Origin of the sequence: Collinsella sp. AF36-3AT (genome assembly GCF_003475205.1) — a bacterium.
GTDB lineage: Bacteria > Actinomycetota > Coriobacteriia > Coriobacteriales > Coriobacteriaceae > Collinsella > Collinsella aerofaciens_AF.
Genome location: NZ_QROZ01000003.1, coordinates 173,015 through 225,436 on the forward strand (window position 1 = coordinate 173,015; position 52,422 = coordinate 225,436).

General features: G+C 60.1%; 51 protein-coding genes (1 of these 51 running past the window's edge). 45 read left to right on the forward strand and 6 right to left on the reverse strand.

Going from position 1 to position 52,422, the window contains the following annotated elements:
- From recG to ffh, 12 genes are all read left to right on the forward strand, one after another.
- Positions 1–847, forward strand: the 3' portion of a protein-coding gene (recG, locus tag DW003_RS04560) for an ATP-dependent DNA helicase RecG (RefSeq protein WP_118387798.1). Its footprint begins 1,331 nt before the window's first position; only the last 847 of its 2,178 coding nucleotides appear in the window; its start codon lies off the left edge, out of view; it ends in the stop codon at positions 845–847.
- Positions 844–1,500, forward strand: coding sequence for a 16S rRNA (guanine(966)-N(2))-methyltransferase RsmD (rsmD, locus tag DW003_RS04565; protein ID WP_118387800.1), 657 nt, complete (start codon positions 844–846; stop codon positions 1,498–1,500). Before recG ends, rsmD begins: the two co-directional genes overlap by 4 nt.
- The gene (gene coaD, locus DW003_RS04570; protein WP_117564151.1) at positions 1,493–1,990 is read left to right on the forward strand and encodes a pantetheine-phosphate adenylyltransferase; all 498 of its coding nucleotides are present in this window, start codon (positions 1,493–1,495) and stop codon (positions 1,988–1,990) included. The genes rsmD and coaD overlap by 8 nt, the downstream gene beginning before the upstream one ends.
- A 68-nt stretch (positions 1,991–2,058) precedes the next feature.
- The gene (locus DW003_RS04575) at positions 2,059–2,556 is read left to right on the forward strand and encodes an ATPase (RefSeq protein ID WP_040358176.1); all 498 of its coding nucleotides are present in this window, start codon (positions 2,059–2,061) and stop codon (positions 2,554–2,556) included.
- Positions 2,556–3,110, forward strand: coding sequence for a DUF177 domain-containing protein (locus tag DW003_RS04580; protein WP_118387802.1), 555 nt, complete (start codon positions 2,556–2,558; stop codon positions 3,108–3,110). The genes DW003_RS04575 and DW003_RS04580 overlap by 1 nt, the downstream gene beginning before the upstream one ends.
- Before the next feature lie 64 nt (positions 3,111–3,174).
- Complete coding sequence (rpmF, locus tag DW003_RS04585) at positions 3,175–3,354, forward strand: 50S ribosomal protein L32 (protein WP_022094017.1); 180 nt, start codon at positions 3,175–3,177, stop codon at positions 3,352–3,354.
- 87 nt (positions 3,355–3,441) lie between these two features.
- Positions 3,442–4,461, forward strand: coding sequence for a phosphate acyltransferase PlsX (gene plsX / locus DW003_RS04590; protein WP_118387804.1), 1,020 nt, complete (start codon positions 3,442–3,444; stop codon positions 4,459–4,461).
- Positions 4,462–4,585: 124 nt separating this feature from the next.
- The gene (locus tag DW003_RS04595) at positions 4,586–4,828 is read left to right on the forward strand and encodes an acyl carrier protein (RefSeq protein WP_055309519.1); all 243 of its coding nucleotides are present in this window, start codon (positions 4,586–4,588) and stop codon (positions 4,826–4,828) included.
- Positions 4,829–4,831: 3 nt separating this feature from the next.
- Positions 4,832–5,557: a ribonuclease III gene (gene rnc / locus DW003_RS04600; RefSeq protein ID WP_117765703.1), complete on the forward strand. Its 726-nt coding sequence runs from the start codon at positions 4,832–4,834 to the stop codon at positions 5,555–5,557.
- Positions 5,558–5,567: 10 nt separating this feature from the next.
- Complete coding sequence (gene smc / locus DW003_RS04605; protein ID WP_118387806.1) at positions 5,568–9,104, forward strand: chromosome segregation protein SMC; 3,537 nt, start codon at positions 5,568–5,570, stop codon at positions 9,102–9,104.
- Positions 9,104–10,021, forward strand: a complete 918-nt coding sequence (ftsY, locus tag DW003_RS04610; RefSeq protein WP_118387808.1) for a signal recognition particle-docking protein FtsY — start codon at positions 9,104–9,106, stop codon at positions 10,019–10,021. Before smc ends, ftsY begins: the two co-directional genes overlap by 1 nt.
- 10 nt (positions 10,022–10,031) lie before the next feature.
- Complete coding sequence (ffh, locus tag DW003_RS04615; RefSeq protein ID WP_118387810.1) at positions 10,032–11,507, forward strand: signal recognition particle protein; 1,476 nt, start codon at positions 10,032–10,034, stop codon at positions 11,505–11,507.
- Between the two features lie 120 nt (positions 11,508–11,627).
- On the opposite strand, the gene DW003_RS04620 is transcribed toward ffh, so the two are convergent.
- Entirely contained in the window at positions 11,628–12,392 is a 765-nt protein-coding gene (locus DW003_RS04620) for a DUF134 domain-containing protein (protein WP_118387812.1), read from the reverse strand.
- Between the two features lie 166 nt (positions 12,393–12,558).
- Between DW003_RS04620 and thyA the strand changes: the two genes are divergently transcribed.
- The 4 genes from thyA (at position 12,559) to DW003_RS04640 (ending at position 16,434) form a co-directional block, all read left to right on the forward strand.
- Positions 12,559–13,407: a thymidylate synthase gene (gene thyA / locus DW003_RS04625; RefSeq protein WP_089571709.1), complete on the forward strand. Its 849-nt coding sequence runs from the start codon at positions 12,559–12,561 to the stop codon at positions 13,405–13,407.
- Between the two features lie 9 nt (positions 13,408–13,416).
- The gene (locus DW003_RS04630) at positions 13,417–13,935 is read left to right on the forward strand and encodes a dihydrofolate reductase (RefSeq protein ID WP_118387814.1); all 519 of its coding nucleotides are present in this window, start codon (positions 13,417–13,419) and stop codon (positions 13,933–13,935) included.
- 109 nt (positions 13,936–14,044) lie between these two features.
- The gene (locus tag DW003_RS04635) at positions 14,045–14,959 is read left to right on the forward strand and encodes an RNA methyltransferase (RefSeq protein WP_118387816.1); all 915 of its coding nucleotides are present in this window, start codon (positions 14,045–14,047) and stop codon (positions 14,957–14,959) included.
- Positions 14,960–15,084: 125 nt separating this feature from the next.
- Positions 15,085–16,434: an MATE family efflux transporter gene (locus DW003_RS04640; protein WP_117564142.1), complete on the forward strand. Its 1,350-nt coding sequence runs from the start codon at positions 15,085–15,087 to the stop codon at positions 16,432–16,434.
- 85 nt (positions 16,435–16,519) lie between these two features.
- Here DW003_RS04640 and DW003_RS04645 read toward each other — a convergent pair whose 3' ends face one another.
- On the reverse strand, positions 16,520–17,005 hold the full coding sequence (locus tag DW003_RS04645; RefSeq protein ID WP_118334763.1) for a cob(I)yrinic acid a,c-diamide adenosyltransferase: 486 nt from the start codon (positions 17,003–17,005) through the stop codon (positions 16,520–16,522).
- Positions 17,006–17,097: 92 nt separating this feature from the next.
- Between DW003_RS04645 and ftsH the strand changes: the two genes are divergently transcribed.
- The 3 genes from ftsH to DW003_RS04665 all read left to right on the forward strand — a co-directional run bounded on the left by ftsH (position 17,098) and on the right by DW003_RS04665 (position 19,963).
- On the forward strand, positions 17,098–18,990 hold the full coding sequence (ftsH, locus tag DW003_RS04650) for an ATP-dependent zinc metalloprotease FtsH (protein ID WP_187361833.1): 1,893 nt from the start codon (positions 17,098–17,100) through the stop codon (positions 18,988–18,990).
- 76 nt (positions 18,991–19,066) lie between these two features.
- Positions 19,067–19,528 (forward strand): DUF523 domain-containing protein, encoded by a 462-nt coding sequence (locus DW003_RS04655; RefSeq protein WP_117776284.1) that lies wholly within the window; start codon positions 19,067–19,069, stop codon positions 19,526–19,528.
- A gap of 246 nt (positions 19,529–19,774) precedes the next feature.
- Positions 19,775–19,963 carry an IS3 family transposase gene (locus tag DW003_RS04665; protein ID WP_099431656.1) on the forward strand — a complete coding sequence of 63 codons (189 nt, stop codon included), beginning with the start codon at positions 19,775–19,777 and terminating at the stop codon, positions 19,961–19,963.
- 115 nt (positions 19,964–20,078) lie between these two features.
- Here the strand turns inward: DW003_RS04665 and DW003_RS04670 are convergent, their stop codons facing one another.
- Together DW003_RS04670 and DW003_RS04675 are read right to left on the reverse strand one after the other, a co-directional pair.
- Complete coding sequence (locus DW003_RS04670; RefSeq protein ID WP_118387818.1) at positions 20,079–20,681, reverse strand: Type 1 glutamine amidotransferase-like domain-containing protein; 603 nt, start codon at positions 20,679–20,681, stop codon at positions 20,079–20,081.
- Between the two features lie 439 nt (positions 20,682–21,120).
- Positions 21,121–22,209 (reverse strand): iron-containing alcohol dehydrogenase family protein, encoded by a 1,089-nt coding sequence (locus tag DW003_RS04675; protein WP_118387820.1) that lies wholly within the window; start codon positions 22,207–22,209, stop codon positions 21,121–21,123.
- 485 nt (positions 22,210–22,694) lie between these two features.
- On the opposite strand from DW003_RS04675, the gene ileS reads away from it, so the two are divergent.
- The 11 genes from ileS (at position 22,695) to DW003_RS04730 (ending at position 35,179) form a co-directional block, all read left to right on the forward strand.
- Positions 22,695–25,496: an isoleucine--tRNA ligase gene (gene ileS / locus DW003_RS04680; protein WP_117786777.1), complete on the forward strand. Its 2,802-nt coding sequence runs from the start codon at positions 22,695–22,697 to the stop codon at positions 25,494–25,496.
- A gap of 240 nt (positions 25,497–25,736) precedes the next feature.
- The gene (lspA, locus tag DW003_RS04685) at positions 25,737–26,336 is read left to right on the forward strand and encodes a signal peptidase II (RefSeq protein WP_233540646.1); all 600 of its coding nucleotides are present in this window, start codon (positions 25,737–25,739) and stop codon (positions 26,334–26,336) included.
- Positions 26,336–27,349, forward strand: coding sequence for an RluA family pseudouridine synthase (locus DW003_RS04690; protein WP_118334429.1), 1,014 nt, complete (start codon positions 26,336–26,338; stop codon positions 27,347–27,349). The genes lspA and DW003_RS04690 overlap by 1 nt, the downstream gene beginning before the upstream one ends.
- Before the next feature lie 82 nt (positions 27,350–27,431).
- Entirely contained in the window at positions 27,432–28,727 is a 1,296-nt protein-coding gene (locus tag DW003_RS04695) for a glycosyltransferase family 2 protein (RefSeq protein WP_117635141.1), read from the forward strand.
- Positions 28,728–28,807: 80 nt separating this feature from the next.
- Complete coding sequence (locus DW003_RS04700; RefSeq protein WP_118387822.1) at positions 28,808–29,230, forward strand: prepilin peptidase; 423 nt, start codon at positions 28,808–28,810, stop codon at positions 29,228–29,230.
- A 31-nt stretch (positions 29,231–29,261) separates the two neighbouring features.
- On the forward strand, positions 29,262–30,509 hold the full coding sequence (locus tag DW003_RS04705; protein ID WP_118387824.1) for a deoxyguanosinetriphosphate triphosphohydrolase family protein: 1,248 nt from the start codon (positions 29,262–29,264) through the stop codon (positions 30,507–30,509).
- Between the two features lie 60 nt (positions 30,510–30,569).
- Positions 30,570–31,919, forward strand: coding sequence for a replication-associated recombination protein A (locus tag DW003_RS04710; RefSeq protein ID WP_187361896.1), 1,350 nt, complete (start codon positions 30,570–30,572; stop codon positions 31,917–31,919).
- Between the two features lie 100 nt (positions 31,920–32,019).
- Complete coding sequence (locus DW003_RS04715) at positions 32,020–32,607, forward strand: hypothetical protein (RefSeq protein ID WP_117639347.1); 588 nt, start codon at positions 32,020–32,022, stop codon at positions 32,605–32,607.
- Complete coding sequence (locus DW003_RS04720) at positions 32,600–32,977, forward strand: ATP-binding protein (protein ID WP_117736300.1); 378 nt, start codon at positions 32,600–32,602, stop codon at positions 32,975–32,977. The genes DW003_RS04715 and DW003_RS04720 overlap by 8 nt, the downstream gene beginning before the upstream one ends.
- 1 nt (position 32,978) lies before the next feature.
- A complete protein-coding gene (locus DW003_RS04725) occupies positions 32,979–33,770 on the forward strand; it encodes an RNA polymerase sigma factor SigF (RefSeq protein WP_117635146.1) in 792 nt (263 codons plus the stop codon).
- Positions 33,767–35,179: an AI-2E family transporter gene (locus tag DW003_RS04730; RefSeq protein ID WP_118387828.1), complete on the forward strand. Its 1,413-nt coding sequence runs from the start codon at positions 33,767–33,769 to the stop codon at positions 35,177–35,179. Before DW003_RS04725 ends, DW003_RS04730 begins: the two co-directional genes overlap by 4 nt.
- 6 nt (positions 35,180–35,185) lie before the next feature.
- Here the strand turns inward: DW003_RS04730 and DW003_RS04735 are convergent, their stop codons facing one another.
- Entirely contained in the window at positions 35,186–35,425 is a 240-nt protein-coding gene (locus DW003_RS04735) for a hypothetical protein (protein WP_089571736.1), read from the reverse strand.
- A gap of 198 nt (positions 35,426–35,623) precedes the next feature.
- Between DW003_RS04735 and alaS the strand changes: the two genes are divergently transcribed.
- The 14 genes from alaS (at position 35,624) to DW003_RS04805 (ending at position 48,771) form a co-directional block, all read left to right on the forward strand.
- Positions 35,624–38,281, forward strand: a complete 2,658-nt coding sequence (gene alaS / locus DW003_RS04740; RefSeq protein WP_118387830.1) for an alanine--tRNA ligase — start codon at positions 35,624–35,626, stop codon at positions 38,279–38,281.
- A 9-nt stretch (positions 38,282–38,290) separates the two neighbouring features.
- Positions 38,291–38,719 (forward strand): Holliday junction resolvase RuvX, encoded by a 429-nt coding sequence (gene ruvX, locus DW003_RS04745; protein WP_117583450.1) that lies wholly within the window; start codon positions 38,291–38,293, stop codon positions 38,717–38,719.
- Positions 38,712–40,103: an endolytic transglycosylase MltG gene (gene mltG / locus DW003_RS04750; RefSeq protein WP_233545508.1), complete on the forward strand. Its 1,392-nt coding sequence runs from the start codon at positions 38,712–38,714 to the stop codon at positions 40,101–40,103. The genes ruvX and mltG overlap by 8 nt, the downstream gene beginning before the upstream one ends.
- Positions 40,104–40,105: 2 nt before the next feature.
- The gene (locus DW003_RS04755) at positions 40,106–40,603 is read left to right on the forward strand and encodes a YqeG family HAD IIIA-type phosphatase (protein WP_117583452.1); all 498 of its coding nucleotides are present in this window, start codon (positions 40,106–40,108) and stop codon (positions 40,601–40,603) included.
- A gap of 8 nt (positions 40,604–40,611) precedes the next feature.
- Positions 40,612–41,145 carry a shikimate kinase gene (locus tag DW003_RS04760; protein ID WP_089571747.1) on the forward strand — a complete coding sequence of 178 codons (534 nt, stop codon included), beginning with the start codon at positions 40,612–40,614 and terminating at the stop codon, positions 41,143–41,145.
- On the forward strand, positions 41,142–42,251 hold the full coding sequence (locus DW003_RS04765) for a hypothetical protein (RefSeq protein ID WP_118387834.1): 1,110 nt from the start codon (positions 41,142–41,144) through the stop codon (positions 42,249–42,251). Before DW003_RS04760 ends, DW003_RS04765 begins: the two co-directional genes overlap by 4 nt.
- Positions 42,252–42,382: 131 nt before the next feature.
- Entirely contained in the window at positions 42,383–43,513 is a 1,131-nt protein-coding gene (locus DW003_RS04770; protein ID WP_117757242.1) for a Xaa-Pro peptidase family protein, read from the forward strand.
- 160 nt (positions 43,514–43,673) lie between these two features.
- Positions 43,674–44,237, forward strand: a complete 564-nt coding sequence (efp, locus tag DW003_RS04775; RefSeq protein ID WP_117757241.1) for an elongation factor P — start codon at positions 43,674–43,676, stop codon at positions 44,235–44,237.
- A gap of 24 nt (positions 44,238–44,261) precedes the next feature.
- The gene (locus DW003_RS04780) at positions 44,262–44,624 is read left to right on the forward strand and encodes an Asp23/Gls24 family envelope stress response protein (protein WP_035138197.1); all 363 of its coding nucleotides are present in this window, start codon (positions 44,262–44,264) and stop codon (positions 44,622–44,624) included.
- 3 nt (positions 44,625–44,627) lie between these two features.
- Positions 44,628–45,215 (forward strand): transcription antitermination factor NusB, encoded by a 588-nt coding sequence (gene nusB / locus DW003_RS04785; protein ID WP_117757239.1) that lies wholly within the window; start codon positions 44,628–44,630, stop codon positions 45,213–45,215.
- A 2-nt stretch (positions 45,216–45,217) separates the two neighbouring features.
- On the forward strand, positions 45,218–45,457 hold the full coding sequence (locus DW003_RS04790; RefSeq protein ID WP_006233978.1) for an exodeoxyribonuclease VII small subunit: 240 nt from the start codon (positions 45,218–45,220) through the stop codon (positions 45,455–45,457).
- Positions 45,458–45,492: 35 nt separating this feature from the next.
- The gene (locus tag DW003_RS04795) at positions 45,493–46,296 is read left to right on the forward strand and encodes a TlyA family RNA methyltransferase (protein ID WP_233545513.1); all 804 of its coding nucleotides are present in this window, start codon (positions 45,493–45,495) and stop codon (positions 46,294–46,296) included.
- Entirely contained in the window at positions 46,293–47,153 is an 861-nt protein-coding gene (locus DW003_RS04800) for an NAD(+)/NADH kinase (protein ID WP_118387838.1), read from the forward strand. The genes DW003_RS04795 and DW003_RS04800 overlap by 4 nt, the downstream gene beginning before the upstream one ends.
- Entirely contained in the window at positions 47,143–48,771 is a 1,629-nt protein-coding gene (locus DW003_RS04805) for a DNA repair protein RecN (RefSeq protein ID WP_118387840.1), read from the forward strand. Before DW003_RS04800 ends, DW003_RS04805 begins: the two co-directional genes overlap by 11 nt.
- A 221-nt stretch (positions 48,772–48,992) precedes the next feature.
- Here DW003_RS04805 and DW003_RS04810 read toward each other — a convergent pair whose 3' ends face one another.
- The gene (locus DW003_RS04810; protein WP_233545510.1) at positions 48,993–49,916 is read right to left on the reverse strand and encodes a MurR/RpiR family transcriptional regulator; all 924 of its coding nucleotides are present in this window, start codon (positions 49,914–49,916) and stop codon (positions 48,993–48,995) included.
- A 205-nt stretch (positions 49,917–50,121) separates the two neighbouring features.
- Here DW003_RS04810 and DW003_RS04815 point away from each other — a divergent pair, with 205 nt between their 5' ends.
- Positions 50,122–52,125: a fructose-specific PTS transporter subunit EIIC gene (locus DW003_RS04815; protein ID WP_118387842.1), complete on the forward strand. Its 2,004-nt coding sequence runs from the start codon at positions 50,122–50,124 to the stop codon at positions 52,123–52,125.
- The last annotated feature ends 297 nt before the right edge of the window (positions 52,126–52,422 follow it).

Here is a 52,422-nt window from a genome sequence, read left to right on the forward strand (position 1 = left end):
GGACACGAGCATCATCCGCCATCGGCCCGTCCCTGGCGCTGGCGTGACGACACGCGTGCTTACCGAGTCGAGCCGCGACCTTGCCTATGGCGCCATCCGCGAGGCGCATGAAAAGGGTCAGCAGGCCTACGTGATTTGCCCGCTCGTGGAGCCGAGTGACTCGGCCGATGATCTGGAGGACGTGCCCGGTATCGCCCGCGACGACGAGGGCCGCGTGACGGTCCCCGTGCCGCTGCACGATACGGCGACCGAGCTCGATCGCCTGCGTCTGGCGTTGCCGGGTCTTGCCATCGAGCGCCTTCACGGCCGCATGCCAGCGGGGGAGAAGGACCAGGTTATCGATGCCTTTAAGCGTGGCGAGATCGACGTGCTCGTCTCGACTACGGTGGTCGAGGTGGGCGTCGACGTGCCCAACGCCACCGTCATGGTCATCGAGAACGGTGAGCGCTTTGGCTTGGCGGCCCTGCACCAGCTGCGCGGTCGCGTGGGCCGCGGCAGCGTGTCGGGCACCTGCCTGGTCATGACGCACTCCAAGGGCAATGGCGGCGCCTCGGCGGCACAAGACCGCCTCCAGTCGCTCGAAAAGACCTCGGACGGCTTTACGCTCGCCCAGATGGACCTGCGTCTGCGCCACGAGGGCGAAATCCTGGGGTACCGCCAGCATGGCGGTGTGACTCTGCGCTTTGTCGACCTGGATGCCGACGAGGAGCTGATCGAGTGGGCCCATTTGGACGCGGTCGAGCTCTTGCGGTATGCTTGCAACCTTGACTCCGTGGCGACGCGCCCCCTGCGCGATGCGGTCGCCATGCGATATCGACACATTTTTAAGGAGGTCAGCGGAGGATGAGAATCATCGGCGGCGAATGGCGCGGTCGTAAGATCGAGGAGCCCCGTGGTCGCGATGTCACCCGCCCCACGACCGATCGTGTGCGCGAGGCATGCGCATCTATGGTCATGTCGGCATTTGACTTCGATCTGGACGAGGTCCGCGTGCTGGACGCCTTTGGCGGCTCCGGCGCCTTAGGGTTAGAGATGTTCTCACGTGGCGCCCGCTCGCTCACGACGTTCGAGATCGAACGGAATGCCGCGCGGCTCATTACCAAGAATATCGAGTCGCTCTGCCATGACCGTGCGCGTTGGCGCGTGGTAACGGGCGACATGCTGGCGAGCGCCTCCCGCGGTCGTGTGCCGGGCGGCCCCTTTGATCTGGTCCTGCTCGACCCGCCCTATGCTTTTGGTGCCGAGCCGGTCGAGATACTGCTGCAGAACCTGGCTCAGCAGGGTCTGCTTGCACCTGGCGCTTATGCCCTGTTTGAGCATGCCGCCGCCGATGCGGGCGCGCATCCGGCAGGCTTTGAGATCGTGCGCGAGAAGCGCTACGGCATTACCTCGGTCGACCTGCTTCGTTGGGTCGGCGATGACGATGGTGAGGAAGATTGCACCGGCACCGATGCTCACAACAACGATGCCATGACGGTTCAGGAGAACGCCCATGAATGACACCATCAACCGCGTGATTGTCCCGGGCACCTTCGATCCCATCACGTTTGGCCATATCGACGTCATCCGCCGCGCCCGCCGCATCTTTCCCAGCGTGATCGTCGCTGTCGCCGAGTCGCAGGGTAAAAACGGTGTGGGCACCACGTTTATGCTGGATGAGCGCGTAGCGCTGGCTCGTGAGGCGCTCGGTGATATCGACGGCGTCGAGGTCCTGCCCTTTACCGGCCTCTTGGTCGACTTCGCTCGCGAGCAGGGGGCGGGGGCCGTGGTCAAGGGCCTGCGCGCCATGACCGACTTTGAGTACGAGCTGCAGCAGGCAGACCTCAACTATCGCTTGGATAACGAGCTGGAGTCCATCTTTGTCATGAGTGCGCCGCAGTACGGCTATATCTCGAGTTCGGTCGTTCGCCAGATCGCCTCGCTCGGCAGCGATGTATCGACGTTTGTCCCGCCCAACGTGGTCGAAGCACTCAGACACCGCTTTTCGTGACGTTTTTTATTGCCTGGTGGCATGTGGTACACTAGCACGATGATATGTTACCTATGAAAGGAGACCGGATGCCGGGCGAGAATTTTCCTGGCGATAGGATCGTCAGCTTGGTCGATGAGCTCGAAGGGCTGATCGAGGAAGCCAAGCCGCCTTTCGGCAAGAACGCTCAGTTCAAGGTCATCGACGCCGACGTGTTCTTCAACATCCTCGACGAGATCCGCATGAGCTATCCCGAGGAGTGGCAGAAGTCCCGCCGTATCCTTAAGGAGCGCGAGGAGCTTATGGCTTCCGCCGCCGCTCAGGCCGATTCCATCATCGCCGACGCTCAGCAGCAGGCCCTCACCATTGCCGGTGAGCAGGAGATCGTCCGCTTGGCACAGCAGCAGGCCGACGACATCCGCGATCGTGCCCAGCAGTACGAGCGCGAGACGCGTTATGCTGCCGAGGACTACGCAGAGCAGGTCTTTACGCACCTGGAGGAGAACCTCAAGAGCCTGACCGGCACCGTTACCCGTTGCCGTCAGCAGCTCAACGAGGGTGCCGCCCAACAGAATGGTCAGTGGTAATGGCTGAGTTCCCGAGCGTTACCGTCGATCTTTCTGAGCAGCTCGAGTTTCCTGGTGATTCGTATCCGCTGACCGGCAAGGTCGATGTTGCCACCTACACAGTGGGTGAGAAGGAGTACCAGCTACAGGACGGCATCGACTACGACGTTGTCTTTACCAATGCCGGTACCGGTGTCTTGCTCACGGGCATGGTCCGCGCGCACGCCACCGGCGAGTGCGACCGTTGCCTGGAGCCTGCCTCGTTTGATATCGCCGGCGAGATCGAGGAGTTCTACCTCTTCGAGGAGCCCGAGGATCCCGAGGCCTACGTGGACGGCTACGAGCTCCTGGGTGAGGACCGCATCGTCGATCTGGGTGAGCCCATCAATGACGCGGTCGTCATGGACACGCCGTTTGTCGTTCTGTGCAAGCCCGATTGCCGCGGCCTGTGCCCCACTTGCGGTTGCAATCTCAACGTCGCGCAATGCGATTGCGCCGCCCAGGCAGAGGCAGAATGGGCCGCTGCCACGGAAAATCCATTTGCAGCATTGAAGAATCTCAAGCTCGACGAGTAAAACTGTGGTAGTATCGCTACTTGCGCGTAATCGCCACACTGGATAGTTCATAAGGAAGGTCACTATGCCCGTACCTAAACAAAAGCAGGGTCGTATCCGCACTCACACCCGTCGTTCCGCCAACATGAAGATCTCGGCTGCGGCTCAGTCCACGTGCCCCCGTTGCGGCGCTGTCAAGCTTCCGCACCACGTGTGCCCCAGCTGCGGTTTCTACAAGGACCGCGAGGTTATCGTTACCGAGTAACGGTATACTCTGGATGCGATGCCGTTCCAAATGGAACCACAATGGCCGGCTCAATGAGTCGGCCATTTTTGTATAAGGAGTATGTATATGAGTAACGTTCGCGTTTGTGTAGACGTTGTGGGCGGAGACGAGAAACCTCAGGTTGTTCTCGATGGTATCGAGGCTGCACTTGCCGCCGATCCTGATATCGAGGTCCTGGCAGTCGGTCCCGCCGAAATCGTCAATCTCTTTGCCGCGGCCCATGCACGTGTGGAGGCTCTGGAAGCCCCTGACATTATCGCCATGGATGACGATCCCATTCGCGCCGTGATGACCAAGCGCAAGTCCTCGATCGTGCTTGCCTGCCGCGCCATCAAAAAGGGCAACGCGGACGCGTTTTTCTCCGCCGGCTCCACCGGCGCCATGACCGCTGCCGCGACCGCCTACGTCACACCGTTTAGATATATGGCCGAAGGCAAGAAGCAGCCGGTGCGCCCCTGTTTGACCAATGCGCTGCCCAATCGTGCCGGCGGCCTGACGGTGCTGTGCGACATGGGCGCCAACCCCGATGTCGAGGTGGACGACATGGTGCGTTTTGCCCAGATGGGTAGCGCTTATGCCCGCGTTGTCCTGGGCATCGAGCATCCTCGCGTGGGCTTGCTTGCCAATGGCACCGAGGACGAGAAGGGCTCCAACTTTACCAAGGCCTGCTTCCCGGCCATGAAAGCCGCCGTTCCCGGCTTTGTGGGTAACTGCGAAGGCACCGATCTTACGTCGGGCAATTTTGACGTCGTGGTCGCCGACGGCATGTCGGGCAACATTGCGCTCAAGGCCACCGAGGGCGCTGCCAAGTTTTTGTTGCAGGAGCTCAAGGGCGTCTTTATGTCTTCGCTTGGCACCAAGATCGCCGCGCTGCTCATTAAAAAGCAGATGCGTGAGATAAAGGCCAAGCTCTCTGGCGACGCCAAGGGCGGCGCGATTCTTTTGGGCCTGCGCGGCGTGGTTCTGATCGGCCATGGCGCCACCTCGGTCGAAGCTGTTAAAAACGGTACGCTTGCGGCGGCCGAAGCCGTGCGCGCCGGGCTGGTCGAGAATGTCGCCAACTCCATGGACGGCATCGTTTTGTAAGAGCGAGTTAGAGCGCTGTTATGTGCCTCGCGGCCTGCTTCGTGGGGTAGAATCAGAACCGTGTCTTGGTACCGCCCGGGCGGTACCATTCTTTTGGTATTCATGCACTATGAGAGGAAGCGCTATGGACCGCTCCGAAATCTTCGACAAGATCGCCGAGGTCGCTGCTGACGTTCTGGGCGTCGATGTTGCCGAAATTAGCGATGAGACCACCTTTGACGATCTCGATGCCAACTCGCTCGAGCGCCTGCAGCTGGTTACGGCTATCGAGGACGAGTTCAACCTCGAGATCGATGACGAGACTCTGCTCTCGCTCAACTCTGTCGCCGACGCCGTCGACGCGATTGAAAACGCCAGGGAGGCCTAGGTCTTGGCTTTGTCTGAACGACTTACGCGTGCCCAGGAAATTCTGGGCCACGAGTTCAATAATAAGGTGCTTCTGCGCGCGGCGCTTACGCATCCCTCGGCAGTCGAGGGCCAGCCGGTTTCTGCCAGCTATGAGCGCCTTGAGTTCTTGGGCGATTCCATTTTGGGCGCCGTCGTCGCCCGTTCGCTCTTTGAGTCCTATCCCGAGTTTGACGAGGGCAAGCTCACGCGCCTGAAGGTGTCGCTTGTCTCGGGCGCTACGCTATCCGAGGTGTCGCATGAGCTGGGCATCGACGACATCATCATCTTTGGTGCCTCCGAGACCGGTACCGGCGCGCGCGGCCTGCACTCGGCGCTCGAGAACGTCTACGAGTCGCTCGTGGGTGCGCTGTACCTGGATGCCGGCTGGGATGTTGCGGCGGACTTTATCCATCGTACGCTCAAACCGCACCTGGCCTCCGAGCGTGCCGAGCACCCCGCGAACCCCAAATCGTTCTTGCAGGAGTGCGTGCAAGCCGACGGTCACGAACCCCCGGCGTATAAGCTCGTTGGCTCCGAGGGCCCGGCGCATGCGCCCACCTTTACCGCCGTGGTGTTGATCGATGGTATTCGCCAGGGTCGCGGCTCCGGCTCCTCAAAGAAGGAAGCCGAGGGAGCCGCTGCACTTGAGGCACTTGACCGCATGGGCTACACCACCAACGGCGTGATTCTCAACAAGAAGCCTGTTTAAGCGAGGAACCGTGTATCTCAAGTCCCTCACGCTCAAAGGGTTCAAGTCGTTTGCCGACCGCGCCCATATGACGTTTGAGCCGGGCCTGACCGTCATCGTCGGTCCCAACGGCTCGGGAAAATCGAACATCTCTGACTCGATTCTGTGGGTCCTGGGCGAGCAGAGCGCCAAGCAGCTGCGCGGCCAGGCCATGGAGGATGTCATCTTCTCGGGCTCGTCAGCGCGCAAGCCGGTGGGTGTCGCCGAGGTCACGCTGGTGCTCGATAACTCGGACCATATGCTGCCCGTCGACTTTGACGAGGTCGCCATCACCCGTCGTATGTATCGCTCGGGCGAAAGCGAGTACCTCATCAACTCGAGTCCGTGCCGCCTGATGGACATTCAGGACATCCTGCACGATTCGGGCTTGGGCAAGGATACGCATTCCATCATCAGCCAGGGCAAGCTCGACGCCATTTTGCAGAGCCGCCCCGAGGAGCGCCGTGCCCTCATCGAGGAGGCCGCCGGCATCTCCAAGCACAAGCGCCGCAAGGAGCGTGCGCTCAGAAAGATTAAATCGATGGACGAGCACCTGACGCGTGCCCGCGACATCAATAAGGAAATTGCCCGTCAGCTGCGACCGCTGGAGCGTCAGGTCGATCGCGCGCGCAAGTATAAAGAGCTGTCCTCGCGCGCGAACGAGCTTACGCAGATGCTGGCCGTCGACGAGCTGCGTTCGCTGCAGTCGCAGTGGAACGACTTGGAGAGCCGCTCCAAGGAAGGTGCCGCCGAGCTGGAGCTTGCGCAGTACCGCTTGGGCGAAAAGGAACGCGAGCTCGAGAAGCTCCAGGTCATGCTCGAGGAAAAGGGCCTGTTTGTGGGCGATCTGGGCGAGCAGCGCCGCCATATGCAAGACGTGGTCGGCCGCATTAACTCCGATATGCGCCTGCTCGAGGAAAAGGGCCACAACATGGTGTCGCGCCTGTCCGACATGCGCGGCCAGATCTCGAGCTCCGAGCATCAGCGTCGTCGCGTGGTAGAGGAGCTCGAGGACGCGCGTGCGCAGCTTGAGGAAGTGACCGGCGCGCACATGCAGGCCCAGGAGGACGTTGACGCCGCCGGACCTGCCGCCGCCGAGCTCCACGAGCGGCGCGTGACGCTCGACAATCAGATTTCGCAGCTTACGCGTGAGCAACGCGATGTGCAGCGTGTGGCCGATAACGCGGCGCTCGAACTCGCCAAGGTGAAGGACTCGCTGAGCAACGCCGAGGTCGAGGACAACATGTATGCCTCGCGCCTGGAGCAGATCGATGACCAGCTCGAGGAAGTCACGGCCTCACTCGAGAGCCGTCGCGACCGCGCCGAGGAGCTTGAGGGTGCACTCGATCAGGCCCGTCAAGCCCAGATTGATGCGCGCGAGGCTACCGAGGTCGCCCGTGCAGCCCTTAAGGATTTGCGTGCCCGCGAGAGCGAGGCGCGCAACAAACTGTCCGAGGTGCGCTCGGAGCTTGCTAGCCAAAAGAAACTCGATGCCCGCATGGCCGACAGCTCGCCGCTCGTGAGCTGTCTGGTGGGTGTACTGGGCGACGATGTCTCGGGTCGTCTGGGCGACGTGCTCGAGGCCCCTCGTGAGCTCGAGGGCCTGGTGGAGCAGCTGCTTGCCGGCGATATCGATGCGCTGCTGTTCGACGATACGTCCGCGCTTGAGCGTGCCGGTCGTGCCGCTCTGGACCAGAAGAAGGCCTCGGGCGAGGCGCTGCTGGTGGCGCGCGGTGCGAGCGCCTCTGCTGCCGCTAAGGGCGCTGCCGGTTCCCGCCTGGTCGATCGCCTGTCCGTACGCGCCGGCTATGGCCCGGTTGTCGAGGCGCTGCTCGGCGGCTATTACGTTGTCGACGACTTGGCGGCTGCGCTGGCCGCGCCTGTCGTTGACGGCGTGACTTACGTGACCCCCGATGGCGCCCGCGTCGCCTGCGGCGGCCTGGTGCGTGTGGGCCTCGACGCCGGCGAGGCGTCGGGTGCCTTGGAGCGCAAGCGTCGCATTCGCGAGCTGGAGGGCCTGGAGCCCGATCTGGCTGCTGTGTTTGAGCATGTGTCGGATCAGGTCGTCGAGGCCAATGCGGCCGTCGAAGAGGCGCGTGCCGCTGAGGGCGATGCCGCCGGCGAGATCGCCCGTCTTGAGGGCGAGCGCCGCTCGCTGCTCTCCGAGATTGGCCGCCTGGAGCAAAGCGCCAACAACGCCGAGGTCGAGCGCGTGCGCATCTCCAAGCGCCGCGAGCAGGCCGCCGAGGCCGTTCGCGCTGCGCGCCCGCGCGTGGACGAGCTCACCCGCTCGCGTGACGAGGCCCGAGCGCAGGCAAGCGATCTTGGCCTTCAGATTGCCGAAGCCAACGACGAACTCGACCGCGTTCGCCGTGACGATTCCGAGGCCGCCGGCAAGCTCGCCGATGCCAAGGTCCGCCTGGCCCAGACGAGCGAGCGCCTTCGTTCTCTGAAGGGCCGCGTGCCCGATCTGGAGCATCGCCTGGAGGGCATCGACCGCCGTATCCGCGGAACACGCCAGGCCTCGCGCTCACTCGAGCTGCTGCGCCTGCGCGTCGATCCCATGCACGAGCGCTATTCGGCCCTGCTGGAGCGCGCGTCGGATTGGGCAGCGCGTCTGCGTGACCAGGCCTCTCTGGAGGAGGCGGACTCCGCTTCGCTCAAGAAGACCATCGAGGATGCCAAGGCAGAGGTTGCCCGCGCTAAGGAGAAGGTCGATACCGCCACCGCCACGCAAAACGAGTTTAAAGTCGCGCGTGGCAAGCTCGAGGTGCAGGTAGAGGCCGCCATTAAGGCCATTACCGCCGATGGCAACACGGTACTCGAGGAAGCGCTCATGCTTCCCGCGCCCACGGACCGCGATGCCGCCGAGCGCGAGCTCAACCAGCTTGTGCGCCAGATCAACAACCTTGGTCCCGTGAACCAAGTTGCCATGGAGGAGTACGAGCAGCTCAAGCGCCGCGCCGATTACATCGAGGAGCAGCTGGCCGATCTGGTGAGCGCGCGTAAGGCGCTCACCAAGATCACGGTGGCTATTGATCGCAAGATGCGCAAGGCGTTCCTTGTGACGTTTGAGAAGGTCGACGCGAACTTCCGCGAGATCTTCGCTATGCTGTTCCCGGGTGGCCAGGCTCATCTGGAGATGACCGATCCTGAGCATCCGGCCGAGACGGGTATCGAGGTCGTGGCGCAGCCGCGCGGCAAGCGCATCACCAAGATGATGCTCATGTCGGGCGGCGAGAAGAGTCTGACGGCACTCGCCCTGCTCTTTGCCGTGTACCGCACGCGCACGGTGCCGTTCTATGTGCTGGACGAGGTCGAGGCGGCACTTGACGATGCCAACCTGTCCAAGCTCATCGGCGCGCTCGACGTGTTGCGTTCCGATACGCAGCTCTTGGTCATTTCGCATCAGCGCCGTACTATGGAGGACGCTGACGTTCTCTATGGCGTCTCGATGCAAGCCGACGGCGTCAGCCGCGTCGTCTCGCAAAAACTCGATCGCGAAACCGGAAAGGTCGTGAATGCATAATGGGATTCTTTGACGCTCTCTCGCGCGGACTTGAGCGCAGCCGCGAGGCCCTCAACGAGGTCTTCTACTTTGGCGGCGAGGTCGACGAGGACTTTTGGGAGGACCTTGAGGATACCCTCGTTATGGGTGACATGGGCGCCGAGGTCGCCATTCAGGTCTCCGATGATCTGCGCGAGACGGCCGCCAAGAAGAACCTCAAGACCGCCTCGCAGCTCCGTCGCGCCCTGGCTGAGCAGCTCGAGCAGCATTTTGTGCCCGCCGAGCGCGATCCGTTCTCCGACACGCCGAGCTGCGTGCTGTTTGTAGGCATTAACGGCGCCGGCAAGACCACGACGGTCGGCAAGATCGCGAGCGCCATGGCTGCCCGCGGCAAGAATGTCATGATCGGCTCGGCCGATACCTTCCGCGCCGCCGCCATCGAGCAGCTCGATGTGTGGGGCCAGCGCGCCGGCGTCCCCGTCATCAAGCGCGACCGCGGCTCCGACCCGGCAAGCGTTTGCTACGACGTGCTCGACGAGGCCGACAAGCGCGGCAGCGACCTGGTGCTTATCGATACTGCTGGCCGTCTGCACACGAGCCCCGAGCTCATGCGCGAGCTTGCCAAGGTGGTCAACGTGACGCGTAAGCGCGCCACCAATATGGCCGCCGGCCCCATGCCCGTCTCGGTCGTCCTCGTGATCGATGCCGCAACGGGCCAAAACGGCCTGAACCAGGCGCTCGAGTTTAATGAGGCGCTTGGCCTGGACGGTATTATCATGACAAAGCTCGACGGCACGGCTAAGGGCGGCATCGCCATGGCCGTGGCCGAGAAGCTCAAGCTCCCGATCCTTCGCATCGGCGTGGGCGAGCAGGTCGATGACCTGCAGGAGTTTAACGCCAAAGATTTCTGCCGCGCCCTGGTGGGCGAGTCCAATTAAGGAGTGACTAGTGTTTGATTCTCTGAGCGATCGCCTCAACGACACATTTGACCGCCTGCGCGGCAAGGGTAAGCTGACCGAGGCCGATATTACTTCGGCCATGCGCGACATTCGCATGGCGCTGCTCGAGGCCGACGTTAACTTTAAGGTCGTCAAGGAGTTCGTTGCCAAGACCAAGGAGCGCTGCATGACCGCCGAGGTCATGGAGTCGCTGTCGCCGGCGCAAAACGTCGTCAAGATCGTGCTCGACGAGCTCACCGAGATGCTCGGCTCCACCGAGAGCAAGCTCGTCTTTAGCAACCGTATCCCCAACGTCATCATGCTCGTGGGCCTGCAGGGCTCCGGTAAGACCACGGCGGCCGTAAAGCTGGCCTACCTGCTCAAGAAGCAGGGCCGCTCGCCGCTGCTCGCCGCGTGCGACGTCTACCGTCCCGCCGCAGCCGACCAGCTAGCCACGCTTGGCGGAGAGATCGGCGTGCCGGTCTTCCGTGGCGACGGTGCACACCCGGTCGACATCGCCAAGGGCGCTATTCAGGAGGCCGTCGACCACCTGCGTGACGTGGTCATCGTCGATACCGCCGGTCGTTTGCAGATCGACGAGCAGATGATGCAGGAAGCCGTGGACATCAAGAAGGCCGTCAAGCCCGATCAGGTGCTGATGGTCGTCGATGCCATGACCGGCCAGGATATCGTCAACGTCGTCTCGACCTTCGCCGAGCGCACCGACTTTGACGGCGTGATCATCTCCAAGCTCGACGGCGATGCCCGTGGTGGCGGCGCGCTTTCCGTGCGCCAGGTGACCGGCAAGCCCATCAAGTTCGTGAGCATGGGCGAGAAGCCCGATTCGCTGGAGCCGTTCTACCCCGACCGTATGGCCAAGCGAATCTTGGGCATGGGCGACGTCGTCGGCATCATCGAGAAGGCCCAGGAGGCCGCCGATGCCGAGCAGCTCGAGGCCGCCGAGCGCATGCTGCGCGAGGGCTTTACCATGAACGACATGCTCGACCAGATGAAAGCCGTTAAGAAGATGGGCGGCATGAAGGGCATTCTCGGCATGCTCCCCGGTGGCCAGCGCGTGCTCAACCAGATGGGCGGCAACCTGGACGAGGGCATCTTCGACAAGAACGAGGCCATCATTATGTCGATGACCAAGGAGGAACGCCTGCGCCCCTCCATCATCAACGGCCAGCGCCGCGCCCGCATTGCCAAGGGAGCCGGCGTAACCCCCACCGAGGTCAACGGCCTTATGAAGCAGTGGGGCGAGATGAATAAGATGATGGGCCGCATGCGCACGATGGCCAATCAGGCACAGGCCGGCGGCAAAAAGGGCAAAAAGGGTAAGAAGGGCAAAAAGATGCGCATGCCCAATATTCCCGGTCTGGATGCCATGGGCTTGGGCGGCATGGGCGGCCTGGGAACAGGTGGTCCTAAGTCCGATATGGACCTGCTGCGCCAGATGGAAGCGCAGATGCGCAATAAGAAATAGAGCTGTAATTCCAGCTTGATATGGCAAAGGCCGCTCGGAAGCTACCGGGTGGCCTTTGCTGTTGGCTTTGTTTGTTGGGTTGCGTTTGGCGTCGCGCCCCGAGCTCGCGGTGCCGTGCCGTTAGTGGCAGCCGCAGCCCTCGTCGCCCTCGTGCTCGTGATGGCCGTGGCAGCCGCAGGAATCGCCATGCTCGTGAGTGTGCTCGTGGTCGTGGCCGTGGCAGCCGCACGTGGCCTCGCCGTTCTGTGCGAGCGTGCCGGCGATAAGGGCCTCGACGCAAGCGTCGCAGCTGCCTTGGGCACCCGCGTATACCGTGATGCCGGCTTGGGCAAGCGCGTTGATAGCGCCACCGCCGATGCCGCCGCAGATGAGCGTGTCCACGCCGCCGTTGGCGAGCAGGCCCGCAAGGGCACCGTGGCCGGTGCCGCCGGTGCCCACGACCTGCTCGCTGAGCACCTTGCCGTCCTGAATGTCGTAGATCTTGAACTGCTCGCTGCGGCCAAAGTGCATAAAGATGTTGCCGTTGTCATACGTGGTTGCCACTCTCATGGTGCCGATCTCCTTTGCTGGCCATACGGCCGTCGTTGTGGTGATGGGGGAGTACGCGATATTGCCGCCCTCGATGATGAGCGCCCGACCATTGACCAGCGCATTTGCCACCTTGCGATGCGCTCGGCTGCAAATTGCCGCCACCGTGGCGCGCGCGATGCCCATGTGCTTTGCGACGGCCTCCTGATTGAGGCCTTCCAGGTCGCATAGCCGCAGGACCTCGAGTTCGTCGACCGTCATGTCGATGGCCTCTCCGCTGGCAAGGCCATCGGGGGTAAAACCGCGATATTCGGGGATGATCCCGATGCGGCGCAATTTTTCACGTCTTCCTGCCATACACTCTCCATATCTGACATATGTCAACAATAGAATAACGACCGTGCGGATTTACGCAAGGAATTTCTGGCATATGTCAGAAAATGAGGGCTTATGTTAGGGCTGTGGGGCCGCTTGCGCCTGGGCTACAATGAATCTCGCTTATAGGCGACTGACAGGAGGGTCAATGAGCAAGGCTGATCAACAGTTTGTAGCCATGTGCCGCGATATTCTGGACCATGGCACCACCACCGAGGGCCAAAAGGTCCGCCCGGTGTGGGAGGACGGCACCCCTGCCTATACCATTAAAAACTTTGGCGTCACGGCACGCTACGACCTGCGTGAGGAGTTTCCGGCGCTTACCCTGCGTCGTACGGCCCTCAAATCTGCCATGGATGAGATCCTGTGGATCTATCAAAAGAAGTCCAATAACGTGCATGACCTCAACAGCCATATTTGGGATGAGTGGGCCGACGAGACTGGCTCCATCGGCAAGGCCTACGGGTATCAGATTGGGCAGAAGAGCCATTATGCCGAGGGTGACTTTGATCAGATGGATCGCGTGCTGTACGACCTTAAGAACACGCCGTACAGCCGCCGCATTATGACGAATACCTACGTGTTTAGCGACCTGTCCGAGATGCACCTGTATCCGTGCGCCTACAGCGTGACGTATAACGTGACGCAGCGCCCGCAGGATGATAAACCGACGCTCAACATGATTCTCAACCAGCGCAGCCAGGACATTTTGGCTGCGAACAACTGGAATGTGTGCCAGTACGCCATTTTGCTGATGATGGTCGCGCAGTCGGTCGATATGATTCCCGGAGAGTTGCTGCATGTGATTGCCGATGCCCACATTTACGACCGTCATGTCGATATCGTCCGCGAGCTTATCGAGCGTCCGCAGTTTGCCGCGCCTAAGGTAACGCTTAACCCCGATGTGCATGACTTCTATGCGTTTACGACCGACGACCTGATTGTCGAGGGCTATGAGCACGGCCCGCAGGTCAAGAACATCCCCATTGCGGTGTAGGTGACGTGCATGACGTGTAAGCTTTCTGCCATTGTCGCCGTGTGCGATGACTGGGGTATTGGGTGCGAGGGCGACATGGTGGTGTCCAACCGTGCCGACATGCGTCATTTTGTGGCGTGCACCAAAGGTTGCCCGGTTATTATGGGGCGCAAGACCCTGCTGAGTTTTCCCGGCGCACGGCCGCTCAAGAATCGTCGCAATATCGTGCTCACGCGCGACGAGGATTTTTCGCCCGAAGGTGTCGACGTGGTGCATAGTATCGGCGAGGCGCTCGCCGCGGTTGCCGATGAGCCCGTTGCCTGGGTGATCGGCGGCGGCGATGTCTATCGGCAGTTTTTGCCGTACTGCGTGGAGGCCGAGGTCACGCATAACCACTGCGTCCATCCCGTGGACACGTACTTTCCCGACTTGAACGCCGATCCCGCGTGGGAAGTTGCGCGGCGCGAAGGGGTTGCCACGATTGCCGCGGGCGAGGGTGACGAAGGCCTCGATTATGAGTTCGTGACGTATCGTCGCGTTGAGGCGTAAATCTCCTATTTGCCCACGGTATTATCGGGTTGGAATGATTGAGGGGCGGCGCTTGGCGTCGCCTCGTTTGATATAGATGCTGCTGTAAGAAGGGTGCGGGCTGGCTGCTATGACTGATGCCGTTGAGGTGCTGCGAATTGATTCGCTCGAGGACGAGCGGCTCGATGCCTACGTGCGACTGACCGAGCGCGAGTTGCGCTGCGTGCTGGAGCCGCAAAGGGGCATCTTTATCGCCGAGAGTGCCAAGGTTATCGAGCGCGCGGTGCGCGCCGGATACCAGCCGGTGAGCTTTCTTTTGGGCGAGCGCTGGCTCGACCAGATGATGCCGCTGTTTGAGCGCCTGATTGTGCGCGAGGGCGCGGGTCCGGTTCCTGTGTTCGTTGCCTCCATGGAGCTTATGGAGCAGCTGACGGGCTTCAATGTGACGCGCGGTGCGCTCGCGGCATTCCGTCGTCCACGTCAGATTCCGGTAGCCGAGTTCTTGGGTGGCGTCGTCGATGCGGCGGGGGAGCGCCCGGTGCGCGTGTGCGTGCTCGAGGGCATTGTCGACCACACCAACGTCGGCGCGATTTTCCGCTCGGCGGCTGCGCTGAACGTCGATGGCATTTTGGTGAGCCCTACGTGCTGCGATCCGCTGTACCGTCGCTCGGCCCGCGTGAGCATGGGCACGGTGTTTCAGGTGCCCTGGACGCGCATTGGCAGCGAGGCGCGCGTATGGCCGCATGATGGGCTGGCGGCGCTGCACGATGCCGGCTTTTCGTGTGCCGCCATGGCGCTGACGGATGATTCGGTGTCGCTGGACGATCCCGCGCTCCAGGAGATTGACCGCCTGGCAATCTTTATGGGCACCGAGGGTGCTGGCTTGGGCGCCAAGACCATTGCAGGCTGCGACCGCGCCGTGCGTATTCCGATGGCGCATGGGGTCGATTCACTCAACGTGGCCGCGGCAAGCGCTGTTGCCTTTTGGCAGCTGTGCCCGCATGTGAGCAACGAGTACCACTACCAGCCGGGGCTGTATCACTAGGCAGATAGTTAGCACCGGGCTCTGGTTCGGGGCGTTTCGGCCGACGTCGGTCGGTGCTAAGCTGGTATTGGCTTTGGTCTTAAATTGCCGTTTTGTTGTTTGACGTACGCTGGTGGGGAGGGCGTGTGGCTAAGAAATCTACGGCTATCGATGTAACGCAGGGTGTCATTTGGCAACAGCTGCTGTCGCTGTGCGTCCCTATCTTCTTTAGCTCGTTTTTTCAGCAGGCTTACACGCTTATTGGTACGTATATCGTCGGCCAGTTTGGCGGCAAGCTCGCGCTGGGTGGCATTCAAGCCACGATGGTGCTCACCGAGCTCTGCATTGGCTTTTGCGTTGGCGTTGGCGCTGGCTGCGCGGTCATTACCGGTCAGTATTTTGGTCAGCACGATGATGAGCGATTGAGTCGTTCGGTCCATACGGCCATGACGCTCGCGCTGGTGGGCGGTATCGTTTTCTCGATTCTTGGCATAGTGTTCGTTGAGCCCATGCTGGTACTTATGAACACGCCGCATGAACTATTGGCCGAGGGCGTGGCCTATGCTCGTTGCTATTTTGCCGCCATGGTTGCGGCGCTGCTGCTCAATATGGGAACGGCGCTGCTGCGCGCCGTGGGCGACACACGCGGTCCTGCTGTGATCATTGCTTCCGGCTGCCTTGTTAATGCGGTGCTGGATGTCATCTTCGTTGCCGTGCTTCATATGGAGGCTCTGGGCTGCGGCATCGCGGTGGCGCTGACCATTTGCTCCAACGCCACGATGATCGTGATTCGTATGATGCACGCTCCGGGTGCGTGGCGGCTTTCACTGTCCAAACTCTGCATTGATCCTGGCATTTGTAAGAGCATGATCTCGTGTGGTCTGCCGCTTGGCTTTCAGTCTGCTGCGTATTCGATTTCCAACGTTTTGATTCAGGTGTCGGTCAACTCGTTTGGTGCCGATGTCACCACGGCGTGGGGTCTTTCGGGCCGTTTGGATGGCATTGTCTGGATGGTTACCGAGGCGCTTGGCGTTTCGATCACCACGTTCTCGGCACAGAACTTTGGCGCGCGCAACTACGAGCGCATGCGCAAGGGCTACCATACGTCGCTTGTGCTGTCGTTTATGCTCATTGGTGGCCTGTCTGCCGTGCTACTGGTGTTCTCGGGTCCGTTGTCGCGTCTGTTTGTCGACGATGCTTCGATTTCGGCCTACACCACGACGATTCTTCATTTCATCGCGCCGTTCTACGCGATCTTCTCGATTATCGAAAACGCGTCCGGCTCCATCCGCGGCGCTGGCGTGAGCTTCCAGCCTATGATGCTCACGATTTTTGGCACCGTCGTGCTCAGGGTGATCTGGGTGTTTGCGATTATGCCGTTCGATCCGTCGCTTGAGCACCTGCTGCTGGTTTACCCCGTAACCTGGCTCATCACGGCCACGATGTTTACCATCTACCACCACAGCGGCAACTGGCTCGGCCGCGCCACCGCCTAATGATCCGTAGGGGACGGAGGAAAACGGATCATTGACCTGGCGATAAGGCAAAATGATCCGTTTTCCTCCGTCCCCTTCGGATCATTTAGTATTCGATGCCTTGGCGGGCTAGGAGGCCTTCGTCGAAGTAGTGTTTGACGGGGCGCATTTCGGTTACTAGGTCCGCGAGATCGGCCAGTGGCAGCAAGCCGCGGCCGGTGAGCACGAGCTCTGTGGTGGTCGGTTTCATTGCGATCAACGCTTCGACATCTTCGCGCGTCACAAAGCCTCGGCGCATGGCTTCTCCCAGCTCATCCAAGATCAGCATGTCTACCTGGCTAATCTGCTCGCGTGCGAGCTCCATGATCTGCGCGGCGCAAGCCTCGGGCGTGTCGCGATCGGCCTGCACAATGCGCAGTCCCAGGCGCGGCGCGGCATCGTGTTCGGCGCAGTGCAGCTTCTTGGCAAACTGCAGCATGAGTACGTTGAGACCATAACCTGTGGCACGCAAAGCCAGCCCCAAGGCGGCCGTGGTTTTGCCCTTTCCGTCGCCCGTGTAGATCTGAACCTTGCCGACTTCCAGTGATGCCATCTCTGTCCTTTCGTGCCCGGCGTCGGTTTATCGTCGCTCGGGTTGGGTATTCTAGAAACCATTATCAACCCCAGTAGATGGAGTTCAAGCAGATGGAGATGGATGACAACAAACGTAGACGGAATATGATCCTCTACGTGCTCATCGCCTTCGTCGTCTACCTCGTGCTCTCGACCGTTCTGTTCCCCAACATCGGTCACACGCAGCAGATTACGAAGACCGATTACTCGACGTTTGTCAAAGCGCTCGATAAGAAGAGCGTCAACAAGGTCGAGTACAACACGGACGATTACACGATTTATTACACCAAGAAGGGCGAGGACGAGAACATCGCCTACAAGACGACCGGTGTGCCGAATGATGCGGGTTTTACCGATCGCGTGCTTGAATCCGGTGCGTCCCTGGAATCGGTCGTTCCCGACAAGAACTCGGGTTTGATGACCTACTACCTGCTCACCCTCATTCTTCCCATGGCGATTTTCTTCCTGATTGGCTGGTGGCTCAACCGCCGCATGAAGAAGGCCATGGGTGATGACGGTCCGTCGATGAACTTTGGCGGCGGTGGTTTTGGCGGCGGTGGACTGGGCAAGTCCGGCGCGCGCGTGATCGCCTCCAAGGACGTGGGCGTGACCTTTAAGGATGTCGCCGGCCAGGAAGAGGCCAAGGAGTCCCTCAAGGAGGTCGTCGACTTTCTGGAGAAGCCGCAGCGCTACGAGGAGATCGGCGCCAAACTGCCACGCGGCGCTCTCCTTGTCGGCCCTCCGGGTACCGGTAAAACCCTGCTCGCCAAGGCTGTGGCCGGCGAGGCGGGCGTGCCGTTCTTTAGTATTTCTGGTTCTGAGTTTGTTGAGATGTTCGTTGGCCGCGGCGCCGCTAAGGTTCGCGATCTGTTTAAGCAGGCCAAGGAAAAGGCCCCGTGCATCGTGTTTATCGACGAGATCGATACCATCGGTAAGAAGCGCGATGGCGGCGGCTTTAGTGGCAACGACGAGCGCGAACAGACGCTCAACCAGCTGTTGACCGAGATGGACGGCTTCGATAACCACAAGGGTATCGTCGTTCTTGCTGCTACCAACCGTCCCGACAGCCTTGACCCGGCCCTGCTGCGCCCCGGTCGTTTTGACCGTCGCATCCCCGTTGAGCTGCCCGACCTGACCGGACGTAAGAACATCCTCGAGCTGCATGCAAAGAGCGTGAAGACGGAGCCGCCGATCGACCTGACCGCGATTGCCCGCGCCACGCCCGGTGCCTCGGGCGCCGACCTGGCCAACATCATCAACGAGGGCGCGCTGCGTGCCGTCCGCGAGGGTCGCAAGCGCGCGACTCAGGATGACTTTGAGGAGTCGGTGGAGGTCGTCATCGCCGGCCAGCAGCGTAAGTCCACGGTTCTGTCCGACCACGAGAAACAGGTCGTGTCCTATCACGAGATCGGCCATGCCATCGTTGCCGCCCGCCAGAAGGGTTCTGCGCCGGTTACCAAGATCACCATCGTGCCGCGTACGAGCGGTGCTCTGGGCTACACCATGCAGGTCGAGGAGGATGAGCGCTTCCTGACCACGCGCCAGGAAGTCCTGGACAAGCTCGCTGTCTATTGCGGTGGCCGTGCAGCCGAGGAGCTTATCTTTGGCGAGATGACGACCGGTGCCGCCAACGATATCGAGCAGGCCACCAAGCTCGCCCGCAACATGGTGACGCGCTTTGGCATGTCCGATGAGTTTGGCATGATGGCGCTTGGTACCGTTCAGAATGCGTACCTCAACCAGGATACGTCGCTCACCTGCGCCCCCGGTACGGCCGAACGCGTGGACGCGATCGTCGCCAAGCTGATCGAGGATGCGCACGACCGCGCTCTGCAGATCCTCAAGGAGAACAAGTTTAAGCTCCATGAGCTGGCTCGTTATCTGTACAAGAAGGAGACGATCACGGGCGAGGAGTTCATGAATCTCCTCACGCGCGAGAATCCGCTGATGCCAAAGCAGCAGTAATACTGGTTGCGCAGTGTCTATCGCCCCATTTGAGTGTCCATCTCAAATGGGGTGTTTTGCGTGGGGAGAGTTGAATATGAAAATCGTGGTAAGTGCCTGCTTGATGGGCGAGAGCTGCAAGTATAACGGGCTCGATAACTACCATCGCGAGCTGGTCGAAGCGTGCGAATGCACGGGGACCGAGGTACTCTTGGTGTGCCCTGAGGTCTTTGGCGGCCTGCCCACGCCGCGCAAGCCGTCCGAGATTGTGAACGGCGAGGTCCGTACCTGCGAGGGCATTTCGGTCGATCGCGAGTTTCGCCTGGGTGCCCAACGTGCGCTCGATATGTGCGAACAGGCGGGCGGCCCGTCCGAGATTGTTGCGTGCATTTTGCAGGATCGCAGTCCGTCGTGCGGCGTGGGCCATATCTACGACGGATCCTTCAGCGGCACGCTCACAACGGGTAACGGTGTCTTCGTTGACCTGCTCCTGCGCCACGGCTACCGCGTGATCCCGGCAAGCGAATTCGATCCCAGCATGCTGGAACATTGTCCATAGCACTCGAACCCAACACTTCCTCACGGGTGACCGTTTTGGCATCATCCGTGAAGTTGATATTGAGTACGACCCGGTCATCAAAGACGTAGACCGAGTTGACAGGCGCCGTACCCAGGCAGCCCCTCCCCGCGGCCCTCGCGCAGGAACGCGCACACGGCCTTCCCGTCTCTTGCGCCCCTCCTGGAACTGTCCACATCAGTGTAGCCAATTCAGTCCGCCAAGGGCTGAAGCCCGGACAACGCGGCGATGGAGGGCTTCTTCGGCCTGCTCAAGAAGGAGTTCTGGCACGGCAGGGACTGGTCGGACTGGACCCCCGCCCGCTTCATCGAGGAGCTCGGGGGCTGGATCGGTCGATACAATACGGAGAGGCGCAGCGATGCGCTCGGTGGCCGCACGCCGGCCGAGTTCCGCTCCGCGCTGGGAAGGGCCGCGTAACGGTCCAAGAAATCGTCCGCAGTCCCCATTCTTGCCCCTTTGGGACAGCTTCTTGTTGGGGCGTGCCTGCCCCTAACCCTGCTAGGAACGAGTACAGCAAACTGGAATTTTCAAATTAGTCTTTGCAAATTACCTTTGAACCTTCATCATCAATTACAATTCCCTGACGGTTGTTAATTGGGCATAGATTCAAATCCGAAAACTCAGTCATTATTTTCTCGGTAACTTTCTTAAATGGTGCTGTAAGAAAATGCGGAAGAACATAGAAATCAATCAAATTAAGCCCTGAATCATCTTCTTGTGAGTAGTCCTCCGGCTTTTCATCCATTTGCTCGATATATTGGATGCTTGGAGCGCATACAATCGCACCTGCCGATTCACCAATCATCAGTTTTCCCTTTTCCAATTCTTTCTTCAACAGCTCATCCGTTCCCGTTTTACGGAGCTGGTCTATAAGGAAAAAAGAATTTCCGCCGGTAAAATAGATCACATCTGCATCTTCAAAAAGAGACTGTATCGTTGAATAAGCCTCCGTTGAAATATCAATTTCAGTTACGATTGCTCCCAACTTTTTGAATAATTTTCGAGCCGAGCCGACATAACCGGTGTAGCCTTCACGCAGCGAGGCTGTTGGAATAAATGCGACTTTTTTATTTTCAATTTCTTCCTTTATCAGACTTCCTACACTTGAAAAGTGGGAACAAAAAAACAGTTTCATCAATATTCTCCTTTATATATAAATTCTTATTTGTTGAACTAAGCCGTGTATACCATACTCTCCAATGAAAGAACGCCCTGATATAGCGAAATTTTGCCGTTTTCCTGCGTACGTGCGTACACACTCCACAGGAATTCTAAGGGGCCTGCCCCCTTGGCACACGGACTTTGGAACAAAGTCTAGTGTGTTACGCCTTGCCAGAGGTGTACAGGCTCCCGGTATGCACGTACGAAGCAATTGCCATCAATGTGCCATATAAGTGGCGATCAAGTTCGCATAAAGCGACCTTGATCCCGCAAAATAAAAGGCAGGATACCATCACCACGATGATACCCTGCCTCTGTTCGTTTCTGTTTACCGTTCCGAGTACGAACTGAATGCTGGAGCAATATAAAACCACCAGAAAGGTGCCTGTCCCCTTTGTGGTGGTTTTGGTAGGTTAGGCGAGGAGCGTGTGGCCGTAGGTGTTGGCAGCCTTGATGGCGGCGGCGAACTTTTCGTCGGTGAAGGGCTCGGGGTTTCCCTGCTTCCACTCGTTGGTGGTGTGCGCGTACTCGCACAGGGCGGGGATATCGGACTCGGAAAGCCCGACCTGCTCAAGCGTCACGGGCAGTCCCATCTGCTTGTTAAAGGCTGAGTAGCGCTCAAGGTTCTCGGTATCGCCCGTGTAGGCAAACAGCACCAGCACGCCCAGGCTCACGACCTCGCCATGCAGGTAGGTGCCCTCGCGCGGAATGCTGCAGGTGGCGTTGTAGAATGCATGCGCCACGCTCGAGTTGTAGTAGTAATCGTTTTGGTTGGTCAGGTTGGAGACGTAGCCCGTGTTGACCACGATATCGAGCGCGATCTGCTTGACGGCTTCGGTCGACAGGTTCTGGCGAACGTCCTCAAGACCCTGCACGCCATAGGTAAACAGCGGCTCGGAGCAGGTGTGTGCGAGCGCCAGGCCAAGACCTGCGGTGTGCTCCAGGTTGCCGGCGCTCGTGGCGTACTCGACCTCGGGCTGCTTGGACAGGGCATCGCCCACGCCCGCCCAGAAGTACTCCGCCGGAGCCTCGGCGATGATCTTGGGGTTGATGAAGATGTGCGCGGGGCGGTTGGGGTACGAATAGCCCTCGAGCGAGCCGTCGTCGTTGTAGACAACGGCAATGGCGGTCGCGGCCGAGCAGTTGGAGCAGATCGTCGGTACCGTAAAGACGATCTTCTTGAGCTCGATGGCCGCCGTCTTGACGGTATCGAGCGCCTTGCCGCCGCCGCAGGCAATGAGCACGTCGGCTTCCTGGCAGGCGGGGGAGTTTACGACCTTGGCGATATTGGCGCGCGTACTGTTGGTGCCGTAGACGCGTGTCTCCAGAATCTCGATGTCGGTGCCCTCCAGTGCCGCTTCGATACTGGGAAGCGCCGCGGCCAGTGCTCGTTTACCGCCGATAATCGCGACCTTGGCCGCTCCGTACTCGTCCAGCGCGCCGGGCAGCTCGTCAAAGCAGTCCTCGCCGACGGTGTAGTCGCTCATTCCAATCGTGCGCATAGCAGCCTTCTTTCGTTCGATAAAGTGCTTACAGGTATTTTGCTCCAAGAGAAGGTCCACGGCCGCAAGAAATTTCGAACGTATAAAACCAGTGTTGAGGGTTTTTCGCCGGTGCGGAACGTGCTAGCATACTCCGCATAAGCGTTGATGGGGACGAGTAGTCGGCCGTCCGTGTGCTACAGAGAACGGGGAGCGCTGAGAACCCGTGCATGCGACCGATGAAAATCACCCCGGAGCTGCGGTCCCAACGGACGCGCCGTACAGGCACGTCTTAGTAGACATCGCCGAGATGGTCGTCGATACAGGCCAGCCGAGTAACGGATGCGAGCGCGCTGTAATGCGGGTGAGGGCATCTAAGCTGGGTGGTTAAGCGAAGAGCTTTTGCGGGCGTGCAGCCCGTTTGTGGCGCTTCGTCCCAGCTTGTAGGGACGGGCGCTTTTGTGGTGCCCAGAGGGCGTGCGCGCCCACGACATGAAAGGGGTACCGTGGCAAACGAGTACAAGCAGACGATGAATCTGCCCAAGACCGGTTTTCCCATGCGTGCCGGTCTTTCCAAGTCCGAGCCCAAGCGACTCAAGGACTGGCAGGACAACAAGGTCTACGAGCAGGTTCTGAAGAAGAACGAGGGTCACAAGAAGTTCGTGCTGCACGACGGCCCTCCGTACGCCAACGGTCCGATCCACATCGGCCACGCCATGAATAAGATCTCCAAGGACATGATCAACCGCTACTGGATGATGCAGGGCTATGAGGTCCCTTATGTCCCCGGTTGGGACTGCCACGGCCAGCCGATCGAGCACAAGGTCGAGGAGAAGCTCGGCACCGAGAAGTTCAACCAGACCCCCACGGCTAAGATCCGTGAGCTCTGCAACAAGTTCGCTGTCGAGAACATCGAGCTGCAGAAGGCCGGCTTCCGTCGTCTGGGCGTGCTCGGCGACTGGGACAACCCCTATCTTACGCTCTATCACCAGCATGACGCTGCCGACATCGAGGTCTTTAAGGCCATGTTCGACAAGGGCATGATCTATCGTGGCCACAAGCCGGTTCACTGGTGCAAGCACTGCCACACCGCGCTGGCCGAGGCCGAGATCGAGTACTCCGACGAGACGAGCCCCTCCATTTTCGTCCGCTTTGAGATGACCTCCAAGCCCGCCGGCCTCGAGGGCTTCGATGGCCCGGTCGACTTTATCATCTGGACGACCACGCCGTGGACCATTCCCTCCGACCAGGCCGTTTCCCTTAAGCCCGGCGCCGCCTATGTCGCCGTTGAGCACGATGGTCGTGCCGAGGTCATGCTCGAGGACCTGGCTCCCAAGTGCTGCGAGGAGTTTGGCTGGGAGTACACCCCGGTTATGGTCGACGGCAAGCCCTACGTGGTTCCCGCCGAGACCTTCCACCACATCCACTACAAGCAGCCGATCTTTGACGGTGTTGAGGGCGTGGCGCTGCTGGCCGATTACGTCGGTGTCGATGACGGTACCGGTATCGTCCACAACTCGCCCGGCCACGGCGTCGACGACTACTTTGCCTGCCTCAAGGAGGGCATCACCGACATCTGCATGCCGGTCGATGACGACGGCAAGTTTTACACCGGCGAGGAGTTTGGCACCGGCGGCCCCTTCAGCGGTATGGATACCGATGAGGCCAACCCGCACATTATCGAGTTCCTGCGCGAGCGCGGCACCCTGGTCCTTGAGAAGAAGATCACGCACAGCTATCCGCACTGCTGGCGCTGCAAGCACCCGGTGCTCTTCCGTGCTACCGACCAGTGGTTCGTCTCGATGGACAAGACTGGCTTGCGCGAGCAGGCTGGCAAAGAGGTCCGCCAGAACGTCAAGTGGTATCCGGCCCACGCCGCCAACCGCATTGGCGCCATGGTCGAGCAGCGTCCCGACTGGTGCATCAGCCGTCAGCGCAACTGGGGTGTGCCTATCCCCAGCTACACCTGCGCCGACTGCGGCGAGAAGGTCATGAACGACGCCACGCTCGACGCCGTCATCAAGCTCTTCCACGAGAAGGGCTCCGACGCCTGGTTCACCGACGCTCCTGAGAGCTATCTGGGCGAGGCCTGCGTCTGCCCCAAGTGCGGTGGCCATCACCTCAAGGCTGATAAGGACATCCTTGACGTGTGGTGGGACTCCGGCGTGTCTTGGAAGGCCGTCTGCGAGTACCGTCCCGAGCTGGAGTACCCGGCGGACGTCTACCTCGAGGGCTCTGACCAGCACCGCGGTTGGTTCCAGAGCTCACTGCTCACCTCGGTGGGCGCCAACGGCCACGCTCCGTACAAGGCGGTCGTCTCGCAGGGCTTCACCCTCGACGGCCAGGGCCGTAAGATGTCTAAGTCACTCGGCAACGTCATCGACCCCAACAAGGTCTGCGACGAGATGGGTGCCGACATCATCCGTCTGTGGGTCGCCTCCGTCGATACCAGCTCCGACGTCTCCATCGACCACGAGATTCTCGCTCGTACGTCCGATGCCTACCGTCGTTTCCGCAACACGCTGCGCTTCCTGCTCTCCGAGCTCGAGGGTCAGTTTGAGCCCGAGACCGACGGCGTCGCCTTTGCCGACCTGCTGCCGCTCGACAAGCTCATGGTTGCCCGCCTGACTCAGGTCCAGGCCGAGGTTGACGATGCTTATGCCAGCTACGAGTTCCCGCGTGCCTACCGTGCACTCTACGACTTCGTGGTGACTGAGCTTTCCAACGTGTACCTCGACGCCCTGAAGGACCGTCTGTACTGCGAGAAGCCCGGCTCGCTCGAGCGTCGCAGCGCCCAAACCGTGCTGGCCGAGCTCTTCTCGATGCTCATGCGCGACCTGCAGCCGATCCTGTCCTACACGGTCGACGAGGCCATGGCCTATGCGCCCGCCGGCTGCGTCGATCATCAGAAGTACGCCGCGCTGCTCGATTGGTACAAGTCGCCCATCACGATCGACGAGGCCAATGAGTTTGAGGGCGTGCTCGAGGCTTCACTCGAGCTCCGTAGCGCCGTGACCAAGGCCCTTGAGGACGCCCGCTCCGCCGGCACCTTCACCAAGAGCCAGCAGGTCCGCGTCAAGGCGGTCGTTCCCGCCGAGATGTACGCGCTGCTGACCGGCGACAAGGCCGTCGACCTGGCCGAGTTCTACATCGTCTCCGATGTTGAGCTGACCCAGGGCGAGGAGCTCTCCGTTGCCATCGAGGCTGCCGAGGGCGAGTGCTGCGACCGTTGCTGGAACTACCGCACCACCGTCGGCGAGTACAACGGCCACGCTCATATCTGTAAGAGGTGCGCGAACGCACTCTAGTTACGCGGTTTTACCAAACCGCGTAACGGCTCGACGCTGCAAACCCGCCAGAGCGGCAATCTGCCTTTCAGCTTCGGCGGCATGACCAGAAGGTCTATGCCGCCTTGCTTCAAGGCACCTTGCTCGCTCTGGCGGGTTTTCGCTGTTGGTAGCGAATCATCGGCTATTTCGTTGCTGGTCAATATAAGATATTGATTTGCGTTAAACGTAATTCGATGTTTTTGAGGGTAGGGGATTGATTTGGGTCGTTCTGCGGATATGACGCCGCCTTTGCGTTGGCGGTTGGGTGTTGCTGGTAGCGTGGCGTTGGCCGTGCTGCTTGTTGACCAGCTGACCAAGCTTGCGGTTCGTGCCGTCGGCGATGCTCTGCATGTGACTATTATCCCCGGTGTGATCGACTTCCTTTTCGTGCGTAACATCGGTGCTGCCTTTAGCTTGGGCGAGGGACATGGCCTCGCGTTTGCCGTGCTGGCGTTTGTCGTTATCGTTGCGATCGCGGTGTACTTGCTTCGCGCGCCCCAGCTTGCTCGCTTTGAGGTTGTGGGCATGGCTATGGTCGTGGGCGGCGCCATTGGCAATGCGATCGACCGTCTGGCTTTTGGCTTTGTGACCGATTTTATTGCCACCACCTTCATCGACTTCCCCGTCTTCAATGTGGCCGATGTCGGCATTACGGTCGGTGTGGTGCTTGCCCTCATCGGCTACATGTTCTTGAGTCCTGCGGCCCGTGAGGTCGACGCGACCGCCGAACTCAACGCCCGTGACGAGGCCCGCGCTAAGCGCAAGGCCCAGCAGCGTGGGGAGCGTGCCCGCAAGATTCGCGAAAGGAGCGAGCGCTAATGGCCGACATCCATATCCTTGTTGCCGACGATGCCGCTGGTCAGCGTCTTGACGCCTATCTGGGCGCTAATGACGGCTGCCCTACGCGCTCTGCCTGCGCGCATCTGATCGAGGGCGGTGCCGTTGCCGTCAACGGCGAGACATGCCTGTCAAAAAAGTATGCCGTGCGCTCCGGCGACCGTATTTCGGTCGATTTGCCCGAGCCGCACGATCCCACCGATGTGATTCCCGAGGCCATTCCCCTCGATATCCGCTACGAGGACGACTACCTCATCGTGCTCTCCAAGCAGCGCGGTCTGGTGTGCCATCCCGCCCATGGCCACGAGAGCGGCACCCTTGCGAACGCCTTGGTCTATCACTGTGGCATTGACCATCTGGGCACCGTGCAGGGCGAGGACCGCCCCGGCATCGTGCATCGCCTGGATCGTGACACCTCGGGCCTTATGCTCGCGGCAAAAGACGACGACACCCAGCGCGCGCTTCAGAATCTCATCCGCACGCGCACGCTCGACCGCCGCTACATTACGCTCGTCCACGGCCACATTGCCATGGACGAGGGCACCATTAACACCGGCATTGCCCGTTCTACGCGCGACCGTGTCAAGATGGCGGTTTCGGACGATCCTTTCGCGCGCCAGGCCATTACGACCTTTAGGGTCCTCGAGCGCTTCGATTCCACGCGTTTTGACGATGGCTATACGCTCGTCGAGTGCCACCTGTTTACGGGTCGCACGCATCAGATTCGCGTGCACATGCGCCATATCAACCACGCCTGCGTGGGCGATCCGCTCTACGGTAAGTGCGATGCGCGTGCCGACCAGGGTTTGACCAGGCAATTCCTCCATTCCTGGCGTGTGGCGTTCGATCATCCCGTGACGGGGGAGCGCATTGAGTGCCGCGATGAGCTGCCGTGGGATCTCGCCGCCGTTCTGGATGACCTAGCCCCGCGCTCGCTCGGCCGCACTGCCGCCGGCGACGAAATCGTTCCGCAGCTCGGTCTGCTCGAACCCTAACCAGTATTAGGTGGTTTCTTGAACTCGGTTAGCCTACGGTAAGATATACGGTTGTTTACGTAACGCGTTCTCGGGAGCCTGCATGCTCGCCTTTTTACAAACTAACACGCCCATCGTGATCTTTAATCAGATTGTGGTTACGCTACTCACGGTCTGCTTTCTGTACCAGGTGGTCTTCTTTGTCATTGGCGCTCTTCGTGGCGAGGTCGCGCCTCCCAAGGCCAAAAAACTCCACCGCTATGCCTTCTTTATCGCGGCGCATAACGAGGAGGCCGTGATCGCCAATCTCGTACGCTCTATTAAGGATCAGGACTATCCGTCCGAGCTCATCGAGGTCTTCGTGGTCGCCGATGCTTGCACCGACAACACGGCGCAGCTCGCGCGCGAGGCCGGTGCCATTGTTTACGAGCGCAATGACCTGGCCCGCAAGGGCAAGAGCTGGGTCATGGACTTTGGTTTCGATCGCATTCTCAACGAGTATCCCGACACGTTTGAGGGCTACTTTATCTTCGATGCCGACAATGTTATCTCCCGCGATTACGTCTCCAAGATGAATGATGCCTTTGACCAGGGCTTTCATGTGGTCACGAGCTATCGTAACTCCAAGAACTTCGGCAGTTCGTGGATTTCCTCTGCCAACGCCACCTGGTATTTGCGTGAGGCCCGCTTCCTCAACAACGCGCGTAATATCTGCAAGACGTCCTGCGCCGTCTCGGGCTCGGGCTACCTTATCTCCGCCAGTGTTATCGAGGGCATGCACGGCTGGCAGTTCCATACACTGACCGAGGACATCCAGTTCACCACGTTCTGCGCCATTCACGGCATCCGCATCGGTTATGCGCCGGCGGAGTTCTTTGACGAGCAGCCGGTGACGTTTAAGGCGTCCTGGAAACAGCGCATGCGCTGGACCAAGGGCTTCTACCAGGTCTTTTTTACCTACGGCAAGCATCTGGTCAAGTCGACGTTCCGCTATCATCGCTTTGCCGCATATGACATGTTTATGACCATCGCTCCGGGCATGCTGCTGTCCCTGATCTCCATGCTCGCCAATGCGACGTTCCTGATCGTGGGTGGCCTTTCGCATGGTTTCTTGGCTACCGAGGTCGAGATGCAGGCTTGTGCCGCCTCGCTTATCATGACGTTCGTGATGATGTACCAGACCTTCTTTATCCTGGCGCTGCTCACGACCATCTTTGAGTACAAGCACATTCATTGCGCTCAAAAGTGGCGCCTGGTGACCAACCTGTTTACCTTCCCGATCTTTATGTTCAGCTATATCCCCATCACGGTTGCCGCGCTGTTCCTGAAGGTCGACTGGGTCCCGACGCAACACGCCGTCAACGTTACCCTCGACGAGGTCATGCAAGGCGCCAAATAACCACCACCAAAACCACCACAAAGGTGCCTGCACCTTTGTGGTGGTTTTTGCTTTTGAGTGACTGCCCAAGGAGGTTTTTAATGGTCTATATCCCGTTTTGGATTTGTATCTTTGCCGGCGCGGTGATTGATGCCCGTGAGCGGCGGTTTCCCAATGAGCTTGCCGGCGTGTGTGCGGTGGCGGCGCTTGCAGGCGTTTGGCTCGACAGAGGTGTTAACACGGCGCTTGACCACGCCGGTCTTGCGGTCATCGTCTACCTTGCCCTTGTGCTCACTGAGTCGCTCTGGCGTCGTGTTCGCCAAGCCCCCGGCATCGGCATGGGGGATGCCAAGGCGCTTTTCGCGCTTTGCACGCTCGACCCTCTGGGTGGCATCGTGGCATTTGCCGCCGCGCTCCTGGTCCTTGCCCTCTCCTGCCTCATCACAAAATCGCGTTCCTTGCCATTGCTCCCGTTTTTGGTGCCGATTTTTGCCATAATCGAGGTTGTGGGCTGCACTTTGTAACCGATTGCGCATCCTTCTTAAGGAGCATGCCATGGCAACTAATCAAGAATCGGCCGTCATTAAGGCGCGCATGGACCGTATTCCCTCGGCGTTGTCGCCCGAACTTTTCGAGCGCATTGCCACCGATCGTGCTTCGGGCTATGTTAACCCGTATCGTTGCAACGACGATCAGGTCATTCGTCGTATTGATCGCGCCGCCGACAAAGGCACGCTTATGCGTCCGGCGTTTATGCGCGATACCGAAAAGATTCTTCATCTTCCTGCGTACACGCGTTATGCAGGCAAAACGCAGGTCTTTAGCTTTCGCAGCAACGACGACCTGTCGCGGCGCGGCCTTCATGTGCAGCTCGTCTCGCGCATTGCCCGCGATATCGGCCGTGCCCTGGGCCTCAACTGCGATTTGATCGAGGCGATTGGCCTGGGCCACGATTTGGGCCACACGCCCTTTGGCCATGCCGGCGAGCGTTTCCTCAACGATATCTATCACGAGCGTACGGGTCGTTATTTTTTCCATAACGTGCAGTCCGTCCGCGTGCTCGACGCGCTGTACGGCCGCAACGTGTCGCTCCAGACGCTCGACGGCGTGCTGTGCCATAACGGCGAGTACGAGCAGCGTGTCTTTGAACTCTCGGACATGGCGTCGTTTGACCAGTTCGACCGTACCGTCGAGGACTGCATTGCCACGGGCTATGGCGCGATCGAGCACCTGCGCCCCATGACCCTCGAGGGCTGTGTGGTGCGTATCTCGGATATCCTCGCCTACGTTGGGCGCGATCGCCAAGACGCCATCGCGGCGGGCCTGTTGTCACCCGACGCTTTTGACGATGGCCTGGGCGGGGCTTACAACAGCTGGATCCTCACGCACGCTTCTATCGATATCGTTGAGCATAGCTACGGCAAACCGCGTATCGAGATGAGCGAGGACCTGTTTGAGGAGATCCGCCGGGCGAAGCGCGAGAACTACGAGAAGATCTATAGCAAGGGCGGTATCGAAGGCGATTCTGAGGCAGAGTTGCGTGAGGCCTTCGAAAAGCTCTACGACCGTTGCCTGCAGGATCTAAATAAAGGCGACGAGTTCTCTTACATCTTTAAGCATCATGTTTCGCGCATTGAGCAGCAGCTTTCCTACTACGATCGCACCTATGCCTGGCAGGACGACAAGGATCAGGCCGTCGTCGATTACATCGCAAGCATGACGGACGGTTATTTCTGCGAGCTGACGAGCAAGCTGTTCCCGGGTCTAAAGTTTCCGCATCGTACCTATATTAACGAACGGTAGTTCGTATTTATTCGGTATACTGTTTGTGGAAAACGTTTTTGATTGATGCACGGGATGGCTATGGACGACCTTTTTTCTGCTTCGACGCGCGAGCGTTCCTTTCAGAATGCGCCGCTTGCGGTGCGCATGCGCCCCAATTCGCTCGACGATTATGTGGGCCAGCAAAAGGCCGTCGGTAAGGGCTCATGGTTGCGTGCCGCGATCGAGCACGACGTGCTTTCGAGCGTGATTCTGTACGGGCCGGCCGGTACGGGTAAGACGACGCTGGCCCACATTATCGCCAACCATACCAAGAGCGAGTTTGTTGAGGTCAGCGCCGTGACGGGCACTGTGAAGGACCTGCGCCGCGTAATCGATGAGGCTAAGACCCGTCTGAACACCTACGACCGCCGCACCATTCTGTTTATCGATGAGATCCATCGCTTTTCGAAGTCGCAGCAAGATGCCCTGCTGCGTGCGGTCGAGAACCGCACCGTCATTATGATTGGCGCCACGACGGAAAACCCGTACTTTGAGGTCAACTCGGCATTGCTCTCGCGTGGTCGCGTGGTGGAGCTTGAGCACCTCAAAGACGAGGATATCGCCACGCTTATTGAGCGTGCGCTCGAGGCGCCGCAGGGTTTGGGCGGCAAGTTCTCGGCCGATGAGGATACGGTCAAGACCATTTGTACGCTGGCTGCGGGTGATGCACGCTCGGCCCTGACGACACTTGAGCTGGCGAGCGAGATTGCCGTCACGCGTCCCGATACCGAAGGGACGCCAGCGCCGGCGGCGGGGGAGCGCTATCCCATCACCGTGGATGACGTAAAGATTGCCAATCCGCGCCGTGGGTTTTCGTATGACAAAAACGGTGACATGCACTACGACATTATCAGTGCGTTCATTAAGTCCATGCGCGGCAGCGACCCCGATGCCACCATTTATTGGCTCGCGCGCATGATCGATGCAGGGGAGGATCCTAAGTTTATTGCACGCCGTATTATGATTCAGGCTTCTGAGGATGTTGGCAACGCCGATCCGCAGGCGCTTTTGGTGGCGCATGCCGCGTTTAAGTCTGCCGAGGTCATTGGCTATCCCGAGTGCCGCATTAACCTTGCTCAGGCTGCACTCTATGTGTGCTTGGCGCCTAAATCCAACGCGTGTGAGGCTTCAATCGATGCGGCGCTGGCCGATATCCATTCTAGTGGGCTTCGCGAGGTGCCGAGTTATCTACGCGATCGCCATCGCCCGGGCAGCGATGAATACGGTGTGTATAAGTATCCGCACGATTATCCCGAAGGCTGGGTCGACCAGCGCTATTTGCCCGAAGGCTTAGAACGCGGTGCATTTTGGCAGCCTGCCGGCCGCGGTTGGGAAGAATGGCGCGTAGAGCAAAGCGAACGCGACCGCAGCGGGAATGCACCGAAGTAGCTGCTGATAATTTTGTCCCACGTTGCTGCTCTTGGCATGTTCGGTCCCCTTTGGGGTACCATGGAAAGCGTCTGTAGTTCGATTCCTTTGGGAGGCTTGTATGAGTCCCATTCAAATCGCCTTGCTGCTGCTTGCCGTTGCCGGCGTGTGGGCTATCGTTGAGCTTGCGCTCACCCTGCGCAAAACCCGCACCGTTGTCGACTCGCTCGACAAGACGGTAACCGACCTCAACAATACGATTGCCGAGGCGCAGCCCGTGGTGGCAAAGCTTGATGGCGCCGTTGACGAGCTTACGCCGGCACTTGCCCAGATGGAGCCGCTCCTCAAGTCGAGCAAGACTGCCGTTGATGCTCTGACGTCTAACCTCGTTGAGGTTGAGGCGGTCGTTCGCGACATTTCCGAGGTCACGGGCAGCGTGGCCGAGGCCAGCAATGCCGTATCGAGCGTGACTGATTCTGCTGCTGGCGCCGTGCAGAAGCTCTTCAATAAGGTGAAGGCTCCTGCAGCCGACGCCGATCGCAAGCTCGCCGCTGCCGCTGCCGAGGCCGAGCAGCCCACTGAGCGCGTTCTGATTGGCGATGACGATGCCGCTGCTGACGACGATGATGTTCAGAAGCCCGCTGCTAAGCCTGCTCAGTATTACACCTATACGCCTGCCGAGACCTCCGAGGAGTCCTGCGATGAGTAGCGAAGCAACCTGCCCCATTACGCTGAGCGTTGCTGGTGATCCGCGTCTCGCGCGCTTGGTGCGCATGACGGCCGCCAACGTCGGCGCCCTGTGCTCTATGTCCGTCGATCGCATCGAGGACATTCGTATGGCTGCCGAAGAAGCCTTCATCTTTGGCTGCACGGCTGTTGATTCCGACGATATCTCGATCAAATTCGATGTCGACGAATCGCATGTGGGCATGACCTTTACCTTTGGCGACCAGGCGACTGTCGATGAGGATGACCAGGCTGCCGTGTATGCCGAGCTCATTTTGGCGAGTGTGTGCGACTCCTACGAAAAGACTACAGCGCCCCTAACGCTTTCCCTCGACCTCAAGGCGGATATCTAATATGACCGAACGCTCCCGGAGCGGCAAGACCGCTTGGGACAAGGAGAAAACCCGCGAGCTGTTTCGTCGTTATAAGGAGACCGGTGATCCGGATGCTCGCGAGCAGCTCGTCATGTCCCATATGAACCTGGTAAGGTTTCTTGCCAACAAATTCAAGAACCGCGGCGAGCCGCTCGATGACCTTTTGCAGGTCGGGTACTTGGGCTTGCTCAAGGCAATCGACCGCTTTGATCCCGAGCGCGGACTCGAGTTCACGACGTTTGCCACGCCCACCATCTTGGGCGAGATTAAGCGCCACTTCCGCGACAAGGGCTGGAGTGTGCGCGTGCCGCGTCGTCTGCAGGAGCTCTCTGCCAAGGTTAACCAGGCCACCGACAAGCTCACCAACGAGCTTCAGCGTTCGCCCAAGGTTGAGGAAATCGCCGATTACCTTGGCGTAACCGTCGACGAGGTGCTCGAAGCCATGGAATCGTCCTCGGCCTACACCTCGGTGCCCATCGAGGCTCCCGGTGCGTCCGATTCCGATGATGCGCCTTCGATTCTCGATCGCTATGCCGACGACGACAACGAGCTCGACTTTACCGATGACCGCCTGGTAATCGAGGAAGCTATCCGCGATTTCTCGCCGCGCGAGCGCGAGGTTATCGAGCTGCGCTTCGTTAAGGGCATGACCCAGATCGAGATTGCCAAGAAGCTTGGCATCTCGCAGGTGCAGGTCTCGCGCCTGCTGCGCCGCACGCTTAAGAAGATTCAAGATAAGATTGATCCCGACGGAGTGATGGTTCGTTCATGAGTGAGCACCCCCAACAAATCGACCGCACGCTTCGCGATACCCGCATTCTGACGCTGCGCATTTGGGGCGTCGTCGGCTGCATTGTCATCGCTGCCGTCATCTTTAACCTTATGGGCATCCTGGCACCGGTCATCGAGTTTCTCGCTGTCGGTTCCATCATCGCTTTTGTGATGTCTCCGATCACCAACTGGCTCGAGCATCACGGTGTCGGACGTGGCCTCGGTTCGCTCATCGCACTCATTGTGGTTGTTGCCGTGCTCGTCGGCGTCGTCTGCATCCTATCGCCTATTTTGCTCGGTCAAATCATGGAAGTCCTGAGCCGCCTGCCCGAGCAGCTTCGTGTTGCGGGTGGCGATCTCAACGAGATGCTCTCGCACGCTAAGACGCTCAACAACACGCCGCTCAAGGAGTATCTGGACGACAATCTTTCTTCGTTGGTTACCGTAGCGTCTAAGTACGTCTCGCAAATCGCTGCTGAGCTCGGCCGCGGTGTGTTTCCGCTCATTACCAACACGGCCTCGCAGCTGTTCGTCATCTTCCTGGGTCTGGTGCTTGCCTACTGGCTTGCCTGCGATTATCCCCGCATGCACCACGAGGTCTGCACCATCATCGGGCAGGAAAAGGAGACCTCGTACCGCTTTATGGTGGCCATCCTTTCGCGTTCGGTCGGCGGCTACATGCGTGGCATGGTCATCACATCGATCTGTGGCGGTTTTCTTGCCTTTATTGGTTTTACGATCATCGGCCATCCGTATACAGCACTCATGGCTATCTTTACCGGCATTATGCACCTGGTTCCGGTTGTCGGTCCCTGGGTGAGTGCGGCGATCGCCACGGTGCTCGGCTTTATGTTCAGCCCCATGCTGGCGTTGTGGACGCTTGTCGTGACCATGGTGGCTCAAAACGTCACCGATAATGTCATTTCGCCTAAGGTCATGCAGAGCTCGGTGCAGGTGCATCCCGTTATGAGCCTGACGGCTCTCGTTATCGGTTCGGCACTCATGGGTCCCATCGGCATGGTTATCGCCATTCCGCTGTGCGCGGCCCTCAAGGGCATTTTCGTCTACTACTTTGAGAACGAGACCGGGCGTCAGCTCGTGGCATACGATGGTGCCGTGTTTAAGGGCACTCCGTATCGCGATACCGAGGGTAACCCAGTTGCCGCCTACGACGCGCTTGGCGACGATACGTTCATCTATGAGTCCGAGCTCATCGGCAACGAGACCGCGCCCGAGGCCCAGGCCATGCCCAAGCCCGAGCTCGATAATCCCTGGATTAAGCTCTCAGGCCTGCAGCCCGACGCGACGGGTTTCTTTAAGAACCCCTTTGCCAAGGACGACGACACAAGCTCTGACGACGACACCAAAACCGGCATCGACGGCTCCATGGACGATTCGGATTCCAAATAGGCCCTGTTAGCGTTTCTTGATGTTGTAAATAACAATAAACGCGATCAAAGCGATTGATAAGGGGCCAGCCACATAGAAAAAGATGGCGTCAATTGCGCTTAGGGTGTAATACGCTTTATCGCCAGATGTTACTGCGTACAATGCGTAGCCAAATCTCGGCTGGTTCACATACCAGCTCGAGTAAGCGAAGATTGCTAAAAGGGCTACCGAGGTTAGTGCATTCACGACAAACCGTTTGCTATTCATCGATCGCTCCTTCCGGACGATTCTTATATGCAATTATACCGAAATCATTTTTTTTTCAAAGTATTTGACAGACCTAAATAACGTGCACTTTCGCTGGAGGGTCGCTGTTTGGCGGCCCTCTTTTTTGCACAGGCGCGGTGGGATGGTAATATCGTTACGTTTGAACTGTTTCGATGTGAAACCGAGGAGATTCCCTCTATGAGTGCTGACTACCCGTCAATGACTACGGCCGAGATTCGCTCCAAGTTCCTCAACTTCTTTGAGGAGCGCGGTCTTAAGCTCTATCCTTCTTCGTCCCTCGTCCCCGACGATCCTTCGCTGCTGCTTGCCAACGCCGGCATGAACCAGTTTAAGGAGTACTACCAGGGCAAGAAGACCATGAAGGAGATCGGCGCGATCTCCTGCCAGAAGTGTGTCCGCACCAACGACATCGACTGCATCGGTGAGGACGGCCGTCACCTGTCCTTCTTTGAGATGCTCGGCGACTTCTCCTTTGGCGGCGTCTCCAAGCAGCAGGCCTGCGCTTGGGCCTTTGAGCTCATCACCAAGGAGTTCAAGCTGCCGCTCGACCGCCTGTACTTCACCGTCTTTACCGAGGACGACGAGACCCACGACGTGTGGCGCTCTCTGGGCGTTGCCGAGGATCACATCTCCCGCCTGGGCGAGGACGACAACTTCTGGGCCGCTGGCCCCACCGGCCCCTGCGGTCCGTGCTCCGAGATCTACTTTGACATGGGCGAGGAGGTCGGTTGCGGCAGCCCCGACTGCAAGCCTGGCTGCGACTGCGACCGCTTCCTTGAGTTCTGGAACCTCGTGTTTACCCAGTACGACCGCCAGGAGGACGGCTCCATGCCGGAGCTGCCGCACCGCAACCTCGATACGGGCATGGGTCTGGAGCGCATGGCCGCTATCATGCAGCACAAGACCGCTAACTACGACGGCGATCTGATGCAGCACCTCATCAAGCTCGGTGAGAAGATCAGCGGCAAGACCTATGACGCCGACGATTACTCCGGCGCCAGCCGCTCCCTGCGCATCATCGCCGACCACTCCCGTGCCGTCGACTTTATGATCTCGGACGGCATCCTGCCCGGTAACGAGGGCCGCGAGTACGTCCTGCGCCGCCTGCTCCGTCGTGCCGTGTTCCACGGTCGTCTGCTGGGCATCGAGGGCGCCTTCCTGACCAAGTTTATCGACGAGGTCAACGCTCAGATGGGCGAGGCTTATCCCGAGCTGCTCAAGAACGTCGCGCTCGTTAAGGGCATCGTCGCCTCCGAGGAGGAGCGTTTCTCAACGACGCTCGACAACGGCCGCGTTTACCTGGACGAGGCCCTGGCCGCGCTCGCCGACGGCGCTGTCCTTCCGGGCGATGTTGCCTTTAAGCTTCACGACACCTTTGGTTTCCCCATTGACCTGACTGTCGAGATCGCCGGCACCGCCGGTCACGACGTCGACATGGATGGCTTTACCGCTTGCATGGAGGACCAGAAGGCCCGCGCCCGCGCCAACGCTAAGGGCGATGCCTGGGGTAGCTTTAACGACGTGTGGGTCGAGCTTTCCGACAAGGTTGCCGCGACCGAGTTCGACGGCTATGACAACGACGTCATCGAGGGCGCCAAGGTTGTCGCCATCGTGAGCAACGGCGAGTCCGTCGAGTCCGTTGCCGCCGGCGAGGACGTCGAGGTCGTGCTCGACCGCACCCCGTTCTATGCCGAGATGGGTGGCCAGCAGGGCGACGCCGGCGAGCTTTCCGCCGAGGGCGTTGCGCTGACCATTTCCGATACCAAGAACCACAACGGCCTGTATGCCCACGTCGCCCACGTCGCCGAGGGCACGCTGACCGTCGGTGCTACCGTGACCGCCGCGCTCGACGCCGAGCGCCGTGGCTTCCTGCGTCGCAACCACACCGCCACGCACCTGCTCGACGCCGCGCTTAAGCAGGTCCTGGGCGAGCATGTCTCCCAGGCTGGCTCGTTGGTGACGCCCGAGCACCTGCGCTTTGACTTCACGCACTTCGAGGCCCTGTCCTCCGAGCAGCTCAAGGCTGTCGAGGACCTGGTCAACCAGCAGATCTTCGCTTCCAAGCCGGTTGTGACCCGCGTCATGGGCATCGACGAGGCCAAGGCCGCCGGTGCTGTCGCCCTCTTTGGCGAGAAGTACGGCGACGTCGTCCGCGTTGTCTCCGTGGGCGCCGAGGACCAGCCGTTCTCTCGCGAGCTCTGCGGTGGCACGCATGCCGCCAACACCGCCGAGATCGGTCTGTTCAAGATCATCTCCGAGTCTTCCACGGGCTCCAACGTCCGCCGTATCGAGGCCGTGACCTCCAAGGGCGCTCTCGACTACATGGCCGACCGCCTGGCGCTCGTTGACGCCGCTGCCGCTGCGCTCAAGTGCCGCGTTGATGAGGTTCCCGCCCGCGTGGAGAACCTGCAGGCCGAGCTGCGCGAGACTTCCAACAAGCTCAAGAAGGCACTCACCGGTGGCTCCTCCGATGCGATTTCCAGCGCCATCGAAGGCGCTGTCGAGCTGAATGGCTACAAGCTCGTTGTCGCTGAGCTCCAGGGCCTTGAGGCTGCCGACCTGCGCAATGTGTGGGATACCGTGCACCAGAAGGTCGCCGGTCCCGTCGCCTGCGTCGTCGCTAGCGTGACCGAAAAGGGCACCCCGGCCCTGCTCGCTGCCGGCTCCGATGACGCCGTCAAGGCCGGTTTCCACGCCGGTAACGTGATCAAGCAGATCGCGGGCCTGGTCGACGGTCGCGGTGGCGGTCGTCCCAACATGGCCCAGGCTGGCGGCAAGAACGCTGCCGGTATCGCCGATGCCCTCGCGGCTGCCAAGACCGCGCTCGGCGCTTAAGTAGTCGCTGTGGTCGCGCTCGCGCTGGACATAGGGGAGACCCGGATTGGCATTGCCGTCTCGAGCCGTGATGGCAAGATGGCAATGCCCGTCAAGGTGCTCCCGGCTGCCGAGGTCACTGGCATGGCCAAGACGTTCCGTTACCTGGTTGAGGACTATGAGCCCGATATCCTTGTAAGCGGACGTCCCTTGACCATGGCCGGTGAGCCCGGCCCCCAGGCCGAGCGCGTTGCCGCCGTTGCGCAAAAGATTGCCCAAGAGCTCGATCTTCCGCTTGAGTTTGAGGATGAGCGCCTGTCCTCGCAAGAGGCAAAGCGTATCCTACGCGAGCAGGGACTCAACGAAAAGCAGATGAGGGGCAAGATTGACATGATCGCCGCCAGCCTGTTCTTGCAGACGTGGCTCGATCGCAAAAACGAGGAGGTTTCGCATGCCTAGCGCTTCCGATCCGCGCCAGCCGAATCGCCAGGGGCAGCCTACGCCGCGCCCTGTATCGTCCGGCCAGCGTCCGATGCAACCGACGCAGCGTGCGGCTCAGCCTGCTGCTCGTCCCGCACAGCCCTCCTCTCGTGCAGCACAATCTGCTCAGCGTCCTGCCCAACAGCCCGCTGCCCGCGCAGCCCGGGCCGCAAGCGGTACCCGCTTTAAGCAGCAGGCGCCCACGCAGCGTGCGCAGGCGCCTCAATCGCATACGCGTGCACATCATGCTCACGGCACACATGGCGTAGCTCCGGCCACGCGCTCGAGCTATAACACGCATGCCCGCCGTGGCGTCCAAAAGAAAAGCTCTCCGGTGCCTATGATTATCGGCGTTGTTGTTGCCGTACTTGCTCTTGCTGCCATTGCCTTCTTTGTCGTTCCGGCCGTCAAGGGCCTGTTTTGCGGGGAGGAGACAGGCGTCACCGCTGGCCAGCGAGTTACCGTCACGATTCCCGAGGGAGCTTCGGGCGATACGATCGCCTCGATTCTCTCCGAGAACCATATTGTCGAGAATCCCAAGGATTACTACGCGGCGGTCAAAAAGCTCAACGCAGATATGTCGCTCAAGCCCGGCACGTACTCGTTCACGACGCTGATGGATGCGACCAAGGTTGTCCAGCAGCTCATGGAGGGGCCCAATGCCGGCTCCGATGCGCTGACTATCCCTGAGGGCCTAACGGTCGACCAGGTCGCCGGTCGCGTGGCCGCGGCATACGACAGCATCTCCAAGGAAGACTTCCTTAACCAGGCCAAGGCGAGCAATTATGTGAATGATTACGCTTTCCTTAAAGATGCCGCGAACGATTCGCTCGAGGGCTTCCTATTCCCCAAGACCTATTCGTTGGGTAAGGACCCGTCTGCCGATGATGCGATTCGCGCCATGCTTGACCAGTTCAACGCCGAGTATAAGTCGCTTGACTTTGCCAGCTGCGAGGCCAAGATCAAGGAGCGCTATGGCGTGGAGATGTCCGATTACGACATCGTTAACCTTGCCTCGATCGTCGAGCGCGAGGGCCTCAACGCCGATCAGCGCGCGCATGTGGCTTCGGTTTTCTATAACCGTATGGCGGGCAAGCTCGATGGCCTGCGTTACCTCAATAGCGATGCGACCATGATGTATGTCACCGGCGGCGAGGTTACCGCCAACGACCTGCAGAGCGATAGTCCGTATAACACCTATAAGCATGAAGGCCTGCCGCCCACGCCCATCTGCTCTCCGTCGCTCGAGGCGCTCAAGGCTACCCTTGAGCCGACCGACTCTGATGACCTGTATTTCTATATTACACAGGACGAGGAGTATTTCTCGAAGACCTACGAAGAGCACCAACAGTCTTGGAATTGATCATGAGGATTTTTAGCCCCAAACGATATGTTGCCTCAGTTGACCGCATCGACCTCGATACCCTCTGGGCCGACGGCAAGCGCGCCATTCTACTCGACCGCGATAACACTCTGGTGCCGCGCGATACCGAGCAGGTTCCCGCTGCGGTTTCAGCTTGGCTCGAAGCCGCCCATGCCAAGGGCTTTAAGCTGTGTATGGTGTCCAATAACTGGCATCGCGACCAGGTCATGGCATCGGCGCGCGAGCTGGGGCTCGAGGCTATCAGCCACGCCATGAAGCCCGCCCCGTTTGCCCTGAAGGCGGGTCTTAAGCGTCTGGGCGCCACGGCCGACGAGGCCGTGCTGATCGGTGACCAGCTTTACACGGACGTGTGGAGCGGTAACTTTGCCGGCGTTGACACTATTCTGGTCAAGCCGCAGGCGACCCAGGACCTGTGGTACACGCAGATCTTCCGTATCTTTGAGCGCCGGGCCCTGCGCGACCTTCCCTGCGAGGAATAGGTTTCGCCATGTCTCAGCACATCAAACACGGCTGCGACCATATCTTCTTTATCGGCTTTTTGGGCGCGGGCAAGTCGACGCTTGCGCGCAACGTGGGCACTATGTTCAAGCGGCGTTTTATCGATACCGATCGTTTGGTTGTGCGTCGATGCGGCAAGTCGGTGACCGAGATATTTGAGACCGAGGGCGAGGATCGTTTTCGCGAGCTCGAGACCTCGGCACTCCGTTCGCTTCAAAGCGAACGCAGCCTGCTGGTATCGTGCGGGGGCGGCATCGTCGAGACGCCGGTGAACATTGAGCTGATGCACGAGATGGGTACCTGTGTGTACCTCGAAGGCGACTTTGAGGACTCGTTGCGCCAGATTCGCCGCTCCGATACCCGGCCCGATTTCCGCTCGCCCGAGCACGCTGCGCGCCTGTTTGAGCATCGCCGTCCGCTGTATCGCCGGGCCGCCGATATTACCCTTGATATTCGCAACAAGTCCTTCGAGGACGTTTCCTACCTTTGTGCCGAGATGCTTTTGGAGCGTGGACTGCTATGATTCGCCGTCAACTTATCAATTTCCAAAACCGCAGTGTCGATGTCCGCGTCGGATTGGGCGCGTTCGAGGAGCTGCCGCGCATGTTTGCCTCGGCTGTGGGCAAGCCTAAGCGCGCGATGGTGGTTTGGAACGACGCCACATCCGAGCGTTTTGGCGAGGCTGTCGAGCATGCACTGGTTGACGCCGGTTTTGCCGTGTCGTTGCTCGTCCTCGAGGTTTCGCCTGCCGGTGCTACGCTGGTCGATGCCGATACCGTCTTTGGCGCCCTGTCGGCTAATGGCATTACCTGTGACGATCTCGTTGTCGCTGTCGGCGACACGGCGATCTGCTCAGTCGTTTGCTGGTGTGCCAATCAGTGGTGCGGTCGCACCGAGTGCGCCTTGCTGCCGACGACGTTTGACGCCATGCTCACGGTCGCGACGACCATGAAGCCGCTCGTTGCCTCGTCGGCGAATGCGCTTCCCGCTATCGCGTTCCGTCCCGAGCCGGGCTTGGTCGTGTGTGACCTCGACCTTGTTCGCGCGGCGGACCCCGAGGACCTTAAGCTCGGTTATGCGGTACTTGTTGGCACCATGCTTTCGAGCAGCAAGTCCCGCTGGAATCAGTTTACCGAGACCATTCCCGAGATTCTCTCGGGCGAGGAGGTCGCGCTCGTCAATGCCGTTCAGTGGTCTCAGACTGCTCGTAAGGACGTACTGATGGCCACGAACCCGAGCGCCCGCCATGCGCTCGATTTTGGCAAGACGGGGGAGTGTACCCTGCGCGCCTGCTTGGGCGATGCCGCTTCGCCGGTGCCTGCCTACCAGCTGTTGTCCGAGGGCATGCGCTTTGAGGCGCGCCTAGCACATGATGCCTGCGACTTCGATATCGATTACGTCTTTGAGGTCGATGACTGCCTGGAGGACTTTGGTATCGAGGAGCTTGCCTTCGATCTGGAGCCTGCCGCATATATCGAGGAGTTCCGCAGGCAGCAGTTTGTCCGCTCGAACCGCAGCATGTTGCCGCTGCCCGCGGCGCTCGGCGCCATTCGTCTAACGAGCGTTGAGGACGAGGTTCTCGACCGCCATGCTCACGCATACTTGGCTTCTCGCAACGAACTTCTCTAGGATTTATTGACATCCATCGTCTTTCGTATCATGTTGAGGGGCGGGTTTCCAATCGGTTGCGAATCGCTCGCGATTCCGTTCGTTGATTGAGCCCGTTCCGTCTTTATGAAGACAACAAGAAAGGAATCTGCATGTCTGAGTTTGCTGCCGGTCCTGCCGGTCGTATCGAGCGTGTCCGTGCCCTGATGGTTGAGCGCGGTTACGACGCCATCGTGGTGCGCGACGAGGCCAATCTTCGTTGGCTTACGGGCGTCAAGGGCGTCTTCGATTACACCTTCGAGTTCCCGCACGCTGCGTTTATTACGGCCGACCAGTGCCTGTTCCATACCGACTCGCGCTATCTCAACAGCTTTGAGGAGAACACGCCCGCCGGCAGCCCCTGGGTCTACGACATGGACGAGGGCACCATCCCCGGTTGGGTCGCCGGCAAGATCGCGGCCAATAAGTGCCGCGTCTGTGCTGTCGAGGACGATATGCAGATCAACTTCTACCAGGGCATTCAGCGTGGTCTGGAGGATCGTTCCGTCGCCTGCATGCTGCCGCTGATGCATGACGACATTCGCAAGATGCGCGCCATCAAGGACGCCGAGGAGATCGAGCTCATGTGCCATGCGCAGTCGATCACCGATGCCGCCTTCCAGCATATGCTCGGCTTTATTAAGCCCGGCATGACCGAGAAGCAGGTTCGCAACGAGCTCGAGAACTTTATGTTCGCCAACGGCGCCGATAGCCTTGCCTTCGGCTCCATCGTGGCGAGTGGTCCCAACACCGCCAACCCGCATGCCGTGCCGAGCGACCGCGTGATCGAGAAGGGCGATTTCGTTCTTATGGATTACGGCGCGGGCTACTGTGATTACCGCTCCGACATGACACGCACCGTCGTGATGGGCGAGCCTACCCAGGAGCAGCTCGACCTGTACGCGCTCGTGCGCCGTACACACGAGGAGTGCGTCGCCGCCATCCATCCGGGCGTTGAGGGCAACGACATTTTCAAGCTTTCCAAGAAGATCATCGGCGATGCCGGCTATGGCGATTACTACAACCATGGCTTGGGCCACGGCGTTGGTATCGACATCCACGAGCTGCCCAACTTCAACCGTAGCAAGAACACCATCGAGATCGGCTCGGTTGTCACCATGGAGCCCGGCGTCTACCTGCCCGGCGTGGGCGGCGTGCGCCTGGAGGACTACGGCGTTGTCACCGAGAACGGCTACGAGCCCTTCACCAAGACCCCGCACGACCTGCACGTTATCGACTGCTAGTCTACTTCGGTAGATAGTTTGGGGCGGGGCGTCCGAATCGATCCGGACGCCCCGCGTTCTCTTTTTATGCGCTCTCCGCAGGCGCCGTCTGCAAGTGTATAATTTCTGTCGTATGTAATTTGGACGCTTGTGCGTTCTGCCCATAACAAGAAAGGTCGCTATGCCTACCATTTCTACCGCCGACTTCAAGAACGGCCTCGGTCTCCGTATCAAGGACAAGGTCTACACCATCGTCGAGTTCCAGCATGTCAAGCCGGGCAAGGGCGGCGCGTTTGTGCGCTACAAGACCCGCGACATCAAGAGCGGCCGCGTCGTCGAGAACACCTGCAACGCCGGCACCAAGTTCGAGAGCGTTATGCTCACCACCCGTGAGTTCCAGTACCTCTACAACGATGGCACCGACTACATTTTCATGGACAATGAGACCTATGAGCAGGTTCCTGTTCCCGAGGACATGGTGGGCGAGAACTCCAAGTGGCTGCGCGAGAACGACATTTGCCAGCTGCTCTTCGCCGACGATGAGCTCATGGGCGTGACCCCGCCGATGTTCATCGAGACCACCATCGTCCAGACCGACCCGGGCTTTAAGGGCGACACCGTCCAGGGTTCCACCAAGCCGGCCACGATCGACACCGGCGCCGTCATCCAGGTCCCCATGTACCTCAACGAGGGCGAGGTCATCAAGGTTGACACCCGCGACGGCAAGTTCGTCTCCCGCGTCTAGCAACCAACTCTTCTAGGAGGACTCATGCCCCAGGAAATCAAGATTGACGGCATCGGCATTTCGCCCGATGTTCTGACCGCCATCGTCTCGCGCGCCGTGTCGGATGTCGAGGGCATCGCCTCCGTTGGCGTCAAGGACCTTGCCACCAACCTTGTCTCCATGATGCTCTCGTCCAAGGCCCCGGCTTCCGAGCCGGCGGTCGAGGCCGAGGTCATCGGCGACAAGCTCGCACTTACCGTGCGCGTTGTGGTGTTCTTTGGCTATCCGTTCAAGAAACTCGCCGAGGCCGTTCGCGCTGCCGTGGTCGCCGCCATCGATGCCCAGGTTGGCGTTGAGGTCGAGCGCGTTGACGTTTGCATCGACGGCCTCGTTTTCCCCAAGGAGTAACCTTTGAGCCTTAAGGTTTATCGCGGGCGCACGCTTGCCCGCAGTCAGGCGCTGCAGCTGCTGTTCCAGGCCGAGGCCACGGACAGCCCGCTCGAGCGCGTCCTCGAGGGCGATTTCCTGATCTCGAAGGGTCCCCTCGACCCCTATGCGCTGGAGCTGTGCCGCGGTGCTTACGAGCATATCGACCGCATCGACTGCGCTCTGCGTTCCGTTGCCAAAAACTGGGATCTTATGCGCATGCCCGGCGCCGACCGCAATCTGCTGCGTATCGCCGTTTACGAGATGCGTTTCCTCACCGACGAGGAGGTCTCGGATGCCATCGTGATCAACGAGGCCGTCGAGCTTGCCAAGGCCTATGGCACCGACCAGTCCGCGTCGTTCGTCAACGGCGTGCTGGGTAAGATCGCTCGCAGTGAAGAGCTGCCGGGCGAGGACCTGTACCAGGAGCTGCTGGCCGAAGATCGCGCTCGCGAGGAGGCACAGGCTGCCGAGGCTGCCGCAAAGGTTGCGGCTGCTCAGGCCGAGGCTGGCGTGCTGGCCGAGGACGCGGACGCTGCTGAGGCCGTCGAGGCCGACTCCGTCGAGGAGTAGCCATGCCAGAGGGTTCCGTCCGCAACTTCGACGAGATTTCGGACCGCTTGGATCAGATCATCGCTACCGTTCGCTCCAAGGATACCTCCTTGGAGCGTTCGCTCGATCTGTTTGACGAGGCGATTGAGCTGGGCTCCCGCGCGGTCGACATGGTCGATAAGTTTGAGCTGACGCCGCGTGAGGCCGACAAGCTCGAGCAGGAATACGATGAGGATGCGGCAAACGAATCCCAGGATAGCTAGGCCGCATCTCCGGATACGAATGGTTGATGGCATTCATGAAACGCGTGCGTCTTGATGACGAACTGATTTCACAGGGCATCTGCGCCGATCGCGCGGATGCCCTTCGCACTCTTATGGCCGGCTTGGTCTCGAGTGGCGGCGAGCGTTTGACTTCGCCGGGCCTTAAGGTGATCCCGGGTCTGCCGCTGCACGTGAAGGGACGCATTCCCTATGTTGGCCGTGGCGGTCTTAAGCTCGAAGGCGCGCTTGATGCGTTTGGTATCAATCCGACGGGCCTTGCCTGTCTGGATGTGGGCTGCTCTACCGGCGGCTTTACCGATTGCCTGCTTAAGCGCGGAGCTGCGACCGTTGTCTCGGTGGACGTGGGTCGCGCCCAGTTCGATTGGTCGTTGCGTCAGGACGATCGCGTGACGCTGCATGAGCGCACAAACGTGACGCAGCTGCCTGAGCTTGGCTATGCCGGCGCTATCGACCTGGCTGTGTGTGACGTCTCGTTTACCAGCATCGCGAACATTATCGATGCGGTGCTGGCGTGCCTGGCGCCTACGGGTGCATTCTGCACGCTCGTAAAGCCGCAGTTTGAGGCTCCGGCGGCGCTGGTTGGTGAGGGCGGTATCGTGACCGACCCCGCCGTCCGCTGCGATACACTCGCGGCGGCGATTGAGCTTTTTGCCGCCAAGGGCCTGTTTCCGCTCGACGTGTGCGTGTCGCCCATCCATGGCGCCAAGGGCAACGTTGAGTTTTTCCTGTACGGCACGAGGTTTGCCCCCGGCGAACGCACCGACGATGAGTTGCAATCCGAGGTATCGGTTTTGAGCGAGAAAGCAGCAACGCTATGAAGGTCTTTCTGGTTCCCAATTACTACAAGCAAGAGGCGGTCGAGAGCGGCCTTATGCTCGAGCTTTGGCTTTCGCGCCAAGGCTATGAGGTCGCATGGGCTGCCGACCAGCGCTCCAAGATTCAGAGCACGCCCGACGTTGACGATGCCGACTTGGTCATCACGCTCGGCGGCGACGGCACGCTGCTGCGCGCCGCCCGCATTCTCAACTACCGCGAGATTCCTATTCTGGGTCTTTCCTATGGTCACCTGGGCTTTTTGACGGCCGCGAGCCCCGAGGAACGCGATATTTTGCAGGTTGTGAGCGATGCCCTGTCCGGTGAGCTCCACGTGAGCCGCCGCGCCACCATCGCCGCAGACATCGTTTCCGTGCGTGAGGACGGCACGAAGGATGTCGTGCGTTCGTTCGCCCTCAACGACATGGCGCTCACGCGTGGGCCCCTGTCCGATATGGTCGAATTTGACATCACGGTGTCCGGCCATCATATCGATCGCCTGCGCGGTGACGGTGTCGTCGTGTCGACGGCGACCGGCTCCACGGGTTATGCGCTGAGCGCCGGCGGCCCTATCGTCAGCCCCGATTACACGGGTATGGTCTGCGTGCCGATTGCTCCGCACACCATTCAAGCTCGCGCTTTCCTGACTTCGCCGAGCGATGTCGTCGAGATCTTTATGTCCGACGACCGCCCGAGTGTGCCTGCCATCGCTATCGACGGACAGTTTATTACCTGCGACGGCACGGTTGAGAGCGTGGCCGTGCGTCGCGGCCCCGGCGATGTGCTGCTGCTCGACTACGGCCCCGAGAGCTTCTATAACTCGGTGAGCCGCGTGTTCTATGGAGTGCGCCATGATCGATGAGCTCCAGGTTTCCAACATCGCACTCATTCGCGAGGCGACGTTGGTTCCGAGTGCGGGCTTGACCGTCCTGACCGGCGAGACCGGTGCTGGCAAGACCGCATTGCTCTCGGCGCTTAAGCTCATCTTGGGCGAACGTGCAGATTCGTCGACCGTGCGCGAGGGCGAGGCGCTTGCCAGCGTCGAGGCGCGCCTGTTCGATGGCCCGCACGACGCTGAGGGCTTCACCGTGCAGCGCAGCCTTTCTGCCGAGGGCCGCAGCCGCGTGAAGATTGACGGCCGTATCGCCAGTGTGCGCGAGCTTTCGGAGCACGTCGGCGTGATGATGGATCTGTGCGGCCAACACGAGCACCAGCGCCTCCTCGACCCGGCACATCATGTTGCCATGGTTGATGCCTGGGCTGGTCGCTCTGCGCTCGAGGCGCTGGAAAAGTACCGTTCCTGCTTCAAGGCGTCGCGTGCGGCTGCCAAGGAGCTTCGTCGTGTAGAGGAGGCGTCGCGTGCGCAAGGGAGTCGCGTCGAGGAGGCGCGCTTCGCCCTGGAGCGCATCGCCGAGGTCGATCCCAAGCCGGGTGAGTACGAGGAGCTTGAGGAGCTGCTGCCGCGCTCGGAGCATGCCGAGGTCTTGGTGGCGACGGCCAACGAGGCCCATGCATCGCTTGTTGCCGAAGGGGGAGCGCTCGATGCCGTGAACGGCGCCGTGGCAGAGCTGTCGCGCATGGCGACCGTTGACCGCAAGCTAGGCGACATCGCCGATGCCCTTTCGGATGCTTGTATCTCCCTTGAGGATTGCGCCAATGAGCTGCGTGCTTATCGCGATGGGGTCGCCTTCGATCCGCACGAGCTCGCCCGCATGCGCGAGCGGTATTCCGACCTCAAGGGCCTGCTGCGTCAGTGGGGTCCCACCATGGACGACGTGTTTGCCATGCGCGATCGCTCGCAAGAGCTGCTGTCGCTGGTAGACGATGGTGATGGGCAGATTAGGAAGGCGCGCGAAGCGCTTGGCGCGGCGGAGCGCGAACTGTTTGCCGCCGCCAAGGCGCTTAAGCGCGCACGCAATACCGCTGCTCCGCGCTTTTGTCACGAGGTGGGTCGTCAGATGGCACGCCTGGAGATGGGCGGCGCTGAGCTGGTCTGGGAATCGCGTGATCTTCCACGTGCCGAGTGGACGCCGGCGGGCCCTTCGAGCTACGAACTCTTGTATCGCAGCGGCGCCGGCTTGACGCCGCGTCCCTTGCGCCGCATTGCCTCGGGCGGCGAGCTGAGCCGTGTGATGCTGGCGAGCAAGGTTGTCCTCGGTAATGCCGACGGCGTTGACACGCTGGTATTTGATGAGGTCGATGCCGGTGTCGGCGGCTCTACGGCTCGTGCTCTTGCTGGTGTGCTGGCTGATCTTGCCGCCACGCATCAGGTCATCGTCGTAACGCACTTGGCGCAGGTTGCGGTCATGGGCGACAAGCACTACGTAGTGAGCAAAGAGCCCGGAGATGTTCCTCAGACGCATCTGGATGAGGTGACTGGGGACGCTCGTACCGCAGAGATCGCTCGCATGCTGAGCGGCGATCAGTCGGAGGCAAGCCTGGCGCACGCCAGGCAGATGCTGGAAGAAGCGCGTGCTTAGTCTGAGCCGCCACATTCATGTCCGACCCGGTCGCCACGAAACCGGCCCATCTACTACGTTTGATAGGCTATCGGCAACCATGTTAAGAATTGTAAAAAGAAAACCGCAGGTAGAACGCCTGCGGTTTTCTCTATTTTCGGAATGTGGTTGGGCTATACGGATAAAACGTAGTAGATGGGCCGGTTTCGTGGCGGGTGGCGTTCGTCGGCTCCCTAAAATGACTATTCCACGACCTTATCCGGCTGGATGAGCTCCTCGTAGAAGCTGATGTGCTCTCGGGCGTCCTCGATTTCAGGCAGCAGGAAGTTGTAGATGACCTCTATGATCATCGTGGCGCTCATCTTGGAGAACGCGAAGTCGCCCGTTGTCAGCAGCGCCTCGTGATTGACGGTATTAAAGGTGTAGTCGGCTAGGCGCGCAAGTGGAGACTTGCTGTCGCTGCTGATGACGACCACGGTGGCACCGCAGTCGCGAGCCGCTTTTGCCATGCGGTTCAGTCGACGCGACTTGCCAGAGTTCGAGATCAGCACGATAACGTCGCCGGGGCGTAACGTGAGCGCAAAGCCGATTGATGTCTCGCTGATGGTGCTCGCCATACAGCGCAGGCCCAGCTGCGAAAACTTAAATGTCGCATCGAGCGCGACTGCGTTCGTATTGCCCACGGCGGCGAACTCAATAACGCCGGCATTCTTAAGTGCGTGCACAACTGCGGCCAACGTGTCGTGATCAATGCCGTCGATGGTCGCATTAAGCTCGCTCACCTTAGCGGCAAGGATATTTTTAAGGCTCTGCTCCATGTTGTCGAGCGAGACCTCGTCGGTCAGGCCCTCGTTGCGCTGACTCTCCAAGTCGCGCGCCAACGAAAACTGAAAACTGCGGAAGCTGCCAAAGCCCAGCTTGCGGCAAAAGCGCGAGACCGTCGCCTCGGACGTGGCAGCGGCTCGTGAGAGCTGGGCGGCCGTCAGGCGCGGCGCCTCGGACTGGTGCTCCAATATATAGTCGACAATGCGCTGCTCGGAATCGCTGTACCCTTTGTGCGTGCTAATAAGGGAGAGCGCGCTCTTGCTGCTATCGGTCATGGATGGCTCCTGGTTGGCATGAAAATCGGACTCGTTTTTCATGCCATAGTATACGGGCAGTTTCAATTACAAGATACACCTTGCCGTTTCAAGTGTTGATGGTAAACTTTCACTTACCGTTTACGGTTATGAAAGAACCTTTCACCGGAGAATTGCGCCTTGTCTCTTCTCACGCGGACGGTAGGTTGGTATCTTTCAAGTGTGGAAAAACGCGCATTTAAGCGCGTATAGGGGAGCGCCCGCGGGCGCTGTACTCAAGAAGGAGGGACACATGGCTAAGTTTGACATCATCGCCGCGACCGGTTGCCCGACCGGCATCGCGCACACCTTCATGGCGAAGGAGGCGCTGGAGAAGGCAGCTGCCGAGCGAGGTCTGACCATTAAGGTCGAGACTCATGGCCAGGTCGGTGTCGAGAACGAGCTCACGAAGGGTGAGATCGCCGGTGCCAAGGCCGTCGTCGTCGCAGCCGATAAGGATGTCCAGGCTGAGCGTTTCGCCGGTAAGCCCATGGTTTCCGTTGGCGTTTCCAAGGCCCTGTCCGTCGAGGCCGCCGGAAAGCTGATTGACCGCGCGCTCGCCGCCAAGGGCGACGACTCGGTTGCGGCTGCTGCCGATGTTGAGGACGAGGTCGAGGAGAAGGAGTCCATCGGCCACGTCATCTACAAGCACCTCATGAATGGCGTCAGCCACATGCTGGTCTTCGTCGTCGCCGGTGGTGTTCTGACCGCCGTATCGTTCCTGTGGGGCATCACGTCCTTCGATTCGACGGCTGCCGACTACAACACCTTTGCCGCCATGCTCAAGATCATCGGCGGCATCGCCATGAACCTCATGGTTCCGGTGCTCTCCGCTTACATCGCCGAGTCCATCGGCAAGCGCCCGGCACTCGTCCCCGGTTTTGTTGCCGGCATGATCGCCATCCAGGGCCTGCCCGTTAACGCCGATACCGGCATGATCGACGCCGGTGGCGCCGGCGTGGGCTTCGGCTTCCTGGGCGGCATCGTCGGCGGCTTCCTTGCTGGCTATGTCATCCTGCTGCTCGAGAAGGTCTTTGCCGGTCTGCCCAAGAACCTGGACGGCCTCAAGGCTATCTTCCTGTACCCGCTGTTCTCGACCGCCATCGTCGGTCTGGTCATGCTCGGCATCTCCGGCCCCATGGCTGCCATCAACACCGCCATGATGGACTTCCTCAAGGGCCTGTCCGCCTCTGGCGCCGTTGTCCTGGGTCTTGCCATCGGCTGCATGTGCGCCTTTGACATGGGTGGCCCGGTCAACAAGGCTGCTTACGTCACCGGTACCGCTATGCTCACCGAGGCCCTGGCCGCCGGTGTCGGCACCGACACCTACAACTTCGGCACCAACTTCATGGCTGCCGTCTCCGCCGCCTGCATCGTTCCGCCGCTGATCACCACTTTCGCCGTCGTTGTCGGCAAGAAGTACTTCAGCCAGGAGGACCACGACGCCGGTGTCGTCAACCTCATCCTTGGTTGCACCCACATCACCGAGGGCGCCATTCCGTTCATGACCAAGAACATCTGGCCCGTCATGCCCATCATGATGCTCGGTTCCTCCATCGCCTCGATCCTGACCATTATGTTCAACGTTCACGATCCGGCGCCCCACGGTGGCTTCCTGGTCCTGCCCGTTGTCGAGAACGGTCCGCTTTGGGTCCTCGCGATCCTCATCGGCGCCGTGGTCGGTAGCATCCTGTTCGTGGCCTTCAAGAAATATGACTTCGAGAAGAACCAGAAGGCCGCTCCTGCAGCCAAGCCGGTTGAGGCCTCCAAGGCCGCTGCTGTCGAGGCCCCCAAGGCCGAGGCTGCCGACTTCGTGAAGGTCGAGAACGTCTTTGTCGCCGAGGACTTCGCTTCTCGTGACGAGGCTTTGAGCTTTGTCTCCAACCAGGCCGTCAAGGCCGGTATCGCCGGCGACGCCGACGCCGTGATGAACGCCTTCCTGGCCCGCGAGGCAGAGGGCACCACGGGCATGATGGAGGGCTTCGCCATCCCGCATGCCAAGTCCGACGCCATTACCGAGGCTGCCGTCATCGTCGTCAAGGACGAGTCCGGCGTGACCGGTTGGGATACCATGGACGGCGCCCCCGTCAACGTGGCCATCGCCCTGCTCATCCCGGGCGCTCAGGCTGGCACCACGCACCTCAAGATCCTGTCCAAGGTCGCCGAGGCGCTTATGGACGAGGACTTCCGTGCCACCGTCAAGGGTTCCACCAACGCCGCCGAGATCGCCAAGACGATCAACGCCCGCCTGGTCTAATCCCGCAGCTCGCGAATAACATCGCCCCTTGTAACAAAGGCGGAGACCCTCTCCAAGGTCTCCGCCTTTTTCATCCCCAAATAAGTTGCGGTGAAATAGGGACTGTTTAAACGATTCAACCCCAAATTCAGTCCCTATTTCACCGCAACTTACAAAAGGGCATAGAGTGGGCTGCCTATCGAGTCTTTGTCGCGAACAAGTCATCAGCCAGAATTTCGTTCGCACGATATTGCTCTGGACCGACCGAGTTTCCGCAGCTTGCTCGCCCACAGGGGGCCGGGCGCGGCCAGTGAGATT

Bases quoted from the DNA above. Each gene is read 5' to 3' on its own strand.
- rsmD (WP_118387800.1), top strand. From the start codon at position 844: ATGAGAATCATCGGCGGCGAATGGCGCGGTCGTAAGATCGAGGAGCCC.
- coaD (WP_117564151.1), top strand. From the start codon at position 1,493: ATGAATGACACCATCAACCGCGTGATTGTCCCGGGCACCTTCGATCCC.
- DW003_RS04575 (WP_040358176.1), top strand. From the start codon at position 2,059: ATGCCGGGCGAGAATTTTCCTGGCGATAGGATCGTCAGCTTGGTCGAT.
- DW003_RS04580 (WP_118387802.1), top strand. From the start codon at position 2,556: ATGGCTGAGTTCCCGAGCGTTACCGTCGATCTTTCTGAGCAGCTCGAG.
- rpmF (WP_022094017.1), top strand. From the start codon at position 3,175: ATGCCCGTACCTAAACAAAAGCAGGGTCGTATCCGCACTCACACCCGT.
- plsX (WP_118387804.1), top strand. From the start codon at position 3,442: ATGAGTAACGTTCGCGTTTGTGTAGACGTTGTGGGCGGAGACGAGAAA.
- DW003_RS04595 (WP_055309519.1), top strand. From the start codon at position 4,586: ATGGACCGCTCCGAAATCTTCGACAAGATCGCCGAGGTCGCTGCTGAC.
- ftsY (WP_118387808.1), top strand. From the start codon at position 9,104: ATGGGATTCTTTGACGCTCTCTCGCGCGGACTTGAGCGCAGCCGCGAG.
- DW003_RS04620 (WP_118387812.1), bottom strand. From the start codon at position 12,392: ATGGCAGGAAGACGTGAAAAATTGCGCCGCATCGGGATCATCCCCGAA.
- thyA (WP_089571709.1), top strand. From the start codon at position 12,559: ATGAGCAAGGCTGATCAACAGTTTGTAGCCATGTGCCGCGATATTCTG.
- DW003_RS04630 (WP_118387814.1), top strand. From the start codon at position 13,417: ATGACGTGTAAGCTTTCTGCCATTGTCGCCGTGTGCGATGACTGGGGT.
- DW003_RS04635 (WP_118387816.1), top strand. From the start codon at position 14,045: ATGACTGATGCCGTTGAGGTGCTGCGAATTGATTCGCTCGAGGACGAG.
- DW003_RS04645 (WP_118334763.1), bottom strand. From the start codon at position 17,005: ATGGCATCACTGGAAGTCGGCAAGGTTCAGATCTACACGGGCGACGGA.
- ftsH (WP_187361833.1), top strand. From the start codon at position 17,098: ATGGAGATGGATGACAACAAACGTAGACGGAATATGATCCTCTACGTG.
- DW003_RS04655 (WP_117776284.1), top strand. From the start codon at position 19,067: ATGAAAATCGTGGTAAGTGCCTGCTTGATGGGCGAGAGCTGCAAGTAT.
- DW003_RS04665 (WP_099431656.1), top strand. From the start codon at position 19,775: ATGGAGGGCTTCTTCGGCCTGCTCAAGAAGGAGTTCTGGCACGGCAGG.
- DW003_RS04670 (WP_118387818.1), bottom strand. From the start codon at position 20,681: ATGAAACTGTTTTTTTGTTCCCACTTTTCAAGTGTAGGAAGTCTGATA.
- DW003_RS04675 (WP_118387820.1), bottom strand. From the start codon at position 22,209: ATGCGCACGATTGGAATGAGCGACTACACCGTCGGCGAGGACTGCTTT.
- DW003_RS04690 (WP_118334429.1), top strand. From the start codon at position 26,336: ATGGCCGACATCCATATCCTTGTTGCCGACGATGCCGCTGGTCAGCGT.
- DW003_RS04695 (WP_117635141.1), top strand. From the start codon at position 27,432: ATGCTCGCCTTTTTACAAACTAACACGCCCATCGTGATCTTTAATCAG.
- DW003_RS04700 (WP_118387822.1), top strand. From the start codon at position 28,808: ATGGTCTATATCCCGTTTTGGATTTGTATCTTTGCCGGCGCGGTGATT.
- DW003_RS04705 (WP_118387824.1), top strand. From the start codon at position 29,262: ATGGCAACTAATCAAGAATCGGCCGTCATTAAGGCGCGCATGGACCGT.
- DW003_RS04710 (WP_187361896.1), top strand. From the start codon at position 30,570: ATGGACGACCTTTTTTCTGCTTCGACGCGCGAGCGTTCCTTTCAGAAT.
- DW003_RS04715 (WP_117639347.1), top strand. From the start codon at position 32,020: ATGAGTCCCATTCAAATCGCCTTGCTGCTGCTTGCCGTTGCCGGCGTG.
- DW003_RS04720 (WP_117736300.1), top strand. From the start codon at position 32,600: ATGAGTAGCGAAGCAACCTGCCCCATTACGCTGAGCGTTGCTGGTGAT.
- DW003_RS04725 (WP_117635146.1), top strand. From the start codon at position 32,979: ATGACCGAACGCTCCCGGAGCGGCAAGACCGCTTGGGACAAGGAGAAA.
- DW003_RS04730 (WP_118387828.1), top strand. From the start codon at position 33,767: ATGAGTGAGCACCCCCAACAAATCGACCGCACGCTTCGCGATACCCGC.
- DW003_RS04735 (WP_089571736.1), bottom strand. From the start codon at position 35,425: ATGAATAGCAAACGGTTTGTCGTGAATGCACTAACCTCGGTAGCCCTT.
- alaS (WP_118387830.1), top strand. From the start codon at position 35,624: ATGAGTGCTGACTACCCGTCAATGACTACGGCCGAGATTCGCTCCAAG.
- mltG (WP_233545508.1), top strand. From the start codon at position 38,712: ATGCCTAGCGCTTCCGATCCGCGCCAGCCGAATCGCCAGGGGCAGCCT.
- DW003_RS04755 (WP_117583452.1), top strand. From the start codon at position 40,106: ATGAGGATTTTTAGCCCCAAACGATATGTTGCCTCAGTTGACCGCATC.
- DW003_RS04760 (WP_089571747.1), top strand. From the start codon at position 40,612: ATGTCTCAGCACATCAAACACGGCTGCGACCATATCTTCTTTATCGGC.
- DW003_RS04765 (WP_118387834.1), top strand. From the start codon at position 41,142: ATGATTCGCCGTCAACTTATCAATTTCCAAAACCGCAGTGTCGATGTC.
- DW003_RS04770 (WP_117757242.1), top strand. From the start codon at position 42,383: ATGTCTGAGTTTGCTGCCGGTCCTGCCGGTCGTATCGAGCGTGTCCGT.
- efp (WP_117757241.1), top strand. From the start codon at position 43,674: ATGCCTACCATTTCTACCGCCGACTTCAAGAACGGCCTCGGTCTCCGT.
- DW003_RS04780 (WP_035138197.1), top strand. From the start codon at position 44,262: ATGCCCCAGGAAATCAAGATTGACGGCATCGGCATTTCGCCCGATGTT.
- DW003_RS04790 (WP_006233978.1), top strand. From the start codon at position 45,218: ATGCCAGAGGGTTCCGTCCGCAACTTCGACGAGATTTCGGACCGCTTG.
- DW003_RS04795 (WP_233545513.1), top strand. From the start codon at position 45,493: ATGAAACGCGTGCGTCTTGATGACGAACTGATTTCACAGGGCATCTGC.
- DW003_RS04800 (WP_118387838.1), top strand. From the start codon at position 46,293: ATGAAGGTCTTTCTGGTTCCCAATTACTACAAGCAAGAGGCGGTCGAG.
- DW003_RS04805 (WP_118387840.1), top strand. From the start codon at position 47,143: ATGATCGATGAGCTCCAGGTTTCCAACATCGCACTCATTCGCGAGGCG.
- DW003_RS04815 (WP_118387842.1), top strand. From the start codon at position 50,122: ATGGCTAAGTTTGACATCATCGCCGCGACCGGTTGCCCGACCGGCATC.